This is a genomic window from Dactylosporangium sp. NPDC049140 (genome assembly GCF_040648435.1).
Window position 1 is genome coordinate 94,111 of the sequence record NZ_JBEZDS010000032.1, and the last position, 42,012, is coordinate 136,122.

A 42,012-nucleotide genomic window follows, 5' to 3' on the forward strand; every position below is an offset into this window, starting at 1 on the left:
GCAAACGTGGCACACACCTGACCGGCGGTGAGATTGAACCCGGAGAAGACGCTGAAGGCGGCCTGCCCGTTGCCGTCCGTCTGCTTGCTCGGCCCCGCCGCGGCCAGGAACGTGAGACCCGGCGCCACCGTGAACCCGGGCTGCTGCCCAGACCTGATGCTCGCCGCGGCACCCGATATCGGACCACCACCGGCATCCTTGACCGTCACCGTCAGCGTCACGAACGGCGGCAGCTGGAAGTCCTGCACGACATCGGCCGCCGTCAGATCAAACGTCCGCGGCTCGGAATACAACGCCCACGAATCGTCAGCCGCACGGATCTGCACGCCATACACCAACGGCGGCACACTCACCGAGAAACGCCCCGCCGCGTCCGTCCTCGCGGCACCACCCCGACCACTCTGATCCACCGCATGCACATCCACGGTCAGGCCCGCGACCGGAGCGCCGGCCGCATCGCGCACCACCCCGGACATCGCATGCGCGCTGGACTGCGTGAGCACGACGTTCAGGGTCGTGTTCGCGGTGACGGCCACGTTCGTGTACACGATCGGGTTGAGGCCGCCGGCCGGTGTGAAGTGGATGTCGTAGGCGCCGGTCACCACGCCGAGCTCGAAGGAGCCGTCCGCAGCGGTATCCACCGGACCGAACTGCACCGCCGTCTGCCCGGCCGCGGTCGCCGTGACCGCGACCCCGGAGACCCCGCCCCCGCCCTGCGCCGTCACGGTTCCCGTGATGGTGGCCGAGGTCGACGCGTGGGCCGGTGCCGCGCCGAGGAGGGAGAGCAGCACCGCGACCGCCGCCGCGCCTACACGCAAGGACATCCACGGAGCGTAACCGGGTTGCTGCGGCGGGTCCCTCCGTTGGCGGGACGGCCCGGGCTGGCCGTCCGGCGCCCGCGGACGCCGATCAAAGGACGTCGTTCCAGCATCAGCCGGTGTAGGCGGTGGCCTGGATGGCGTACAGCACCGCGTAGCGACCCCCAGCGGCGAGGAGTTCCTCGTGGGCGCCCTGCTCGACCAGCCGCCCCCGGTCCAGCACCAGGATCAGGTCGGCCCCGGCGACGGTGGAGAAGCGGTGCGACACGATCACCGTGACGGCGCCGGTGCGGGCGGCCAGTGCGCGGGCCCGGGCCATGTACCGCTCGAAGATGGCGTGCTCGCTCGGCACGTCCAGCGAGGCGGTCGGCTCGTCCAGGACGAACAGCAGCGGGTCGCGGCGCATCGAGGCGCGCGCCAGCGCGACCTTCTGCCACTGGCCCTCCGACTGCTCGACGCCGTCGAACCCGTGGCCCAGCCACAGCAGCGGCTCGGCGCCGAGGCGCCCGTCCATCGCCACGCGCACGCCGGCCAGCGTGTCCTGCAGCGCGTCGCGCAGCGTGATGGCCACGGTGACGGCGAGCACCAGATCGCCGAGGCGGCCGGGCGCGACCGGCGCACCCGCGAGATCGTGGCCCCGCCGTGGACGACGAGCCCCAGCCCGGCCACGCGGGCTTCGCATCACCGCGGCGTTCACCGAACTCGCCACCGCCATCTGAAACCGGAAACACCGGCTGAACCGCGTCCCCTGATCGCCAAATGCAACGGCGCCTCTCTCACCGCTGACCTGGCGCGAACGCTAGCAGCCGTGCGACCGGCCCCCGACCGGCGCGCCACTCGATCGTCCGGAAGGCCGCGACAGCAGGGTACCTGTTCGGTGCCGAGTAGCGGACGCCGCGGCAACGTCGCCGGGCCCAGGACCAGGCCTGGGTCGAGCAGCGGCGGTGGGCGTCGCCGAGGACGGCTGGTTCCTCGATGTGGATCTCGGCGTGTGATCGGCGACTGCCGATCTCGTAGCCCAGCTTTGTGGGCCAGAACCGTGTGACGTCTGCGGGCGACGTATCGCAATCGGGTGTGTTAATGCCGGATTGCCTCAATCTCGGCTGCGGCCGCCGCGAGGAGATCGTCCGCAGTGAGCCGAAGCAGCTCGCAGGTCTTTGCGGCTCGGAACGCGGCGCGGCGAGCGGCGACGCGGGTGACACGAGACAGCGCGGCCGCCGACGCGGCCTGCCGGAACTCCCCGCTTGCGTAGAGCCGTTCGACCGCGGCATCGACCGCGGCCCCGGCCTCGTCGAGGGACCAGGGTGCCTTCGCCAAACGGCGGTGGAGGATCTCGCGGGCGGCGACCGCATCCGGCCGGTCGACGAGCATGGTGATATCAACTCGGCTCGGCGATGTCAGCTCGGCCGGGACCAGGTCCAGCCGGTTGGTGGTAAAGACAACGAGCAGCGTGTTGCCCGCCGGCAGGTCATCGATCTCGGCGGCAAGCTGCTTCGCCAGCGGACTGCCCTTGCCGGTCGCGACCATGTCGACGTCCTCGATGATCAGGGCGTGCCGCCCGTGTCGGAGCGCTAATTCGCGCGCACGCTTGAAAATCAGCTGAAGGCCGCCTTCGGACTCGCCCACGTATTTTGAGAGCAGGGCGGTCATCCGCACCCGTACAGCGGTCGCCCCCGAGGCCCGCTCGACGAACGCGTTCACCGTCGCCTCGGCGAGTAAAGATTTGCCGCATCCGGACGGACCATGCAGCAGGATCGTTGCCATACGGCGTGCGAGGCCAACGCCGTCCGAGGCGAGGTGAGTGCCGACGTCCAATGCCGTCCGGATCCGGTTGATATGCGCGCTTAGGCCGGCAACGTCAGCGAAGGACCGGGCGCCCACAGGCGCTATGGAGTCGGTCAGTGTGCCGAAGTTGAGGCGTGCAAGCACCAGTCGTGCGTCTGGGCGAACCAGTAATCCGTCGCCGGGCAACAGCCCCGCCGCATCGACTGATCCGGCGATGGCCATGACTTCGTCTCGAAGACCCAATCGAACAACGGCGTACTCGTTATCGATCAGATGAGCGAATATTGCCACCTCCCCCACCTGTGGCCGGGATGCTCGCCCGACGACACGGAACTCATTGTCGATCAGCACCTCGTCGCCGACCTTGAAATCGACGTCCAGGGCCTGGCCGGACAGCTTTACCCGTTTGGGCTGCCCCCCGGCGAAGACATCGACCGTTCCGTCCGCGTGCACTGCGAGCAGTAGCGTGTACGTCGGGGGTTGCTCGTCGCGGCTTGCACGCAAGGTGTCCAATTCCGTGCGGAGCCGGGCAATCTCGGCGTATGCCTGAATAAGTTCAGCGGACGATGGAGCCTCGTTGCGCGGTGCCTGAGGAGGTACAGCGCCGCCCGGCAGCTGACCCGTGATGCGCCAGCGATCATTCGCTTCCACGAGTTCCCTTCCTCGGTCCGCGTACCGTCTCGCGGTAGGATTCGACTACTCGACGAAATTGAAGACGTACACGCCGCCCGTGCCTGTGGCGCAAAGCTTTGATCCGTCAGGCAGCCAGTCGACGGAGGTAACTGCCCCATCGACGCGCATTGCCGCGATCGGCTGGCCGTCTCGGCCGTCCCAGACCCGTACGCTGCCGTCCTGGCCCCCAGTGACAATTCGTGCACCGTCGAACGCCACCGCAACGGCGGTCACCCGGCCGGAGTGACCGACAAGGCTTCGAATGGACGCTCCTGTTGACGCGTCCCACAGTCTCACAACCCCATCACCGCCCGCGGTGGCCAACCATGCACTATTGGGGGCGATGGCGATGTCCCGGACCGCCAGTCCATGTCCGGTCAAGACATGTCGGACGGATCGAGTGGCGGCGTCCCACAGGGTAACGGTCCGCTGCTCGTAATCGGCGGTCGCGATCCACGTGCCGTCGGGCGACACGGTCACGTCCAACGCTCCTGCGTTGCTCAAGTGCTCAGCCGGAGCGCCGTCCAGTTTCCAGATACATGGCCGACCATAGACGCCCCCCGTCACCAACCACGTGCCATCGGGCGCCATCGCCGCCCGATTTGGGCTGATCGAGGAACCTACGGTCGTGACGGCGGCCGAGGTAGCGGACCCGATGCGCCAAAAGTACATTGCGGACCATGTGAAGAGCACGAGTGCACTGCCGTCGGGCATGACGGCCAGTGCTTGCACCGAACCCTCATTCGGTCGGTGAGTTGCGACGATCTCGGCGGAGCCGACGTCCCATACCTGGACGGCGCCGTCGGCGCGAAGCGCAGCGATCCACTTGCCGTCCGGCGCGACGCCCATGTCGGTAAACCGACCTCGGCGGGCCAACGTAGCTTCCGGACGGTCGGCGGTTCGCAGATCCCAGACACGTGTCCAACCGTCTGCGCTCGCCGTAACCAGGAGCCCGGTCCGGGACGCCGCCGCAACACCGGTCACCGAGTCGCGGTGGCTCCCTAAGACGCCAGTGCTGCTGAGCGTCGCCGGATCCCACAACCGAGCCGTGTCGTCCCAGCTGCCAGTCACTAGTCGGTGCCCATCGGGCAGCACCGCCAGCCGCGCGATCGCATTGGCGTGACCTCGCAACACGCCGCGAGTGGCGCCGGTGACGACGGTCCACAGCCGGACTGTGCCGTCCTCTCCGGCGGTAGCGAGCCAGCCGTCCGCTTCCGACCGTCTGTCGCCGACCCGCGCCGGATCTGCGACCGAAACCGCCAGATCCAGCACCGCACCGTAATGCCCCTTGAGCAGGAGCGGTTTCGTTGGCTCATCCGTGCGCCACACGCGTACCAGCCCATCGCGGCTCGCGGTCGCGAGCCTGTGCGCGTCAAGTACGGCCACGGCGGTGACAGGACCCTCGTGACCGGTCAGCACGGCGGACTGCTTGCCGTTCGTGGCGCTCCAGATCCGTACGGTTCGGTCTTCACCGGCGGTGACGATCCAGCGGTCGTCTGGTGCAACCGCCACGTCGTGCACCGGACCGGCGTGCCCTTCGCAGCTGACGAGCTGCCGTCCGGAGGCGACTTCCCAGATCCCCACGGCGCCGCTGTCCGAGCCGACTGCCAGCCAATCGCCCGTCGAACTTACCGCCAATGCAGAGACCGGACGGTCGCCGATGACCACCTGCAATCTAATCGCACCGGTAGCCATCTCCCAGATCCGCACCACGCCGTCCTCGCCGGCCGTCGCCAACCATTTCTCGTCAGGGGCAACGACTACGTCGGTAAGTCGCGTGCCCGATCCGGTGATGACCCGGATCAATGCGTCGTCCACGGGGGGCAATGGCCAATGGTTGGTCAGGCGGCAACGTTGCGGTAGGGACTTACCATATGCACGTACGTCATCCCTCAGTTCATCAACGGTCTCCAGCCGACTGAGCAGTATATCGGTGAGCGACTCGGGAGGTTCGATCGGAGTCAGAAGATGACTGTCGCGAACGAACGCTCGGAACAAGGCGAAGGCCGTGGCATTCTCCGGGATCTGCACATCCGCCTCCACGGCCGGAGCGCCGAGCACGTGCAGTTTGCGATCGATCCATCGAAGATCGGACACCAGCAGGCCGGCCTCATAACGTCGGTCGGCCTCGACTAGGTGGTACGGCACGAACCGCCACAGATAATGCTCTCCAGCCGGCAGCAACCACCATTGGGTGGGTCCGTCGGCCGTCGAGTCCGAGGCGGACGCGGGTCGTACGGCGTCGAGAAGCACGGCGTTCCATTCGGCGAGTCGTCCAGACTCTGCCTCAGCACGCAGAAACGACCGCAGTACGTCGTGTAGCCGAAGGGAGCCGATGTCCCGCCTGTAAGCCTGCACCAGAGACAATTCGGCGAGGTCGGCACAGAGGCGATCCGCCGCCGCGGGGCTGAGACCGCCCGTTGCCTGCCACAGCGCCCGGCGAGCGACGCGCGGTATGTCCACGTCCTCAGGGAAAATCCCCAGTTCGAAATAGCGCTGCTGGTCGCTGGCTCGCAACCGACCCAGGCTCGCCTCGATCGTGCGGCGTACCGCCCGATCGCGATCCTGCTCGCCGCTGAGATCGAGGGTGGTCGGTCCGCCCTCTGCAAGCTGCGCTGCCAGTTCCCTGGCGACGTCACCGAGTACCTCCCCGTCGCGGACGGCATGGCGCATGGCCCCGTTCAGCAGCGCCAGCAGCAGCGGCCATCTGCCCGTGAGCCGCAACAGCCCCTCCTTGACTTCGGCGGCGATGGGCGCCAGCCCTGCCTCCAGCAGCGCGCCCGCCTCCGGTGGGGCCATCTCGTCGACTCGTACCGACACGGCGTGCTCCGGTAGAACGCCTCGCTTACGCGTGGTTACCAACCGAGTGCACCGGCTACCGCCGGCGAGCAACGGACGCAAACTCGACGCCTCCCAGACGTCATCGATCACCAGCAAGATGGGATCGCGATCCTCTAGGAGTTGTCCCAGGTGGTAGCCAGCCTGCTCTGGATCGGATAGAGACGGCCGTTCGGCGCCCAGATGCATGCTCAGATCATTGATTTTCGAGGCGAGCTGCGGGGCCGAGATCGCCTCACCGAGTGTGACCCACAATAAGCCCCCCGGGAACGTAGCGGCGATTTCCGGCATGCCACACATTCGTACGGCCAACGTGGTCTTGCCGAAGCCACCGGCGCCGAACAGCGCCGTGGTAACGCCAACGGTGCGACCGGGGGCCGACGTCAGCTGCGATAGGAGCTCGCGACGCAGTTCCGGCCGGTCCACCCACCAGTCGTCAAGTTGGGGCAGCATCCACGGCCGTCTCGCACCTGACCGGGCGGCATCCCGGGACGCGGCGGTGCCCGAGTCGACGAGCTGTGGCGCGTCGGCCTGGGTGGATGCCGCGCCCGCCCGTGCTCGGCCCGCCCAGCGGATCTCCAGAAGAATCCACATCAAGTCCAGCAGAACCAAGGCCACGACGAACCACCAACGATAACGAGTCAGGTCGAACCCGCCGGTCGCGATGTTGGTGAGGGCGCCAACCAGCACGTTAATGGCGACACCCAGCCCAGCGCGACCGCGTGTTCCCACGTCCGACTCCTCCTCCAACCAGCATTATGGTGCGCACAGACCCATCGACTCTGACGGACGCGGCGAGACACCAGGAATGCGCCGTTCGGCTATGAGTACAGTCTGTTAGCCGAATCCACGTCCATATTGTGGCGTTTACGCGGAGGAGAGGCAGGCGTCGAAGCGTGGGCGCTGCTGCTGTGGCCCTTCGGGCTGGCCGCTCGCCTCGCCGACAGGCTCGCAGCGTTGACGAGGGCAAGAGAGGGCATGTAGCGCCGCCTGCTGGCCGTCCGAGGGCCGCACCAAGCTACCGGAGCCAATTCAGAGACCGGGCGGTAGCGTGCTGCACCCGCGTTGCTCGACCCAGCTCAGTCTGCAACACCGTCTGGCTCGGTGCCCACTGCTAGTACCAGTCGGATCTGACACGACGAGAGCATCGGGCTCGGCCCAGTTCGACGGTGGACGACGACGGCACGTCGATGACGTTGCAGTTGGTCTTGTTGTCATGCGCGGTGGAGTCCCGGCACAGGACGGCCGTCAGGGCGTTGGTCGAGCTCGGCAGCCCGGTGACCCGCACCGTGGTTCCGCCGCCGCACGACCAGTGCTCGGTTGTCGCTGCCCCGGGTTGAGCCGCGAGACCGCTAGGCCAGGTTCTCCCGCTGGCGCAACCCGAACTGAAGCGGTGCACCGCCACCGCACCGGCCGCGCAGGTACTGCATGCGACCGCTCACCGCGTCTGGGCGAGGAGATTGTCGAGGACCGTCGCCGTAAAGGTGGGAGACAGGGCCGGCACGTGTCCCCCGTTCACGACCGTCCACAGTGTCACCTGCCCGCCCGCCCGGCAGCCGGCCTGGTAGGCGGTCACCGTGGTTTCCGCGCCGGGTAGCGCGGCCTCGAGGTCCAGCGGTGGGCTCGCGGGCGTGACCTGGTCCGAGCAGCCGTTGAGCCGGCGCCACCGTTCGATCCCGACCGCGGCCGACGGGTACGGCCGATCCCCGTTCAGGCCGCCGTCGAAGCGGATGGTGTCGTCTGCGGTGCCGTGGATCTCCAGGATGCCGACCGGACGGACCGGTGCGCACCCGGCAGCGTCCTGCGCTACGGCACCAGCCAACGAGACGATCGCGGTGACGGTGTCCGCGTGCTCGCAGGCCATGCGGTACGCCATGAAGCCGCCATTGGAGTGACCGACGAGGTAGACACGGCTCGCGTCCACGGGATGCGCGGACTTCACCGCGTCGATCAGCCGTTGCAGGTACCCGGAGTCGTCGATACCGCTCCCTCCGAAGTCGCAGCACGCGTCGGTCGCGTTCCAGAACCGTTCGTTCCGGCCGTTCCTGGTCCCGTCGGGCATCGCGTAGAGGAACCCACGGCGATCGGCCTCGGCGGTGAATCTGAAGTAGCTCTCCGCCTCGGCCGCGTCGGAGCTGTAGCCGTGCAGCACCACCACGAGCGGCAGCTTCGTCCCGGCGGCGTACGAGGTGGGCAGGTGCAACTTGAACGGCCGGTCGCCGAGGGAAACGGTCGTCGTCGTCCCCGCGACGTTCGCCGGCGCCGCCTGCTCGGCCTTCGGCGCCGCGTCACAGGCCGACAGGCAGCCGGCCAGCACGACGGCGATCAGGCGGCTTCGTCTCGTCATGCCGCCAATCCTGCCCGCTCACCCACGATCGGCGGAACCCTGGGCCACGCAGCGGGAGCTGGACTTCTCCGGCTACGTGTTCGGCCTGGACCGCCTGGCCGACGGCGAAGCATCATGCCGGAGATCGCCGAACGGTGCGGTCGCGCCGTCGGTCGCCACCGCGACGACCGGCAGATCCAGCGCGGACGTCGGCGTGCGCACCGCGGCGGGGAGGGTCGCCGCGGTGCGCACCGGGAAAGGCCGGCTACTTTGGCGGCGAAGCAGATGACCTTGGAGCCGCTGGCGCACAGCAGCGACGTGTCAATGCCGAAGGCCCGCGCGCAGAACTTCTTGCCGCGCGTGCCGCGCGTGCCGCCCGTGCTGATGGACGCACTCACGTAATGGCAGCTGCCGCCGTTGCAGGTGCTGGTCTTGCGGGCGATCCAGTTGACCGAGTTGGACGCCCGGCTCGGCCTCTCCTCGGCCGCCTAGCAGCCGCCGGCGGTGAGCTGGGCATTACAGATCTTGAAAGGGCGGTCTCGCGCCGGAGTCCTTTCATTCGCCGCGTACGAGTTTCAGGTCCGGACGCCGGGTGACGAGTACCAGCGCGGTCACGGTCGTGGCGGCGGCGGCCAGGATGGCCGCCAGGAGACCGGCAAGGTAGGCCCAGGGCAACGCAAGCCGATCCGGTGGCGGGTCGAACACGCCGCTGAGAATGACGACCAGGATCTGGGCCAGGCCGATGCCGGAGGCCGCGCCGAGGACGAGGGCCGGTCCGGTGACGACACACGCCTCGGCCGCGACGAACCCGGCAAGGTGGCGGGGTCGCGCGCGCAGGATGCCGAGGATGGTGAAGGTGCGGCGGCGTTCGGTCAGATCGACGGCGAGGACGAGCCCGGCGGCGGCCGCAGCGAGGGCGAGGGCGAAGCCGAGTTCGATGCGGGTGAGTCCGGTGAGGTCCACGCCGGTGAGGCTGGACCCGACGACGGCGCGAGCGGTCGTGATGTCGGTGATGGCCGGCCCGGCGCCGAGGCGTCGGCGCAGCGCGGCGGCGACCGTGGCCGGGTCAGCGCCGCCGGTGTCGATGAGGTGGGTGGCCGGTGCGGGGCCGGCATGGGCGGTGACGTAGTCGGTGTTGGCGACGAGGAAGCTGTCGGTCGGGGCGGTCGGGAACTCGTTGACGACGCCGAGGAACCGGAAGTCGACCGGGGACGTGGTGCCGGTGCGGGTGTCGGTGATGCGTAGGGTGAGCCGGTCGCCGGGCTGAAGCTGGAAGTCGGTGACCGTCTCGGCGGAGACGAGGATGCCGTCGGGCCGGCCCTGCAGGCGGCCCATCAGTTCGGCGGCGGTACCGCCGCTGAACCAGGCGTCGGCGAGGTGCGCGCCGGCGGTGACGGTGCCGGGCTGCACCGCGTAGAGGTCCTGCAGGTCGGCGCCGACGTAGGCGAAGCGGTGCTGGATGGTTTCGACGTGCCGGACGCCCGCGGTTGCCCGGATGGGGTCGGTGAGGCTGGTGCCGGCGGCGCCGGGCGGTGCGGCGACGGTGACATCGCCGCCGTTGGTGAGCCGGGCGTCGACCTCGGCCTGCTGGCGGTAGGTCGCGGTGAATCCGGCGGTGGACACGGCGAACGCGACCGCGCACGCGATGAGGGTCGCGGCGGTGGCGATCGGCCGGCGGCGGCGCTGCAGGGTGGCGGCGACGGTGCCGGCGAGCGGCCCGGCCAGGGGCCGCAGCACGGCGGTGAGAAGGCTGCGGCCGTACCGCAGGGTGGTGGCGAGAATTCGCCAGACCAGCAGCGCGCCGCCGAGCCACAGCAGGGCCGGGGCGGCGAACGCCCAGTAGTCCACGGCGATGCGCGGTGCCCCTTCCGGTGCCACGACGAGCTGGTAGCCGTGGGCGGTCGTGACGCGCAGGAGTAGCAGGGCACCGGCGAGCGCGACGACGTCGAGGCCGAGCCGCAGCGCGAGCGGCTTCCGGGTGGCCGGCAGGTCGCCGGTCCGGGCGGCGGTGGCGACGCCGCCGGTGCGCAGTGATCGCCACGCCGGCAGCAGGACCGCGGTGGCCGCGACGGCCAGGCCGGCTGTTGCGGCGGCGGCGTACCAGGCCGGGTCGCCGGCGTTGCCGAACATGGCGATGCCGAGCAGTGCGGCCGCGCCGGCTCCGGCGACGGCGCCGGCGAGGCCGGTGACCGTGGCCTCCAGTGCCGCGATCGTCAGGACGTGGCGGGCGGTGGCGCCACGGGTACGCAGCAGCGCCTGTTCGCGGCGGCGGCGCGGGCCGGCGACCGACACGATGGTGGTGGTCAGCAGGCCGGCAAGGACAGCGCCGGGCGTGGCCAGGAAGAGGAACAGGGCGGTGGCGTAGGCGGCGTCGGAGCGGGCGGCGTCCAGGGCGGCGCCGAGGTTGTCGGTGGTCCGGCCGGCCCCGGCGAGGGCGGCGTCGAGGTGGTGGGCGGCGCCCGTGCTGGCGGTGTACGCCGCGTCGGGTGCCATGGGCAGCAGCCGGCTGGTCCGGACGTGCAGCTGAGTGGTGAGCAGGTCGGGCCGGGTGGCCTGCAGCGGGTCGAGGAGGTCGGTGAAGACGGAGTCGGGCAGCAGCAGGACGTTGTCGGGCGGTGCAGTGGTGCCGGTCCGGCCGGTGGCGAACATCGTGTCGGCGTGTGGCAGGTCGACGATGCCGGCCACGGTCACCTGTGCGGCGGGCAGTCCCGGGCGTTGGATGGACAGCACGGTGCCCGGGACGGCGCGCAGGTTGGCGGCGGTCTGCTGAGCCAGCAGGACGCCCTCGGCGGCGCCCCCGAGGGTGCGGACTCGGCCCGGCGACCGGCCAGGAGCAGGGGCAGGGCCACGTTCTCGCCGACGTCGAGGGTGGGCAGCAGCGCCGGCCGTTGCAGCACGATCCCGACCCGGCCCGGATGGTGCCGGGGGTGGCCGCTGAGGCGGGGCCAGCCGACAGTACCGCTGCTCGGTTCGTCGATGCCGGCGATGAGATGCAACAGGGTCGATTTGCCGGAGCCCGACGGCCCGGTCACCGCGATCCGCGCGTTCGAGGGAACCGTGCACGTCACGTCCCGCACCGCGCTGGTGCGACCGAACGTGCGGGTCAGGTGCTCGCCGACGAAGTGGGCCGTCATGCGGCGAAGTGCCCGTCGTGCAGGCGCAGCACCCGGTGCGCGACGCGGGCGACGGCCCGGCTGTGGCTGGCCACGATGACCGCGGTACCGGTCTCGGCGTGGGCGGCGAGCAGGCTGAGGATGGCCCGCTCGGTGAGCTCGTCCAGTTCGCCGGTCGGCTCGTCGGCGATGAGTACCGGCGGGTCGTTGGCGAGGGCGACGGCGAGCGCGGCCCGGGCGGCCTGCCCGCCGGACAGTTCACCGGGCACGGCGTCGGCGTGTCCGTCGACGCCGACGGCGGCGAGGCGGTCGATCACGTCATCGCCGGAGCGGGGCCGGCGGGCCAGGCGGCGGGCGAAGCGGATGTTCTGCGCAACCGTGAGGTGCTCCAACAGGTTCCCGGACTGGTACAGCACGCCGATGTGGCGGGCCCGCAGCAGGGCCCGGGCGGCCTCCGGGCGGCGGGTGATCCGCCGGCCGGCGATCCAGACGTTGCCGCCGTCGGGCTCGTCGAGGCCCGCGAGGCAGGCCAGCAGCGTCGACTTGCCGGACCCGGACGGGCCGGTCAGGGCCAGCCACTCGCCGGCGGCCACCTCGAGTGACACCCCGCGGAGGGCGAGGACCTCCTCGTCGCCGCTGTGGAAGAACCGGAACAGCCGTTCGGCCCGGATCGGCGGGGCGGTCACGGCAGCCACCGCACCGAGTCGGTCACGGTCCGCCACGGGTCGACGTTGTCGGCGCCATGCGGGCCCGCGAGCGTCACCGTGAGCAGCCCGGACGGGGCGTGCCAGTACTCGTAGCGTTCGACGTCGTCGTTGACAACCTTGCCGGTGACGGGGTCCGGTGGCGCGTCGGCGCGATACGTGACGAGCAGCACCGGCCCCGCCGGACGCTCGACCATCGCGGCGGTACCAGCCGTGAACCCGCTGGTCGTGCCAGCCAGCGCCGTCAGTTCCGCCTGCCCGGTGGGCACGTCGGGGGCGGCGGCGGCAGCGCCGAGGGTGACGGTGATGGTGTTGAGCTTGTCGGTGAAGGTGACGGTGCCGCCGGACTCGGCGCGGGCCCAGCCCTCCGGCACCTTCAGCGCGTACTGGTTGCCGGCCGGGCGGTACTCGACGAACGCCTGGTTGTCCGGGATGTCGCCGGCGCCGCCGGCGTCCGGTGCACCGGTGCCGCCGCACCCGGCCAGCACCAGCACGGCGGCCGCGGTGAGGGCCGCGAGCACGCTGATGGTTCGCATGGCCCGGACCGTAGGCCCGTTCGGCTGAAATCCCGCTGAATGACGGCGGTTTCAGCGTCCCTTCAGGTCACCGCGCTCAACATCGCTGCATCCTGGTAACCGCAGGCGCCCACCGGGAGGTCCGCATGCAGCGACGAACGCCGGTGAACGCTGTCTCCGGCAGTTTCGGCGCCGGCCACGACGACGCGGCCGCGGAGCTGACCCGGCGGCCACGGTCCCAGGACCACATGGTCCGGCGGCACGACTTCGTCGACCTGCTCCCCCGCCTGTCCACCGGCGACCCGGCCCCGTCTCGCCCCGAAGGTGCCGCTCGTCATCGGGGACGCCGCCGACACCGCACTCGTCCGCCACACTCTGCTCGACCATCACGTCACCGGCGTCATGCACCCGGCCGGCAGCAAGTCGGCGCCGGCGGGAACAGCCCGAACCGGTCCGGCCGCCCACCGATCGCGTTAGGTTCAGCATATGGGCAGCTCACGCCGGCGATTCGCCGCCCGGCTGCGGGAGCGGCTCGGGGTACGGATGCGCTCCGCGCTCGCCGCCGCGGCCATCGTCGCAATCGCCGCTGTGCTCAGCGGCGTCGCGCTCGTCATCGCCGCCCGCATCATCCTCACCCAGAACATCGACCAGTCCGCCACCCAGCGCGCCACGCAAGTCACCGCCGCCGTCACCGACGGAGGAGCCGGACTCACCGCCGCGCTGCGCCCATCGCCGCGCGACCGGACCATCGTCCAGGTCCTCGACGCCGACGGCCGCATCGTCGCAGCGTCGGCCTCCGTCGGCGGCGCCGGGCCGATCTCACCGCTGCGCCCCACAGCCGGCCAGACCGAGCGGGAACAGCGGCGGCTGGCCGTCGACCATGACGAGATGTTCCAGATCGTCGCCACCGGCGCCGACACCACCGACGGGCGACGTACCGTCCTCGTCGCCCAGTCCCTCGACGAGGTCAACGACGGCACCGAGGCCACCATCGGCGCCCTCGCCGTCGGCCTGCCCCTGCTCACGACCGTGGTCGGCATCGCCACGTTCCTGTTCGTCGGGCGCAGCCTGCGCCCGGTGGAGGCGATGCGCCGCCAGGCTGACACCATCACCGCCCAGAACCTGCACACCCGCCTGCCCGTGCCCGCCGTCATCGACGAGGTCGCCGCCCTGGCCACCACCATGAACACCATGCTCGACCGGATCGAGGACGCCACCTCCGCCCAGCGCCGCTTCGTCGCCGACGCCAGCCACGAACTGCGCAGCCCCCTCGCCACCATCCACGCCGGCCTGGACATCCTCGAACGCATCGACCTGCCCCCGCACGCCGCCACCCACGTCCAGCGCATGCACCGCGAGAGCACCCGCATGGCCACCCTCATCGCCGACCTGCTGCTGCTGGCCCGCGCCGACGAGTCCGGGCTGCGGCTCCGCCGCAACGATGTCGACCTCGACGACCTCGTCTACACCGAACGCGACCGCATCGCCGCCCAGCACCCGCACGTGCGCGTCGAACTGCACGTCGCACCGACCCGGGTGCAAGGCGACCCGCAGCAGCTGCAACGCGTCCTGCGCAACCTGCTCGACAACGCCGCCCGTCACGCCAGCACCCAGGTCCGCATCGACCTGTCCGACGGCGACGGCCATGCCGACGTCACCATCACCGACGACGGCCCGGGTATCCCGCACGCCGACCGCGAACGCGTCTTCGACCGCTTCGTCCGCCTCGACGACGCCCGCTCCCGCAGCGGCGGCGGCACCGGCCTCGGCCTGGCCATCGCCCGCGAGATCGTCGCTACGCACGGTGGGACGCTCACCATCGACGACGCGCCATCCGGCGGCGCGGCACTGCATGTCCGCCTCCCGCGCTGACGGGGCCCCGCCGAACGCGGGTGGCCTACGGCGGCCGGACGCTGACCTGCTTCGCGCAACGCGACCTGCACGTAAGCCACCTATCAGCCGGCCGGCCGGTTCTGGCCGTTCCAGCTCATCGAGTCGGCCTTGTACCTGGCGCGGGCCGCACTGCTGACGGTCGCGTCCTTCCGGCGGATGCTGCGTTCGGCCGGGTAAGGGACCACGGCGGTCGGGGCGCGCCGAGCAGGATGGTGCTGGCGGCGACGAACAGGGTGACGAGCAGCCAGCCGTGCACAGCGTCCGGCATCGGGATCCAGCGGGCGGTGAACAGGCTCAGGCACGCCGCGAAGGTCCACCAGGGCATGGCGTGGCGGGAGCCGGCGAAGTCCCAGACAACGGTGCCGACGACGACGCCGGCGATGTAGTACTTGTTGCCGCCCGGCTCCAGCACCAGCCGCGACGCCACGGCCAGCAGCGGGATCGCCGCCCAGCGGCCGCGCCACACGGCCATGGCGCCCAGGGTCAGGGCGAGCGCCAGCTGCGCGGGGCGGTCCCACGACGGGGTCCGCGGGTCGTGGATGCCGAGGGCGTGCAGGGCGGACACGGGATTGTTCTGGATGGTGTACTGCAACGCGTTGCTGGTGCCCGGGTCCGCGACGAAGAACGGCAGCCACGCCACGGCCAGGGCGGCGGCCAGCGCCACCGCAGCGGCCGTCCGGCGCCGCCATCCGGGCAGCAGGAGCAGCAGGGCCGCGAACCCGACGGCCCACGGCTTGGCGTCGGAGGCCAGCCCGAGCAGCAGCCCGGTGAGCCCGGACCGGCCGGCCCGGGCGGCGCGCAGCGCGGCGACCGACAGCAACAGCGCGAGGACGTCGTCGAGATGTGCGACGCCGACGGCGAGGAACATCCACACCGGCAGGAAGTACGCCGCGCCGAGGGCGAGCCAGCCGGCGTCACGCTGCCATCGCGGCACCAGGCCGCGCACCAGCCACAGCAGCAGCAGCCCGGCGGCGGCGCCGAGCACCTGCCAGCCGATCAGCGCCACCAGCGGGCCGGCGGGCAGCAGGAGCAGGACGGCCAAGAACGTGAGGGGGCCGATCTGCAGCACCGGCGCGGCGGCGTACACGTGCAGCCCGCCCGCCGCCGCGTCATCGGCATCGGCGAGCGCGGCCGCGCCCTGCGCGAAAAAGTGCCACGACGAGCCGCCGCCCAGGGTCATCAGTACGAACCAGGCGATCGCCCACCCGAGCACGAGTCCGGCGAGGATGCGCGGCGGCGGAGCCGCCAGTACCGGTGGGCGAAGCCCACGCAGCCGATCCAGCATCGGCCGACTGTAGGCGGGCGGCGCTGAAGTGCTGCTGAAATGATCGACGTTGCCACCGGCCCGAAATGCGTCAAGAGATGTCGCGGCGGCGCAGGAGTGATGCGCCGGTCAGCCGCCGGTGCTCGGCCGGGTCAGGCGCCGGTCGTAGGCGAAGATGACGGCCTGTACCCGGTCCCGGGCGCCGATCTTGGCCAGGACCTTGCCGACATGGGTCTTCACGGTGGACTCGGACAGCACCAGCCGCTCCGCGATCTCGCGGTTCGTCCAACCGGTGCCGATCGCCACCAGGATCTCGCGCTCGCGCTCGGTGAGGCTGGCCAATCGCGGGTCATCGCCGCCCGGCTCGGCGGCGGGCCCCAGCTGTCCCGCAAACTGATCCAGCAGGCGCCGGGTCAGGGCCGGGGCGATCACCGCGTCCCCGTCGGCGACGGCGCGGATGCCGGCCAGCAGCTCCTCGGGGCGGGCGTCCTTGAGCAGGAAGCCGCTGGCCCCGGCGCGCAGCGCCGCGTGGGCGTATTCGTCCAGATCGAACGTGGTCAGCACCAGTACCCGGGACCGGTCGCCGGCGGCGACGATGCGCCGGGTGGCCTCGATCCCGTCCAGGCCCGGCATGCGCACATCCATCAGGATCACGTCGGGATGCAGCTGCGCCGCCCGGCGCACGGCCTCGGCACCGTTGGCGGCCTCGCCGAGCACGTCGGTGTCCTCGTTGCTCTCCAGGAGCATGCGGAAGCCGAGCCGCTGCAGGGGCTGGTCGTCGACGATGAGCACAGTGATCATGGCATGCCTTCGGTGGTCGGGAAGACGCTCGGGAACAAGGCGGCCCGTACGGTCCATCCTCCGCCGGGGCGGGGGCCGGCCTCGACGGTTCCGCCATAAAGGGCCGCGCGTTCGCGCATGCCCGCGATACCGTGCCCGTCTGTGCCCGTCGGCGACGCCGGCGTCGCGGGCGGCCGCGGGCCTGTGTCGTGGACGGTGATGTCCAGCCGCGGGCCGTCCCGGGCGACGGCGACGTCGAGGCGCGTGCCCACTCCGGCGTAGCGCAGGGCGTTGGTCAGCGCCTCCTGCACGATGCGGTACGCCGCGAGCTGCACCCCACGGTCCAGGGCGTCCACGTCGCCGGCGGTGCGGTAGACGACGTGCGGCCCGGCGGCCCGGACGCGGTCGCACAGCGCACCGATCTCGGCGACGCCGGGCTGCGGGTGCAGCTCGGCCGGGTCGCTCTCCTCGCGCAGCACGCCGAGGACCCGCCGGAGCTCGGCGAGAGCCAGCCGGCCGGTGTCGCCGATGCGCTCGAGGGCCTCGCGGCCGCGCGGCGGGTTGCCCTCGACGGCGTACGCGCCGCCGTCGGCCAGGGAAATGATCACCGACAGGCTGTGGCCGACGATGTCGTGCATCTCGCGGGCGACGCGGGTCCGCTCGGTGGCCACGGCCAGGCGGCCGCGCTGGTCGCGCTCGATCTCCAGGCGCAGCGCCCGGTCACGCAGCGCGGCGAGTTGGGCCCGCCGGATGCGGATGGCGACGCCCAGCGCCGCGGCGGCGGTTGCGGCGGCGTACAGGAAGAACATCGCATCCCACGGCGACACCACACCGGAGACGCGCCAGGCGACCAGGCCCAGCGCCGCGGCGACGGTCAGTCCGGCCCACGGCAGCCGGACCGGGTGGACGCGCAGCACGATGCTGTAAACGGCGATGAGCAGCGCGACGTCGGCGCGCAGCAGGACGCCGACGGACCACTGCACGACGAACACGGCGGCGACCGCGTAGAACGTGGCGGTCGGGGCGCGGCGCCGCCAGAACAGCGGCAGGACGAGGCCGAGCTGCAGGGCGATCGTGGCCGCCAGCGGCGGATGGGCCAGCAGCAGCTCGGCCCGCTCGGCGTCCCGGTCGTGGTGCGCGACGTCGGGGACACAGAAGATGAGCAGTACCGCCGCCACCACCGCCGCATCGAAACGCCACGGCCGGTGGGCGTCCAGCCGCCGCATCCGCTGGCCGAGACCGGCGAGCCGGTCGACCAGCGGATGGGCGGCGAGATGATCGGTGCTGTCGGTGCCCATGCAGCGCCAACCCCCAGTCTGGATCGACAAGGCGGCGCGCCGGTCGAGCCGGACCGGGCGCCGCTGCGCACCGTATCGCTCACGCGTCCTTGCGCAGCAGCCGGTAGGCGGCGCCGGCCAGCGCGAGGACCGTCCATCCGATCAGGACGAGCGCACCGGCGCCCGCTGACAGCATGCCGGTCGCCGGGTGCAGCGAGTACAGCGACTCGCCGGCGTTGCTCGGCAGGTACTGCGCCACGTCGGCCCGCCACGAGCTCGGCAGCAGTGACACCAGGCCGGGTACGAGCAGCAGCGTGGCAACGAGGACGGAGATGCCACCGGCCACCGACCGCAGCAGCACGCCGAGCGCAACCCCGATCACGCCGACCAGGGCGAGGTAGAGGCCGGCGCCGAACAGGGACCGCAGGACCTCGCCGCCGGACAGGCCCAGGTGGGCCGGGGTCCCGGACACGACCGCGTCGGCGATCAGAAACCCGCCGAATGCGCCGGCGAGGCCGACGACGACCGCGACCAGGCCGTACACGGCAGCCTTCGACCACAGCACCGGCAGCCGCCGCGGCACCGCGGCGAGGGTCGAGCGGATCATGCCGGTGGAGTACTCCCCGGCCGCGAACAGCACGCCGAGCACCCCGAGCGCCAGCTGCCCGAACCGGACCCCGAACAGCGTCAGGCTCACCGAGGTCGCGTCGGCGAAGTCCGGGTCCATCCGCCCGCCCGCACTCGTCAGCGACTTGTAGCGCAGCGCCGCGATGGTGCCGAACGCCAGCAGCGCGAGCAGCCCGAGGCCCAGCGTTATCCACGACGAGCGCAGTGTCCACAGCTTCGACCACTCCGAGCGCAGCACCCGCCGCCCGGTGACCCGGTACTGCGGCCGCGGCGCCGATCCCGCCGCGATGCCCGGGCTCCGCTCCTGCGTGACGGTGCTCATGCGGCCACCCCGCTCGTGACGCCGCCGTGGTACTCCACGGCATCCTTGGTCAGGTCCATGAACGCCTCCTCCAGCGAAACCTGCTTCGGGGTCAGCTCGAACAGGGCGATGCCGTGTTCGGCGGCCGTCAGCCCGATCTGGCGCGCGGTCAGGCCGGTGACCTGCAGCTCCTCCGTGCCGGGGCGCCCGGTGATCCCGACGCCCGGCCCCGCCAGCACGCTGCGCAGGCGTGCCGGGTCGGCGGTGGCCACCTCGACCGCGTCGCCGCCGGCCTGGCGGACCAGCTCCTGCACGGTGGTGTCGGCGAGCAGCCGGCCCCGGCCGACCACGATGAGATGGTCGGCGACGAGCGCGACCTCGCTCATCAGGTGCGACGACACGAACACCGTCCGGCCCTCCGCCGCCAGACCCGACAGCAGATTGCGGATCCACAGCACGCCCTCGGGATCGAGGCCGTTGACCGGCTCGTCGAGCATGATGGTGGCGGGGTCGCCGAGCAGCGCCGCGGCGATGCCGAGCCGCTGCCCCATGCCCAGCGAGAACGACCCGGCGCGCTTGCGGGCCACCGACGTCAGCCCGGTCAGCTCGATGAGCTCGTCGACCCGCCGCCGCGGAATCCCGTGCGTGTACGCGAGGGCCATCAGGTGGTCCGACGCGGTCCGCCCGGGATGGATCGACCGCGCCTCCAGCAACGCCCCGACCTCCTGCAGCGGCGCCGCATGCCGCGCGTACCGCTTGCCGTTGACGCTCACGTCCCCGCTCGTCGGCGCGTCGAGCCCGATGATCAGCCGCATCGTGGTCGACTTGCCCGCCCCGTTCGGCCCCAGGAATCCCGTCACCGCCCCGGGTTTGACGAGAAAATCGAGGCGGTCGACCGCGGTCTTCTCCCCGTAGCGCTTCGTCAGCTGCCGTGCCTCGATCATCGAGCACTCCTCGCGTCCGTCGCCGCGTCCCGGCGCCCTGACAGCAACGCTAAAGAGCGACGAAGCCCCGGCAGCGGTACCGCAGGACGATCCGACGACCGGCGTGTAGTACCGCGGTACCACCCCGTCAACCGGACGTCCTGGCCGACGTGACCGGCGCCGGGCACACCGGCACGTCATCCGATGGGCGACGCCGGCGGCGCGGCACGCATCGGCGAGCCCCTCGCGAGTTCAGCGATCTCTCAGCGTTGTGTCGCCAGTCTGGCGCGCATGACTTTCGCGCGGCAGCCAGGCGCCGTCCTCACCGATGCATCCGCCGCCCCCGCCGCCCGGCTGGCCAAGGTACCGCAGGTCACCGCCCTCTTCTGGATCATCAAGGTGCTGACCACCGGCATGGGCGAGACCGCCTCGGACTTCCTCGCGCACACGCTCGCGCCGCCGGTCGCCGTCGGCCTCGGCGCCCTGGGCCTCGCCGCGGCGCTGACCCTGCAGTTCCGTGTACGCCGCTATCTGGCCGGCGTCTACTGGTTCGCCGTGATCATGGTGAGCGTCTTCGGCACCATGGCGGCCGACGTCCTGCACGTCGGCCTGGGCGTGCCGTACGTGGTCTCCACCATCGGTTTCGCGCTCGCGCTCGCCGCGATCCTCGGCGTCTGGTACGCCACCGAGCGCACCCTGTCGATCCACAGCATCACCACGCCGCGCCGGGAGCTGTTCTACTGGGCCACCGTCCTGGCCACGTTCGCGCTCGGCACGGCGGCCGGCGATCTGACCGCCATGACGTTCGGCTGGGGCTACCTGCTGTCCGGCGTCATCTTCGCCGCCGCGATCGCGATCCCGGCGCTCGCCTTCCGCGCCGGCCTGCTGGGCGCCGTGGCCGCGTTCTGGGCCGCGTACGTGATCACCCGGCCGCTCGGCGCCTCCTTCGCGGACTGGATGGGCGTCTCACACGAACGCGGCGGCCTCGGACTCGGCACCGGCCCGGTGACCGCCGCCTGGACGGTGCTCATCGTCGTTCTCGTCGGCTACCTGGCCATCACGCGCGCCGACAGTGAGCCCGCCGGCCGCTGAACCACGGATCCACCGAGGGCGCCGGCGCGGCCAGCGTGGCGACGCACCGTCACCTACATCTTGTAGGTGACAGCAGCTTAGGTTAGCCTCGCTTTCCTGATCCTCGATCTCTTGCGCCGGGAGCACCCATGTCCGCCACCAACATCGCCCTGCTCGGCGCCATTGCCGGGTTCACTATTTTCCTCGGCCTACCCGTTGGGCGGCTGCGAAATCCGGCACCCCGGCTGCGGGCGCTGCTCAACGCCGGGGCGGTCGGGATTCTGCTGTTCCTGCTCTGGGACGTCCTCGCCCACGCCTGGGAGCCGGTCGACGCCGCGCTGAGCCAACAGGACTACGCACCCGCGGCCGGCAATGGGCTCGTCCTGGCGACCGGGATCGGATTCGGGCTGCTCGGTCTGGTCTATTTCGACCGATGGGTGGCCCGGCGAGGTGCTGGGCGCCAGGCGCCGCCGACCGCGACACCGGGCAGCGACACCGCCGATGTCGGCGTCCCGGCGGGCGAGGTCGCCGACGTGACCGGGTTGCGCAGCTCGGCCGGTCAGCTGGCGCTGCTCATTGCGGTCGGCATCGGTCTGCACAACTTCGCCGAGGGTCTGGCCATCGGCAACTCCGCCGCGTCGGGTGAGATCGCCCTGGCCGTCCTGCTCATCATCGGGTTCGGGCTGCACAACGCCACCGAGGGCTTCGGGATCGTCGCCCCGCTGGCGGCGGCCGGCGCCCGCCCTTCCTGGGGCCGCCTTGCGGTACTGGGGCTCATCGGCGGCGGCCCGACGTTGCTGGGAACCCTCGTCGGGCAACGCTTCACCAACGACACGGTCTCGATCGCCTTCCTCGCGCTGGCCGCCGGTTCGATCCTGTACGTGGTGATCGAACTCCTTGCCGTCGGCCGGCGCATGGCCGCCAAAGACATCACCACCTGGGGTCTGCTCATCGGCCTGCTCGCCGGCTTTCTCACCGACGCATTCGTCACCGCCGCCGGGGCGTGAGCCGGCGCAGCGGATGTCTCCGATCGGCCGCGCGAACGCAACAGCGCCGTGGGTGAGGCGCGCGACGCGCATTGCGTGGTCCAGTTCTTCAGCGAACTTTCAGGACAGTTGGCGTACGTTTCCGCCGAATTATGGGGATTCTCAATCTGTAGCGCTGTCGTGAGGGAGAGCTGTGTCCGTTACCGCCGACAGGCCGGTGAGCACGCACAGGTGGCAGACCAAGGTGCCCGCGATCACCGCTACGTTCTGGGTCATCAAGGTGCTGTCCACGACGATCGGGGAGACGTTCGCGGACTACCTGGCCGTGAACGCCGGCCTCGGCCCCGCGCTGACCGACGCGATCATGCTGGTCCTGCTCGTGACCGCGCTCGTCGTACAGTTCCGCACCCGGGCCTACACGCCGTGGATCTATTGGCTGTGCGTGGTGCTGGTGAGCATCTTCGGCACCCAGCTCACCGACTTCTTCACCGACACCCTCGGCGTACCGCTCGCCGCCAGCACCGCCGTGTTCTCCGTCCTCCTCGCGGTCGTGTTCGCGATCTGGTACCGCCAGGAGGGCACCCTTGCCATCGCGTCCATCAACACGCCCCGCCGCGAGGGCTTCTACTGGGCGGCGATCCTGACCACGTTCGCGCTCGGCACCGCCGCCGGCGACTTCGCCACCGAGGCGCTCAACCTCGGCTTCCGCAACGGCGCGCTCATCTTCGGCGGCCTGATCCTGGCGACCTGGATCGCGTTGCGCCTCGGCGCCGGCCAGGTCCTCACGTTCTGGATCGCCTACGTGCTCACCCGGCCGCTCGGCGCCTCGCTCGGCGACCTGCTCACCCAGGACAAGGACCTCGGCGGCCTGGCCCTCGGCGCCAGCGTCACCAGCCTGTTGTTCCTGGCGGCCATCGTCGCGCTCGTCGTCCGCGAACAACTGCTGGTCAACCGCCACGGCGTCGCCGGCAAGGGGACCGGCCCGCTCGGTGGCCACCGCCAGGATTTCGCGTGGGCCGGCACTGCCGCCATGGTCGTCGCCGTCATCGGCTTCGGGCTCAGCATGGCCCAGGGATCGCAACCGGCCACCGACCCGCAGGCCGACGTCGCGCAGGACACCGTCACGACGGGCAGGTCCGGCGCCTCCACCGCGGCCGGGCAGGCGCACCCGACGACCAAGCTGGGCAATCTCACCAAGTTCGCGGTGATCGTCACCGACGTCCAGACCAAGGTCACCGGGAACGACCTCGCGGGCGCGAAAACCCGCGTCAAGGACCTCGAGGTCGCCTGGGACGACGCCGAAGCCGGCCTCAAACCGCGCGACGGCGCCAAATGGCACAAACTCGACGACCAGATCGACGCCGTACTCACCGCGCTCCGCGCGTCGAACCCCACCCAGGCGGACTGCGCATCCGCCGTTACCAGCCTGATGAGCACGCTGAATACATTCGACGGCGTCTGACGCAGGAACAGGCCAGGCGTGGCTGAGGGACCGGATGCCCGTCCGACGTGATGGTCATTCGTGTATGGCGGTGAGCGGCACCGCGAGTTCGACGAGCGTGCCGCGGCCAGGCCCGCTGTCCAGGCGGACTCCGCCACCGGCGTCGTGGATGGGCCGCTCGATCGACTCCGCGAGCCCCGACGCCGCGTGGGCTGCCGCGCGGCGTCGAAGCCACGGCCACCGTCCATGATAGACAGACACAGCTCGGCATCGGAGCTGGTCGCCCGCACCGTGGCCCGGTCGACGTCGGCGTGCTTGAGCACGTTGTTCAACGCGTCGTAGGCGGCGTCCAGCAGCGCGCGGGTCGCCTCACGGCGGCAGTCGTCGCGCCAGCCACCGTGGCTCAGCGCCTCCAGCGCCCGGTCGTGCAGCGTCCGCACGTCGCGCAGCCGCTCCCGCTCCCGTGCCAGGTCCTCCGCACGGGTGAGCGCTTCCGCACGGCTCGCGTCGCGCTGCCGGGCCAGCCGGCGCAGCGTGCGGGCGCACAGGTACGCGATGGCGGTGTTGCTGAAGTAGGCGAGGGTGTTGGGAAAGAAGGCAATCGCGGGCTCGGGGTGCTTCGTGACGACGGATGTGATCGAGCAGTCCACCGCGTAGTTCGACCATGGCGCCGATGGGAGGCGCCATGGCATGTGGTTGACGCGCAGGAACCCCGGGTCGCCCGGCTACTGCCTCAACAGAGTCTGCCCCCACTCCAAACGGGCCGGCCGCGCTTGAATCCGCCGGCGCGCACGGACCGGATCGGTGGGGCGGTCGGGCCGAAGCAGCGCTCGGCGATCAGCCGCAGCAGTCCGCATCGGGTGGGGTCGAGCGGTCGTGTGGATGGGAAGCCGTCAGGAAACGCCTTCGTGCGCAGCCTTGCGCCCCAGTCGCCGGCGTAGGTGCCGTCCGGCGCGTCGGCCAGCAGCGTCGTTAGCGCCGCGACGAGGTCGTCGAGCGACGCACGGTCGATGGCGGCAGGCAACCGCCGGAACGGGAAGAGCCGCCCGAAGTGCGGAAACACCTGCTGGCACCAGGCGGCGTCGCTCGGGTTCGACAGTACCTGGAGGATCGCCTCGGTGCCGGTCGGCGTCTGGGCGTGTGCGGGAGACAGCGCGGCGGTTGCCCGCACCACCGGGTCCGGATCCCGCTGCAGGCGTTCGCGTTGCCCACCACGCTGCGGGTGTTCCTGGCCCCCGACAGCAACCTGCTGGTGCTCGGCGTCCCGATGCCGAACGGTGAGCCGAACGCGTTCCTCAATCTGCTCATCGTGGTCTGTCTGCTGTGGGGCATTGTGAAAATCCCCGGGCTGATGCGGCGCTACGTGACGCAGAGCCGCCCGAACCCGGTGGGGACGGTGCTGCGGGTCGTGCTCGTGCAGCAGCTGACCCGCGGCATCTCCCGGGTGTTGCGCCGCGCCCGCCGCCCGCTGCGGCCAGCCGGACGGGCCGCGGGAGGCGAGGCGGGTACGGGTGGCGCCAACCGCCCGTGGCCGGTCCGTCCCGGCAGCGGGAGCGGAAGCCGGGGTCGCGCCGGCAGGCAGACACGAACCGCACGGTCCGGTAGCGGCACCGCCCGGCTGTCCGGCCCGGCCCCGTCGGCCGGTGGCACCGGCGGCGGAGCGGCCGGGCTCCGTCGGCCGGTCCGCCCCCTACACCCGGGACGATCTCGCTGCCGGTCTGCGTTTGTTGTTGGGGTTTGTTGGAGTTCGATGCTCTGCTGCGCGGCGCAGGCGTGGGCTCGTGTTGCTCGTGTCGTTCAGCTGCTGTGTGTGCCGTTTTCGGCCCAGTCGACGAAGTCTGGATTGGCCAGCGACCGGAGCAAGCTGTCGTAGGCGGCGAGGTCGGCGTCATTGAGGACTTCGCTCCACTGGCCGGGCTTGCCGGAGCGGAAGAAGGCATTGTTGCTGATGAACAGTCCGAGCCGCTCGTCAGGGGCCAGATGGTGGGCCTTGGCGCGCATGGACGTGAAGGTGGCCGCCTCGACCAGGGCTGGCCATCGGTTCCGCGGCACCCGAATGCCCAGCCGGTCGGCGAGTCGCCGCATCTGCCCCGCGAGGTCTCGACAGAGATCGGCATGGTGCAGCAGGATCACCGCCGGTTCGTTGCGGCGTTCCCACGCCTGGCCGAGATGGTGGACCACGGTGCGCAGCGAGTCCAGGTTCTCCGTCGCCGGCCGCGGGTCATCGATCCACCGCAGCACGCGTTCACGCGTGCTTGCCGGACGCACCGGTGTGGTTGGCGGGCCGGTGGGTGCCTGATCGCCGGAGGCCAGGAGGCGGTGGATGACCTTGTCGTCGAGGTTGGTCCGGTGGTAAGCCATCGACACGGCGACGTCACGGGGATCTCGTCCGACAACGACATACGCGACGCCGGGCAGCTGGGGCAGACCGTCGAGCGGGGTGTGGGTCTTGATGAACCGGCGGTGTTGCTGGGCGTCCAAGGTCCGGGTGACGTCCGCGATTGGTCGCAGGAACATGTCGAGCCAGGGCGAGACGGTGGTCAGCGCGGCGGGCAGGTCGGGGGTCTGGAAGATCAGCAGAGCACAGATCATCTGCATCCAGGTCGTACCGCATTTCGACGGCACGCTGATCACGATGTCGTCCGGCCGCAGCTGGAACTCCCGCCAGCGGCTGCTGTCGGTCAGTCCGCAGCGGTAGACGGCGGGCGCCGCGTTCACCATGTCATCACCCTATCGGCCGTAATTGTCACGGTGAGTCGCGTCCGATCCGGGGTCCCCGTTGGCAGCGAGGTTGGTCGGCTTGAGCCGGAAAGACTTGGCGACTTTGTCCCGGTAGATCTCCTGCGTTGCGGGGTCCCAGGGGATGCACCACCGTCCGCCCGGGGCGCGGCGGGCCGGAACCTGTCCTTTGACGAGCCAGTTGTAGACGGCGCTGGCGGGAATACCGAGCTGTACGGCGGCGTGTTTGACGCTGACCTCGCCGTCTTGGATGGCCACGATGCGCGGCGCCCAGATCTTGTAGGCGTCTCGGACGCGGGCTACCGGGCCAGCGGTGAAGGGTTTGCCTTTGCCGGTGAGCAAGCCGGACGCCCGCGGAACCGCGATCCGTGCCGCAAGCGCCGGCGTCGTCACCGTTGTCCGTTGTCCGTTGTCCGTTGTCCGTTGTCCGTTGCAACATCACACCCGCCAGCCACGGCTGCGACCGCGACGGATCCCCGGCCACGCCCGGCTGCGGCTGGTACGTCCAAATCCGACACGACCACGACATCCTCACCCGCTACTGCCACATGCTCCGCCGACCCGACGTCGTCATCGGCCAGCACGTCCTCGCCGGGCAAATCCTCGGCTACGTCGGCTCCTCCGGCCACAGCTCCGGCCCCCACCTGCACTTCGAAGTCCACATCAACAACGACACCACGCACAACGGAGCCATCGACCCCATCTCGTTCATGGCCACCCGCGCAACGTGCGCCCGGACGCTGACGCCATCGCAGCCGTGCGTACGGGTTCGGATGCGAGGCCGGCCCGCGGCTGGGCTCCCCAGCTGTTCACGGCTGCGTCTGGCCTGGGCGGTCGGCGCGGCGCAGCAGTGCGACGTAGTCCAAGCCGGTCGCGGCGTCGTGCCACTCCAGACCCGGATCCCGCACGATCACCCATGACCGCGCAGGATCGTCTGGTAGGTGGCGATGACGTAGTACGACGTCCACAGCTGCTGCCGCCGCTTCGGGCCCAACGCCTGCAAGATGGCTCGTTGCGCCTGTTCGCGGTCCCCCGGCGGTCTGGCCCACGGCGTCGACAGACTAGGCCGCAGCCGCACGCACAGTCCCGATCCGCGCTGTCGCGGCCAACGTCGATATGCCTGTTCGCCGCCATGCGCACCTGGCCGCCGGCGGCCCCACACAGGCAAACGGCGACGGCCTCCGGCGGCCGTGCACGGCCGCGGCTCGTCCGCCGCGAGAGCCTACCCCGACAACATCGTCACCCGCATCGCCACGGCCGCACCAACCGGCGTCGCCGTGGCTCGCCGGTCATCGACCGCCAGCCACTCGCCGCCAGTTGGCAACCTATGGCCACTCCGCGGACGGACCTGCACCTCGATCTCATACCGGCCGACCGGCTCGGCGACGCGGTCGACCCCAGCGCGCCGGACGTCGTGAGCAGCGTCTACCGCGCTCCCGAGTCCAGCGCATAGTCCGCACCCAACAACGAAGGAAAGCCTGTTCTTGGCAACTAGGCCGCCGGGAACTGCAAGGCGATCCGGACGTCGGTCGAACCCGGAATGACGGAGGTGCTGGCCTTGGTGGCGCCGTGCGCCCGCAGGATGTCGGCGACCGCGTGCGGCACCGGTTCGTCCGATGTACCCGTGCCGCACAGGTCGGCCCACCACTTCGGCGGGCCCGACCCGGCGGCCTGGCGGATCTCGATCGTCGGCGACGGTGAGGCCGCCACACGCACCGCGACGCGCCCGCCCGCCGGGGTGGCCTTGAGTGCGGTGAAGCTGACGTAGTCGACCGCCTGGTCCAGCCGGACCGGATCGGCGCGGACCCAGGCCGGATCGGTAGGAGCCAGGGTGATCGCGGTCCTGCGGTCATCGCCGATCGCGCGCAGGTGGTGGATGCGGTCCCCGGTGATGTACGCGAGGTCGAGGGTGCGCAGCTCCGGCGGGGGATCGAGCGTCCCGGTGAGAGCCTGCTTGCGCAGCTCCAGCAGCTCGGTCACCTCCCCGGCCAGGATTCGAAGGGCTCGCATCTGCTCGATGTCGAGCCGATGCGGTTTGTAGTCGAGCACGCATAACGTGCCGAGGGCGGCGCCTTCGCTGGTCAGTATTGGAGCGCCGGCGTAGAAGCGAAAGCGGGGGTCCCCTCGCACGATCGGGTTGTCGGCGAACCGGCCGTCGGCAGTGGTGTCGGGTATGACCATCAGGTCCCGGCCCATGATCGCGTACGAGCAGAACGCTATCTCACGCGGCGCCTCGCTCACCCCGATGGGGCCGCGTTGCGCCTTGAACCACCACCGATCGGTGTCGACCATGGTGACCAGCGAGATCGGGGCGGCGCAGATTTCCGAGGCGATCTGGACGATATCGTCGAAGTCGCTCTCCGGCGGCGTGTCGAGCACCGCCATCGCGTGCAGCGCGGACACCCGATCCGCTTCGTTCTCGGGAATCGGTACCGGCATCGCCATCTCCGACACGTGCGCTTCCGACGTCAACCCAACACTAGCTCCGCGTCTCGCCTCTGCCGACCGGTGAGGGCTCCAGACCGCACGCGCCTCTCCTGACCGGGTCGTTCTGGACGGGCCGGCGCACCGGCCCGTCCACCGCCGGAGATCATGGAGCGCCGGGCTGCGCGTAGATGACCCTCGACGGAAGGCCGGGGAGCGTGACCGGCAGCAGGTTGCCGAAGCAGTCGACGAGCGGGACCGGGGTGGCCGAGGCCACCGGCGCGGCCGGGGCCGGACCGGCGACGGCGAGCGGCAGCACGACGCTGAACACGATCGCGGCGTAACGCAGGGTCGATGAGGTGTGAGTGCGCATCTCGGGTCTCCTTCGAAGTGGGATGCCGCATTCCAACTGGGATGCTGCATTCGACCCCCGCGGCGGGACCCACCGTCTGCGCCCTTGGATGCGCACACAGTGACAGCTGTGCGACCCGCCCTCCGCGGGCGGGTTTGCGCACCCGCGGAGGGGGAAGCCGATTGGGTACGGCGAGAGGACGGGAGAGCGTCATGGCAGCACGGACGCAGGAGCAGACCCAGCCGGTGGCCGTCCCCGAGAGCTGGCCCACCAAGGTGGACTGGCAGCGGGCGGCGGATCGCAACCCGGACGACTTCGACCCGGACGAAGAGGGCCCACCGATGATCAATCCGGCGACCGGCCTGGAGTACGGGGAGGTCGACAACTCACCGCGGGTCCGCCGCGACTGAACAGGCATGCCATCGCCGCGCTGACAGGCGGTGTCGTCAGTGCCGCGGCGGCAGCAGTTCGAGTAGCAGCGACGTGAGCTCGTCGGCGTCGAGGTCCGGCATGCGGTCGAACGCGCCGGAGGCCCGGGCCGTGAGCACGCCGACGAACGCGGCGGTGAGGATTTCCGCCTTCTCCTGCGGCCGGTCCACCCCGTCGGCGGTCAGCCGGGCGACCAGCGGGCCGACGATCCGGCGGTGCAACTGCTCCCGCGACGCGGCCTGCGCCTGCGGATCGTCGTGCGGCCGGAGTGCGACCTGGAAGATCGGGCTGGGTCCCCGGCGGACGGCGCGGTCGACGAGGTGCCGCATCCGGAGCGGGTCGAGCATGTCCTGGGGGATGTCGTCGCTCATCTCCTCGTGCAGCACGGCGATGTACAGCTGCGCCTTGCCGCCGAAGTAGCGCGCGATCATGGCGGCGTCCACGCCGGCCCGCTCCCCGATGTCCCTGATGGTGGCGTGGTCGTAGCCCCGCTCGGCGAACAGTTCGTCGGCGGCCTTCAGCAGGGCGGCCCGGGTGCTGTCGGCGTCCCGGCGGCGCCGCGGGGAGCGCGCTGCGGCGCGCGGGTCACTCATGCCGGCTCCTCGCCGCGCGATCGCACATGGGGTCATCTTGGCATTGCGGCAATACGGTCGAGCTTCCCGTCGTCGGGGAGCCCGCCGGCGATGCTCTCGTCCGCCAGGAGCTGCGCGTCCGCGCCCGGACCCGCCGGGCCGCGGCGCCGGGGCGGGAGCAGTGCGCCGGCGGCCAGCACCAGCAGCCATACGACCACCCCGAGGAACGCGGCGAAGGTGTACCCGGACGCGGACGGGTACCGGTGCCCGTCCGCGGTGTGCGCGGCCAGCATCGCGGCGCTCAGCGCGCTGCCGGTGGAGTATCCGACGTAGCGCAGCACCTGGTTGAAGCTCATCGCGCTGCCGGTCTCCCGCGCCGGTACGTCCCGGGTGATCATGCCGGGCATGACCGCGAAGACCGTTCCCGCCGCCAGCCCGACCGCGGCCATCACGACCGAGAGCTCCCAGATGTTGTGCCGCAGGAGCCCGAACAGCACCATGCCCGCGAGCGCGAGCACGGACGCGGCCGGGATCAGCAACCGCCCGCCACCGCGGGACACCACTGCCGGCGTGATCCGGCTCGCCGCGAAGCTGCCGGCCGAGAAAGGCAGCAGCACGAGACCGGCGACGGCGATCGAGGCGCCGAGCCCGCCGTCGGTACCGGCGGGGGTCTGCACGAGCCGCACCACGAGGGAGATCAGCAGGTAGGTGGCGAGCCCGGCGAGTACAGCGGTGACATCCGCCGCCAATACCCCGCGATGGCGTAGCAGCCGCAGGTCCACCAGCGGCCGCTTGCGGACCATCTCGCACCCGGCCCAGGCCGCCGTCGCCGCGACCGCGACGGCGATCGCCGCCACCGCGGGCGGCGTGAACCAGCCCCAGGCCTCGCCCTGGCTGATCCACAGGATCAGCCCCGCCAGAGCGGCCCCGAGGAGCAGCGCACCGGGTACGTCGAGCGTGACCCGGGGCAGGTGACGCGAGGACGGCACGATCCACCTCGCGGTGCACAGCGCCACCAGGCTGACCGCCGCCCCGAACCAGTACGCCAGGTGCAGACCCCCGTATTCGGCGATGAGTCCGGTGATCGGGTACCCGAGGCCGACGCCGGCCACGGTGGTGATGGAGAGCATGGCCATGGCGGGGCGGGCCCGGTGCGGCGGCAGCGAGTCCCGGGCCGTTGCGATCGTCAGCGGGGTGAGGCCCAGTCCGGCACCCTGCAACCCCCGGCCGATGAGCAGGGCGGCGAACCCGGTCGGCAGCGCGGCCAACGCGCTACCCGCCGCAACCAGGAGCAACCCCGCGAGCATCACCGGGCGCCGGGCCGGGCCGTCGCCGAGCCGGCCCATGATCGGCGTCGCGACGGCGCCGACCAGCAGCGTGATCGTCAGCGACCACTGGGCGTCGGCCAGCGAGACGCCGTCCGCGGCGGCGATCGCCGGGATCAGCGGCGCGCCGAGGCTGCTCACCACCGCGACGACCATGCCCATGAAGATCAGCGTGGGTACCAGCCCGCGCGTCGATCGCCCCCCGGACGTGGACAGCCCGTCCCGTACCACCGTCATGCCCGCCCTGCTTCCCGCCGCCCGCGTCCGACGCACAAGTCATCCGCCGATGTCATCACCCGATGACTAGCGTAGTCCCAGGTTGGACGCTTGGCGGCGGTCGGTGGTCAACGCCACTGTGGGCGCTGCCGCGGGTGTGCCCGCGCCGCTGCGGCCACACCTCGGGGGATCTCGGTGAGCAGGAGGTCGGCAGCCTCGGCCGGGTCCGGGCCGAGGGGCGCCCCGGCGTAGAACTCGGTGTACCCGTGCGCCGCGGCCAGGTCGCGCAGCTCCGGCGTGCCGGAGATGATCAGCGCGTCGGCGAGCGACTCGGAGCAGCGTTGCGCCAACAACGCGGCCCGCGACTGCGAGGGCATGCTGCCCGGTGAGATCAGGCCGTCCGCATGGGTTGCCGCGACGGCGAGGATCTTCGGACCGACGCCGGCGAGGACGATGTCCGGGCGCCGTCGCGCCGGATAGGTCAGCTGCGCGGTGGCCTGAGGGCGGTAGCCGAGCGCCGCCCCGAGGACCGGGAAGGCGTCCAGTGCGACCGGCTCACCGGTCCAGAGGGCGCGCATCAGCGTGATCGCCTCCCGGACCGCGCTCACCGGCCGGTCCCGGCGGAACAGGCTGTTGACCAGGGCGCCGCCGGTGCCCATCCCGACCACGATCTCGCGGTCGTCGGGGACGAGCTCACCGATCGTGGCGACCGCGGACGCCATCTCGACCGGAGGCGGCGGAACCAGTGCCGGAGCGCGACCGTCTGCTCGACCACCCAGCGGTGAACGCCCAGCCCGGAGCCGTGCTCGACGCCGCGGCGGGCGAAGTAGGGGGTGATGCCCTGATCGCGGACCCGGTCGCGGTGGATGTCGAAGTCGTAGGCCCGGTCGGCGTACAGGCTGTCCGGGCGTCGGCGGGGCCGGCCGCGTTTGCCACGTACCGGCGGGATGGCGTCGATCAACAGCAGGAGCTGGGTGACGTCGTGGCGGTTGCCGCCGGTCAGGCTGACGGCGAGTGGGATGCCAGCGCCGTCGGTGATGACGTGGTGTTTCGAGCCGGTCGTGGCGCGGTCGACCGGGCTCGGTCCAGTTTTGGGCCGCCCTTCAGGGCCCGCACATGCGAGCCGTCGATCACCGCCTTGGACCAGTCGAGCTTGTCCGCAGCGCGTAACTCGGCCAGCACCAGCACCTGCCGGTCCGGCACCCGTTTCCGCCCAGGGTTGCGCAACCGACGCGGGTGCCGGGGTAGCAGCGGTTCGATCCGCTCCCACAACCCGTCCGGCACCATCCATGGTGGCTGCTCGCCCTTCCGCACGGTCGACACTATAGATAGCCGTCCACAAAGGACGGAAGTCCCTAGATCATTCTGTTAGGACTTGTTAGCGTCTCCGAACACCGAGTGGCAGCATGGTCGAAGGCCAACATCACGATTTCTGCGCCAGAATCCAGAACCCATGTCAGACCGTCAGGATCAGCGCGCGTACAAATCAAAATCTTCGACGGGACGTGTCGCCGTCGCTGTTCGTAGGAATGAGCGGGAGTTCCACGCGCAGACTGGTGCCCGCGCTGTGCGGGCTGTGAAGAACCATTCGGCCGCCGAGCGCCTCCACGCGGTCCTTGAGCCCGAGCAGGCCGGTGCCGCGGGTGAAGTCGGCGCCGCCGTCGCCGTCGTCGCAGACCGCGACGCGTAGGACGGCGTCGGCGGGGTCGGCTTCGACGGTGATGGTGGCCGTGGAGGCGTGTGCGTGTTTGGCGACGTTGGTGAGTGCTTCGGCGATGATGTAGTACGCGCTGACCTCGACCGGTTCGGGCAGTCGCCGTACGGCGTGGATGTCGAGGTCGACGGGGATCGGCGCGCGGCGGGCGAGGGCGCGTAGTGCCGGGCCGAGGCCGCCGTCGGTCAGGATCGCCGGGTGGATGCCGCGGGAGATTTCGCGGAGTTCGTCGACGGCGCCGGTCGCTCCGGCGACGGCGCGGTCGAGGTGTGCACGGAGTGTGTCGAGTTCGGGTGGCAGTTCGGCCTGTGCCACGCGCAGTTGCATTGCGAGGGCGACCAGTCGTTGTTGGGCGCCGTCGTGCAGGTCGCGTTCGATGCGTCGGCGGGTCTGGTCGGCGGCGGCGACGATCCGTGCCCGTGAGCTGGTGAGCTCGGCCCGGCTCTCAGCATTCGCGACGGCGGTCGCGACAAGTTCGGTGAAGTCGGCCAGCCGCTGTTCGGTGTCCTCGGGCAGCCGTCCGCGCCGCGACCCGACGCCCAAGGAGCCCCAGACCCGGCCCTCAACCTTGATCGGGCTGACGACCGCGGAGCGGAGTCCGAGGTAGACGGCCTCAGGGCGGCTCGCTGCTGTCGGGTCGTCCACGTCGAGGCGTGCCGCCCGGCCGGTGGCCTGCACCGTGGCCATGGCCCGGTCGGTTGGGGGCTTGCCGCGCCAGCCGGATCTCGGGTATTCGAGCCCGTAGCTTCCCATCACGGTCGCGTCGCCGTCCGGCTCGAACCGTGCGATCAGTGTGCCGTCGGCGCCGAAGAGGGTATTGGCCTCGTCGGCTACTGCGGCGAACACGAGTTCGGGGCTGGCGCCGCGGGCGACCAGTGTTGCCACCCGTCGGAGTGCGGCTTGTTCGTCGGCGATGCGGCGGTATTCGGTGTACAGCTGGGCGTTGTCGAGGGAGACGGCGAGTTGGCCGGCGATGAGTTTGACGCTGTCGAGGCGTTCGGTGGTGAACGCGCCGCGGATGAGGCGGTTCTCCAGCAGGAGCACGGCCTGGAGTGTGCCGCGGCTGAGGATGGGCACGGCCAGGAGTGAGCAGCAGGTGAGGTCGGTGAGGTAAGGGTCGCGGGTGAAGCGGTCGTCGTGGGTGGCGTCGGCCACGACGAGGGGTTCCCGCATCCGTTGGGTGTATCGCAGTACGGACAGTGGCACTGCGCGTTCGTGGCCGGTGCCGCCGGCTGGGATGACGTCGCCGCCGGGTGTGGGCAGGAGCCAGTCGTGTTCGTCGTCGCTCCACAGCAGCAGGTGGACGCCGGTGGCACCGGTCATCGCGGAGAGGACGTCGACCAGGCGGGTGTGCAAGCCTGCGACGTTGGTTTCGGAGCTCAGTGCCTGTGAGGCGGACAGGATGCCGAGCAGGTCGATCGTGCCGGTGGTGACGGTGGCGCGCTGGTCGCCGCCGGGTCCGGTGGTCGTATCGGCTGGCAGCCGCAGGGTCGGGTAGGCCCAGTCGAGCTGGTTGACTTTGGCTGTGGCGCCCCAGGTGAGGTATTCGTGGCGGGCTTCGGCGAGGAGGGTGTAGCCGGTGTGTTCGACGCCGTAGGCGAGGTGGAAGCGGGCGGCGTGTTCGGTGATCAGGGCCCGGTGCCACGGCCGTTGCACCTGGGCGGCGTCGCGGCGGGCGGCGTCGAAGGCGAGGACGGCGGCGCGGAAGTCGCCGACCGCCCAGGCCCGTTCCGCCTCCAGCAACCGCAGCAGATGCCGGAAATTCGCCGGCGCGTCCACCGCCCGAGCGGCCAGCCACCGCATCACATCATCCAGCTCGGACAGCAGGCCCACACGCTCACCACCACGGTCGGCCTGGACCTGCCCAGCAAGGGCCAACCCACGCAACACCCGCGCCACGGCGGCCGGGTAGACGCCCTGGCCAGCCGGTAGCAGCGGCATCGCCGCCGCGGTGTGCCGCGTCAGACCGGACAGGTCACCGAGGATGGCCGCGGTGATCCCGCGAGCGACATGCGTGTGGAGCAGCGATACCGGGCTGTCGGGGTACCTGTCGGCGTGCTCCACCGCACCTGTGGCGGAGCTTTCGCCGCGCAGCACAGCAGCCAGCCGCCGGTAGCCGTCGAGCAATTCGCCGGTCTGCTTGGCGCCGGTCCGCCGCATGAAGGCCAGCCCGGCCTCGACCTCGGCGACGTAGACGTCCAGCGATGCCGCGCAGCCCAGCAGGCCAGGCACGGTGGTGTAGTAGGTGTGTCCGGCGTTGGCCAGGTCACCCCCCGCGAGCAACCCCTCCCGGGCCCGCCGACCTGCCTGGACGACATCTTCGAGCGGTTCGAACCAGCAGTTCAGGAGCGCTGACAGAAAGCGCGCCTGTGAGGTGTCAGGCTCGTAGCCGCGGGCCTCGCCCAGCGCCACGATCCGCCGCAGTGCCCGGTACCCGGAGGCGTAGTCGCCGTGCATCTCCACAACGGCGAAGGCGATGTGGCTTGCCGGGCCGAGCAGGGCGCCGGCGGGGCCGTGCTCCATCCAGATCCGCAGCGCCTCCGAGCTCAGCCAGGCGACCAAGGCCAGGTTGTTGGCGAAGAAGGCCGCCGGCAGGACGGCGTTGATCAGACGGTTCGCGGCCAGCAGCCTCGGCTCGGCGATCTCGGGTCGAGCCAGGTCGTCGGCGTCGTCGGTGTGGTCCAGCCACTGGTACAGGTAGTCGAATCGGTGGTTGGTCTCCATCGGGAGTTGGTCGGCGGCCGGCACGGCGATGCCCAGTTCACGCAGCGACTCCACGCCAAGCCCGATCGCCTCCGTCAAGCGGTTCCGGTGGGTCAAACTGCGCGCCTGCACCACCGTCGCGTCCGCACGGTCCAAGGCGTTGGCGCACAGCCCCTCGATCGTGCGGTACTCGTCGTCCGCGTCCTCCAGCCGCCCCACGCTGTACAGGGCGGCGTGGCGGCCGTTGTGCACCTCGATCAGCGTGGCGATGTCGCCTGCGTCGACGAGTTGCAACGCGGCAGTCAGCAACCCGTTCACCAGCGCATAGTCCCCGATCAACGTCGCCTGACCGGCGGCGCGCCGCAACAGCCCCACCACACGACGTCGCTCCGCTGTGTCGTCGAGTTCGTCGACCACCGGCAGGTACTGCTCCGCCGCGGCCGCGAACAACTCCGGCACCCGAGCCAGCCGCCGCGCGATCGCCAACTGCAGGACACGCTGCCGCCGCGGACCCAGCGCACGCAGGGCCATCTCACGGATCCGGTCGTGACGGAACCGGACCGCGTCCCGTACCCCCGGCTCCATCACCACCAAACCCTCATCCAGGGCGGGCGCCAACAGCTGCTCCACCACACCCGCGGGTTCGGCGGTGGCCGCCTGCAGCAGACTCAGCTCGGCGCGCCCACCAAGGCACGCCATCGCCTCGACCATCCGCCGCGACTGCCCCGACAGGGCATCAACACCGGCTGCCAGCAGCCCGGCCACGTCGGACCGGCCCACATACGCACGCACGGACGCCTTGTCCCACCGCCAGCCAGCAGCCGTGGCGGTCAGCACACCGTCACGCCGCAGCGTGTTGAGCAACTCCACGGTCTCGTACGGGTTGCCCGACAGGTACGGGCCGATCAGCTCGACCAGGTCCGCCGCCGAAACCCGATCCGCGTGGAGCATCTCCGCAACCATGGCGACAGAGTCCGACACCGGCAGGTTGACCAACCGCAGGTGCCGCACCTCCGCATGCTCACGCCACCGCGACAACAGTGGCGCCAACGGATGCGCGGCATCCACCTCACCCTCGCGATACGCACCCACCAGCAACAACCCGTCGACCCGCTCCTCACTCAACACCAGATCGACAAGACCCAACGGCGTCCGCCCCGCCCACTGCAAATCATCGACAAACACCACCAACGGCCGCTTCCGCGAAGCAACCGCACGCAACACCCCCGCAGTCACCCGCTGCGAGCGGACCTGCGTGGTCAACGGATCCCCCGGATCGGGCGGCACCCCCAGCAACGCCGCGAACTCCTGGTTCACCGCGGTCAGCAGCCCCGCGTTCGACCCGACCGCCTCCAGGATCCGCTCACGGACCTCGGCCAGCTCATCCTCCGGCTCCGCCGCCAACAACCGGCCCAACCCACGAAACACCTGATACACCGCGTCGAACGCCAGATCCCGCCGATACTGGTCGAACTTCCCCGCCACGAACCAGCCGTCACCACCCGTCACCACCGGCCGCAACTCATCCACCAACGCCGTCTTGCCCACCCCCGCCACCCCACCGACCAGCACCCCACGACACCCACCCGACAACGCCTCCGCAACGGCCGCCCCCAACGCCGCCACCTCCGCATCACGACCCACCAACCGCGACGGCGGCAACAACCGCAACGGAACATCCCGCGCACCAACCCGCAGCGCGGCCGCCGGCCCCGGGCCGGTGTCCCGCAACCGCTCCAGGTCGTGGGCCACGCCCTCCGCCGTCTGATACCGGTTGTCCGGCTCCTTCTCCAACAGATGCATGACAATCTCGGACAACGGTCCTGGCACCGCCGGGTTCACCTCCGCCGGGGGCACCGGCACCCGAGCCAAATGATCATGCGTGAGCTGTAGTGGGTCACCGAAACCGAATGGCGGCGCACCCGTCGCCAACTCATACAACGTCGCACCCAACGCATACAGATCAGCACGCTGATCCACCGATCTGGCCGTGCGCCCCGTCTGCTCCGGCGCCATATACGCCAACGTCCCCACAATCTCCGTGTAATGCGTGAACTCCGGACGAATCTCAGCAAACGACGACGCCAACCCGAAATCCACCAGACACGGCGCACCATCACGAGAGACCACGACATTCGTCGGCGTGATATCCCGATGCATCACACCCCGCCCGTGCATCCCCGCCACCGCCCGCGCCAACCCCACCGCAAACCCAACCAGATCATCAACCGCCAGCGGCTTCGCCAACCCAGCCAGGCACACACCACCGACGTCCTGCACCACGACCGACTCCGGGAAACTCGGCGCCTCCACCAACTGCTCGACGCCCACGAGACCGCGCAGCCGTTCCAGGATCCCCGACTCATGCCGCACCCGCCGCTGCGCATCCGGCCCCAGCGGCTCCTTACAGACGACCGTGCGCCCGGCAAGGAACAGCCGAGTGACCCGCGTCTGCTCACTCTCGTGCAGTATCTCGGCCCGAGCAGGTGGATCCTTGCCCGGCAGCACTCCGCCTGCCCCCATCCGACACCTCCACACATGGTCGAAACCACTTCAAAGCGTACTTACCACCTGTTCGGCCTCCACGGCGCCCGGTCCAACGACACCCGGTCCTGGGCGGATTGATCAACGAATACACGCAGGCCGCGTAGCCAAACTTGATTTACGAGCCCACAGGTTCGGGGTGGGAGCGGGCGCCGCCCAGCAGCACGGACAGCCACACCTCCTCCGCGCGGCCAGCGCCAATACGGCACGAACAGCACCGGCCAAGTCAGTCGGCAGGTTTGCGTCATCCAGGCGGCACCGGCAGCGTCGGGCGGACGTGCCGGCGGCCACAGTGAGAGCACGCGCGGTCCACGTCACCGCCTCGGCGGGGAGGTCGGAGCATTGAACCGGCGACGGTGCGCAGCTGTGCCGCTCCGAGCAGGAACCGAGCGCGGACGGTTCCTCATTCTCGAGGTTCCAGCTTGGCTGGTCGTCACGCAAGGTCGTTGCCGAGGCGCGGCAGGGGCCAGGTGAGGTCGGGACGGAAGCTGGTGTGAGTGCCGTCGAACGGGAAGGAGGGCGGTCTCGATCAGATCGATTATCCGTTCGGCCGCGGTGAGGATCGCCTCGGCCGCTGTCCGGTCGAGGTAGAGCGGGTGGCCGATGTGACGATCGAACTCGTCGGCGTCCTTCCACTCCCACCGGCGCTCGGGCGTGACGCATCCCCGAACGCGTCGTGCAGATAGCCGGACATCAACAGTCGCAACTCGAACAAATTCCCGCTGTACTCATCCAGCAACTGCTCCCGACGCACCCGGCACGGCCACAACGCACCGCACGAACACCGCCACGACGGACGCTGCAACACGTGTGTCACCGCCCACCACCGCCCGCCCACCACCGCCCGCCCGCCACCATCCGCCCGCCACGCCTGACCGTCCGTCGGCCGCCTGGTTGAGATCCTGGGTCCAGCTGGTAGTGATCGCGACTGCGTTGTCGCCGTCGCCGACAGTCAGCTCCAGCTCGGAACCGTCGGCGTCGCAGTCCTGGTCCGCGACCCGGGGCACGGCGGCCAGGCCGCAGTGGTCGTGCCCAGGCGTACGGGCGCGGGCTGCTGCGGGACCCGCGGAATATGGTGAGAGCTGGATTGCCCGAACCCCGATCTCCAGTCGATGCAAGCCGCCATTCACCGGAAAGACGCCTGAACCGGTGCCGTGCCCTGCGTCGGCGTCGCGGATTCGCCGACGCAACCTCCGGGTGCGGGCGATGCCCGGTGAGGGCATTCAAGGAGATGAGTGGGTTACCTACGTTCCGCTCGATACGTACAACAGGGACGAACGCGGGATCGCCTACGGGACGCGAGTCCTATGGCGACGGAGGCCTGGCAGTAGTCGCAGGAGTCACGACCTGCCAGGGAGTCCGGGAGAGCCGGACGCAGGGCGAAGGGGGCCAGGTGAGCGGACACCACGGCGACCGGAAGGTACGCGTAATGCGGAACGCCGAAACGGTCGTTGGTGTCTGTCGTGAGTGCCACGGCGCTCACGAGACGGTCGCTGGAGAGCCCGTTGCCCGGAAAGCGGGCACGGCGGGTTCGGGCCGGGGGCCGTTGGTAAAGGGCCGGATCACCGGCACCTCGCCAGCGGCCTACCGGTGCTGCACCTGGCCCTTGGCCGGGCTGGATCGATGACGGAGACGGAAGGCACTGGCCGGGTTCGCCCTGCGGCATGTGAGAGGGGAAGGAGGGCGGCAGGAAGCGATAGCAGATCCGTCGGCGGTGCTGCTGGCGCGTGCCGTGACCCAGGTCACCATCGCGGCGCCAACCTTTAGTGGCGTCGTGCGTCTACCGCTACGAAAGCCGTGCCTCATCCACTGGAGTGCTGTGATGCGCCTTAAGGTTCGCTCCGTCGCTTATCTCGTGTTCGCGGCTACCGTCGCCGCGATCGGCGCCCTGTCCGCCGTTGCGTTCGCCGACGATGCTCCGCTGCCCAGCGCGGTGCCGTCTCCGTCGGCTTCTCGCTCACGAGGGCCCTCGCCGGTGCCGTCGCCTGGATCGTCCTCGGTCGTGCCGTCGCCCGGATCGCCCTCGCCGGTGCCGTTGCCCGGATCGTCCTCGCCGGTGCCGTCGCCCGGATCGTCCTCGGTCGTGCCGTCGCCGTCACCGAGGCGGTGATCCCGGTTCGGAGCTGCGGTATCGTCGCCCGTTTGTTTCCCTGACCTGCGAGGACCATGACGCTCACGTTCCGCCTGTCCTGGCCGCTGCTGCGCGTGCTGCGCTCGGTGATGTCCGGCATGTCCGCTTCTCGAGGCACCCCGCAGCGAGAGAGTCCGCCGCCGATCAACGAGCTGTACCACGCGCGGCGGCTCAGCCTGGTACGGCTGGCCGTCCTCATGGTTGACGACCTGCCCACCGCCGAGGATGTCGTGCAGGATGTGTTCGCCGGGCTGTACCAGCGGCACGGGGCGGACCTGCGCACAGTCGCCGATCCGCAGGCGTACCTCACGGCGGGGGTGATGAACGCGGCGCGATCGGTGCTGCGCCGACGCCGCAGTGCCCGCGCCTACGTGCCGCCGCCACCGCCACTTGTGCCGGCTGCGGAGGAAGAGGCCCTGCTGTCGGAGGGAGACCACGAGGTAGTCGCGGCGCTGGCGCGGCTGACCGTCCGGCAACGCCAGGTGGTGGTGCTGCGGTATTGGTCGGAACTGTCCGAGCAGGAGATCGCCGAGGTGCTGCACGTGTCGCGCGGCACCGTGAAGTCGACGGCCAACCGGGCCCTGACAATCCTGCGTGACGCGCTGTCGGAGGTGCGACGATGAATGTCGACATCGAGGAGCGCCTGCGGGGGGCCCTCGCCGCACAGGCGGCCCGGGTCACCCCGGAGCAACTGCGGCCGGCGGTCCCCCCGACCGCGCTGCTGGCGCGCCACCCAGCGTCCATGTTCGTGCGACGTGCCGGCTGGGTCGCCGCGATGCTCCTGTTCGTGGCCGTCGCGACCGTCGCGACCGTCGCGCTGCGTCCCACCGGCTCGGAACCGCAGCGGCGGCCGACCATGGTGACGCCATCGCCGTCAGGCTTGTACGGCCCGTCGTCGTCGCCTTCACCGAGTCCCGCTGCGCCGTCACCGGAAAGCGTCATACCGTCCCCGAGCCACGCGGTCACGTCACCGAACATCGGCTCGTCAGTGCCGTCGCACCCCTGACCTCCTCCGGGCCCGCTGTCATAGCTCATTGCCAGGCAGCCGCTCGTTGGCCCGCATGGAAATCGGCCAGTTTGGCCAGGCCGACGCCGGTCGCGGTTCGACGGCCGCCGGTGCGGTGAGAACCGGTACTGTGCCGGCCCTGCCGACGGCACAGTACCGGTTCTCGAAGGCGTTTCCGATTCGCGCCGTCCCGGGACGAGACCAGCGATCGCGGTGAGCGCGAGCTCGGTGGCGATTGCCGAAAGCGCTGGCTCCCCCGGATATGACCACCGGTCTCCCAGCCCTCGCACAGACGGGACCGGGCGCCGAGCCGGGTGGCGGCCGCGGTGAGCGCCAACGCGGCCCGCTCGGACAGTCCCGTACCGCGCGCTCGCGGAATCCGGGCCGCGACCAATACCAACTTCACACCAAGATCAGACGCGCGCTCATCGGCTACTTATCTAATTTGATCTACGACCTGTGCCCGGCCAGGCTGGGTCGAGGTGATCGGCGGGTGGCTCTCACAAGCGGCTGTCCACTGCAC

At 70.7% G+C, this 42,012-nt stretch carries 33 protein-coding genes and 1 pseudogene; 10 read left to right on the forward strand and 24 right to left on the reverse strand.

The genetic code is table 11. From position 1 onward, the window contains the following. The 5 genes from AB0B76_RS38060 to AB0B76_RS38080 all read right to left on the reverse strand — a co-directional run. Window positions 1-791: carboxypeptidase regulatory-like domain-containing protein (locus AB0B76_RS38060; protein ID WP_360384784.1), on the reverse strand; the 791-nt coding region annotated here is incomplete at its 3' end. Between the two features lie 139 nt (window positions 792-930). Then, on the reverse strand, window positions 931-1,500 hold the full coding sequence (locus AB0B76_RS38065) for a hypothetical protein (protein ID WP_360384786.1): 570 nt from the start codon (window positions 1,498-1,500) through the stop codon (window positions 931-933). Window positions 1,501-1,895: 395 nt separating this feature from the next. Continuing rightward, a complete protein-coding gene (locus tag AB0B76_RS38070; protein WP_360384788.1) occupies window positions 1,896-3,254 on the reverse strand; it encodes an AAA family ATPase in 1,359 nt (452 codons plus the stop codon). 45 nt (window positions 3,255-3,299) lie between these two features. Then, window positions 3,300-6,863, reverse strand: a complete 3,564-nt coding sequence (locus AB0B76_RS38075) for an NB-ARC domain-containing protein (RefSeq protein ID WP_360384790.1) — start codon at window positions 6,861-6,863, stop codon at window positions 3,300-3,302. A 688-nt stretch (window positions 6,864-7,551) separates the two neighbouring features. After that, a complete protein-coding gene (locus AB0B76_RS38080) occupies window positions 7,552-8,460 on the reverse strand; it encodes an alpha/beta fold hydrolase (protein WP_360384792.1) in 909 nt (302 codons plus the stop codon). Between the two features lie 114 nt (window positions 8,461-8,574). On the opposite strand from AB0B76_RS38080, the gene AB0B76_RS38085 reads away from it, so the two are divergent. Further along, window positions 8,575-8,841 (forward strand): hypothetical protein, encoded by a 267-nt coding sequence (locus AB0B76_RS38085; RefSeq protein WP_360384794.1) that lies wholly within the window; start codon window positions 8,575-8,577, stop codon window positions 8,839-8,841. Between the two features lie 153 nt (window positions 8,842-8,994). Here AB0B76_RS38085 and AB0B76_RS38090 read toward each other — a convergent pair whose 3' ends face one another. The 4 genes from AB0B76_RS38090 to AB0B76_RS38105 are packed head-to-tail and all read right to left on the reverse strand — an operon-like array spanning window position 8,995 to window position 12,792. Beyond that, window positions 8,995-11,169 (reverse strand): FtsX-like permease family protein, encoded by a 2,175-nt coding sequence (locus AB0B76_RS38090; protein ID WP_360384796.1) that lies wholly within the window; start codon window positions 11,167-11,169, stop codon window positions 8,995-8,997. Beyond that, entirely contained in the window at window positions 11,127-11,573 is a 447-nt protein-coding gene (locus tag AB0B76_RS38095; protein WP_360384798.1) for an ATP-binding cassette domain-containing protein, read from the reverse strand. The genes AB0B76_RS38090 and AB0B76_RS38095 overlap by 43 nt, the downstream gene beginning before the upstream one ends. After that, entirely contained in the window at window positions 11,570-12,238 is a 669-nt protein-coding gene (locus AB0B76_RS38100; RefSeq protein WP_360384800.1) for an ATP-binding cassette domain-containing protein, read from the reverse strand. Before AB0B76_RS38100 ends, AB0B76_RS38095 begins: the two co-directional genes overlap by 4 nt. Then, a complete protein-coding gene (locus AB0B76_RS38105; protein ID WP_360384802.1) occupies window positions 12,235-12,792 on the reverse strand; it encodes a hypothetical protein in 558 nt (185 codons plus the stop codon). The genes AB0B76_RS38100 and AB0B76_RS38105 overlap by 4 nt, the downstream gene beginning before the upstream one ends. A gap of 465 nt (window positions 12,793-13,257) precedes the next feature. Here AB0B76_RS38105 and AB0B76_RS38110 point away from each other — a divergent pair, with 465 nt between their 5' ends. Further along, window positions 13,258-14,643 carry a HAMP domain-containing sensor histidine kinase gene (locus AB0B76_RS38110; protein WP_360384804.1) on the forward strand — a complete coding sequence of 462 codons (1,386 nt, stop codon included), beginning with the start codon at window positions 13,258-13,260 and terminating at the stop codon, window positions 14,641-14,643. Window positions 14,644-14,758: 115 nt separating this feature from the next. Here the strand turns inward: AB0B76_RS38110 and AB0B76_RS38115 are convergent, their stop codons facing one another. The 5 genes from AB0B76_RS38115 to AB0B76_RS38135 form a co-directional block, all read right to left on the reverse strand. Continuing rightward, window positions 14,759-15,949: a hypothetical protein gene (locus AB0B76_RS38115; RefSeq protein WP_360384806.1), complete on the reverse strand. Its 1,191-nt coding sequence runs from the start codon at window positions 15,947-15,949 to the stop codon at window positions 14,759-14,761. Window positions 15,950-16,057: 108 nt separating this feature from the next. Beyond that, window positions 16,058-16,729 (reverse strand): response regulator transcription factor, encoded by a 672-nt coding sequence (locus tag AB0B76_RS38120; protein ID WP_360384808.1) that lies wholly within the window; start codon window positions 16,727-16,729, stop codon window positions 16,058-16,060. Beyond that, window positions 16,726-18,006, reverse strand: coding sequence for a histidine kinase (locus AB0B76_RS38125; RefSeq protein WP_360384810.1), 1,281 nt, complete (start codon window positions 18,004-18,006; stop codon window positions 16,726-16,728). Before AB0B76_RS38125 ends, AB0B76_RS38120 begins: the two co-directional genes overlap by 4 nt. A 79-nt stretch (window positions 18,007-18,085) precedes the next feature. Next, window positions 18,086-18,934, reverse strand: a complete 849-nt coding sequence (locus tag AB0B76_RS38130; protein WP_360384812.1) for an ABC transporter permease subunit — start codon at window positions 18,932-18,934, stop codon at window positions 18,086-18,088. Then, entirely contained in the window at window positions 18,931-19,857 is a 927-nt protein-coding gene (locus AB0B76_RS38135) for an ATP-binding cassette domain-containing protein (RefSeq protein ID WP_360384814.1), read from the reverse strand. The genes AB0B76_RS38130 and AB0B76_RS38135 overlap by 4 nt, the downstream gene beginning before the upstream one ends. A gap of 270 nt (window positions 19,858-20,127) precedes the next feature. Between AB0B76_RS38135 and AB0B76_RS38140 the strand changes: the two genes are divergently transcribed. The 3 genes from AB0B76_RS38140 (at window position 20,128) to AB0B76_RS38150 (ending at window position 23,355) form a co-directional block, all read left to right on the forward strand. After that, window positions 20,128-20,928: a hypothetical protein gene (locus tag AB0B76_RS38140; RefSeq protein ID WP_360384816.1), complete on the forward strand. Its 801-nt coding sequence runs from the start codon at window positions 20,128-20,130 to the stop codon at window positions 20,926-20,928. Between the two features lie 128 nt (window positions 20,929-21,056). Next, on the forward strand, window positions 21,057-21,914 hold the full coding sequence (locus tag AB0B76_RS38145) for a ZIP family metal transporter (RefSeq protein WP_360384818.1): 858 nt from the start codon (window positions 21,057-21,059) through the stop codon (window positions 21,912-21,914). Between the two features lie 196 nt (window positions 21,915-22,110). Further along, complete coding sequence (locus AB0B76_RS38150) at window positions 22,111-23,355, forward strand: hypothetical protein (RefSeq protein WP_360384820.1); 1,245 nt, start codon at window positions 22,111-22,113, stop codon at window positions 23,353-23,355. A gap of 712 nt (window positions 23,356-24,067) precedes the next feature. Here the strand turns inward: AB0B76_RS38150 and AB0B76_RS38155 are convergent. From AB0B76_RS38155 to AB0B76_RS38165, 3 genes are all read right to left on the reverse strand, one after another. Further along, window positions 24,068-24,508 carry a hypothetical protein gene (locus AB0B76_RS38155; protein WP_360384822.1) on the reverse strand — a complete coding sequence of 147 codons (441 nt, stop codon included), beginning with the start codon at window positions 24,506-24,508 and terminating at the stop codon, window positions 24,068-24,070. A 623-nt stretch (window positions 24,509-25,131) separates the two neighbouring features. Further along, entirely contained in the window at window positions 25,132-26,055 is a 924-nt protein-coding gene (locus AB0B76_RS38160) for a sulfotransferase domain-containing protein (protein WP_360384824.1), read from the reverse strand. 9 nt (window positions 26,056-26,064) lie between these two features. Next, on the reverse strand, window positions 26,065-26,466 hold the full coding sequence (locus AB0B76_RS38165) for a hypothetical protein (protein WP_360384826.1): 402 nt from the start codon (window positions 26,464-26,466) through the stop codon (window positions 26,065-26,067). Between AB0B76_RS38165 and AB0B76_RS38170 the strand changes: the two genes are divergently transcribed. Together AB0B76_RS38170 and AB0B76_RS38175 are read left to right on the forward strand one after the other, a co-directional pair. Beyond that, a complete protein-coding gene (locus tag AB0B76_RS38170) occupies window positions 26,442-26,993 on the forward strand; it encodes a M23 family metallopeptidase (RefSeq protein ID WP_360384828.1) in 552 nt (183 codons plus the stop codon). The genes AB0B76_RS38165 and AB0B76_RS38170 overlap by 25 nt on opposite strands. A 407-nt stretch (window positions 26,994-27,400) precedes the next feature. Next, window positions 27,401-27,526, forward strand: coding sequence for a hypothetical protein (locus AB0B76_RS38175; RefSeq protein ID WP_360384830.1), 126 nt, complete (start codon window positions 27,401-27,403; stop codon window positions 27,524-27,526). A 38-nt stretch (window positions 27,527-27,564) separates the two neighbouring features. Here AB0B76_RS38175 and AB0B76_RS38180 read toward each other — a convergent pair whose 3' ends face one another. Continuing rightward, window positions 27,565-28,512 (reverse strand): GAF domain-containing protein, encoded by a 948-nt coding sequence (locus AB0B76_RS38180; RefSeq protein ID WP_360384832.1) that lies wholly within the window; start codon window positions 28,510-28,512, stop codon window positions 27,565-27,567. A gap of 151 nt (window positions 28,513-28,663) precedes the next feature. Then, on the reverse strand, window positions 28,664-28,870 hold the full coding sequence (locus AB0B76_RS38185; RefSeq protein WP_360384834.1) for a hypothetical protein: 207 nt from the start codon (window positions 28,868-28,870) through the stop codon (window positions 28,664-28,666). A gap of 191 nt (window positions 28,871-29,061) precedes the next feature. Between AB0B76_RS38185 and AB0B76_RS38190 the strand changes: the two genes are divergently transcribed. Then, on the forward strand, window positions 29,062-29,259 hold the full coding sequence (locus AB0B76_RS38190; protein WP_360384836.1) for a hypothetical protein: 198 nt from the start codon (window positions 29,062-29,064) through the stop codon (window positions 29,257-29,259). Between the two features lie 36 nt (window positions 29,260-29,295). Here AB0B76_RS38190 and AB0B76_RS38195 read toward each other — a convergent pair whose 3' ends face one another. The 5 genes and pseudogenes from AB0B76_RS38195 to AB0B76_RS38215 form a co-directional block, all read right to left on the reverse strand. Further along, complete coding sequence (locus AB0B76_RS38195; protein WP_360384838.1) at window positions 29,296-29,871, reverse strand: TetR family transcriptional regulator; 576 nt, start codon at window positions 29,869-29,871, stop codon at window positions 29,296-29,298. A 32-nt stretch (window positions 29,872-29,903) separates the two neighbouring features. After that, window positions 29,904-31,412, reverse strand: a complete 1,509-nt coding sequence (locus AB0B76_RS38200; RefSeq protein WP_360384840.1) for an MFS transporter — start codon at window positions 31,410-31,412, stop codon at window positions 29,904-29,906. Between the two features lie 107 nt (window positions 31,413-31,519). Then, window positions 31,520-32,113, reverse strand: a complete 594-nt coding sequence (locus AB0B76_RS38205; RefSeq protein ID WP_360384842.1) for an LLM class flavin-dependent oxidoreductase — start codon at window positions 32,111-32,113, stop codon at window positions 31,520-31,522. Next, a pseudogene (locus AB0B76_RS38210) lies at window positions 31,996-32,678 on the reverse strand (transposase). Before AB0B76_RS38210 ends, AB0B76_RS38205 begins: the two are co-directional and overlap by 118 nt. 199 nt (window positions 32,679-32,877) lie before the next feature. Further along, window positions 32,878-38,316, reverse strand: coding sequence for an AAA family ATPase (locus AB0B76_RS38215; protein ID WP_360384844.1), 5,439 nt, complete (start codon window positions 38,314-38,316; stop codon window positions 32,878-32,880). 2,202 nt (window positions 38,317-40,518) lie between these two features. Between AB0B76_RS38215 and AB0B76_RS38220 the strand changes: the two genes are divergently transcribed. Then, on the forward strand, window positions 40,519-41,106 hold the full coding sequence (locus AB0B76_RS38220) for a sigma-70 family RNA polymerase sigma factor (RefSeq protein WP_360384846.1): 588 nt from the start codon (window positions 40,519-40,521) through the stop codon (window positions 41,104-41,106). Beyond that, a complete protein-coding gene (locus AB0B76_RS38225) occupies window positions 41,103-41,489 on the forward strand; it encodes a hypothetical protein (protein ID WP_360384848.1) in 387 nt (128 codons plus the stop codon). Before AB0B76_RS38220 ends, AB0B76_RS38225 begins: the two co-directional genes overlap by 4 nt. Window positions 41,490-42,012: the final 523 nt, after the last annotated feature.

Excerpts from the sequence above, each read along its gene's own strand:
- AB0B76_RS38065 (WP_360384786.1), bottom strand. The coding sequence starts at position 1,500 with ATGCGAAGCCCGCGTGGCCGGGCTGGGGCTCGTCGTCCACGGCGGGGC.
- AB0B76_RS38080 (WP_360384792.1), bottom strand. The coding sequence starts at position 8,460 with ATGACGAGACGAAGCCGCCTGATCGCCGTCGTGCTGGCCGGCTGCCTG.
- AB0B76_RS38085 (WP_360384794.1), top strand. The coding sequence starts at position 8,575 with ATGCCGGAGATCGCCGAACGGTGCGGTCGCGCCGTCGGTCGCCACCGC.
- AB0B76_RS38095 (WP_360384798.1), bottom strand. The coding sequence starts at position 11,573 with ATGACGGCCCACTTCGTCGGCGAGCACCTGACCCGCACGTTCGGTCGC.
- AB0B76_RS38105 (WP_360384802.1), bottom strand. The coding sequence starts at position 12,792 with ATGCGAACCATCAGCGTGCTCGCGGCCCTCACCGCGGCCGCCGTGCTG.
- AB0B76_RS38110 (WP_360384804.1), top strand. The coding sequence starts at position 13,258 with ATGGGCAGCTCACGCCGGCGATTCGCCGCCCGGCTGCGGGAGCGGCTC.
- AB0B76_RS38115 (WP_360384806.1), bottom strand. The coding sequence starts at position 15,949 with ATGCTGGATCGGCTGCGTGGGCTTCGCCCACCGGTACTGGCGGCTCCG.
- AB0B76_RS38120 (WP_360384808.1), bottom strand. The coding sequence starts at position 16,729 with ATGATCACTGTGCTCATCGTCGACGACCAGCCCCTGCAGCGGCTCGGC.
- AB0B76_RS38125 (WP_360384810.1), bottom strand. The coding sequence starts at position 18,006 with ATGGGCACCGACAGCACCGATCATCTCGCCGCCCATCCGCTGGTCGAC.
- AB0B76_RS38130 (WP_360384812.1), bottom strand. The coding sequence starts at position 18,934 with ATGAGCACCGTCACGCAGGAGCGGAGCCCGGGCATCGCGGCGGGATCG.
- AB0B76_RS38135 (WP_360384814.1), bottom strand. The coding sequence starts at position 19,857 with ATGATCGAGGCACGGCAGCTGACGAAGCGCTACGGGGAGAAGACCGCG.
- AB0B76_RS38140 (WP_360384816.1), top strand. The coding sequence starts at position 20,128 with ATGACTTTCGCGCGGCAGCCAGGCGCCGTCCTCACCGATGCATCCGCC.
- AB0B76_RS38145 (WP_360384818.1), top strand. The coding sequence starts at position 21,057 with ATGTCCGCCACCAACATCGCCCTGCTCGGCGCCATTGCCGGGTTCACT.
- AB0B76_RS38160 (WP_360384824.1), bottom strand. The coding sequence starts at position 26,055 with ATGGTGAACGCGGCGCCCGCCGTCTACCGCTGCGGACTGACCGACAGC.
- AB0B76_RS38175 (WP_360384830.1), top strand. The coding sequence starts at position 27,401 with ATGGCCACTCCGCGGACGGACCTGCACCTCGATCTCATACCGGCCGAC.
- AB0B76_RS38180 (WP_360384832.1), bottom strand. The coding sequence starts at position 28,512 with ATGCCGGTACCGATTCCCGAGAACGAAGCGGATCGGGTGTCCGCGCTG.
- AB0B76_RS38185 (WP_360384834.1), bottom strand. The coding sequence starts at position 28,870 with ATGCGCACTCACACCTCATCGACCCTGCGTTACGCCGCGATCGTGTTC.
- AB0B76_RS38190 (WP_360384836.1), top strand. The coding sequence starts at position 29,062 with ATGGCAGCACGGACGCAGGAGCAGACCCAGCCGGTGGCCGTCCCCGAG.
- AB0B76_RS38195 (WP_360384838.1), bottom strand. The coding sequence starts at position 29,871 with ATGAGTGACCCGCGCGCCGCAGCGCGCTCCCCGCGGCGCCGCCGGGAC.
- AB0B76_RS38200 (WP_360384840.1), bottom strand. The coding sequence starts at position 31,412 with ATGACGGTGGTACGGGACGGGCTGTCCACGTCCGGGGGGCGATCGACG.
- AB0B76_RS38205 (WP_360384842.1), bottom strand. The coding sequence starts at position 32,113 with ATGGCGTCCGCGGTCGCCACGATCGGTGAGCTCGTCCCCGACGACCGC.
- AB0B76_RS38220 (WP_360384846.1), top strand. The coding sequence starts at position 40,519 with ATGACGCTCACGTTCCGCCTGTCCTGGCCGCTGCTGCGCGTGCTGCGC.
- AB0B76_RS38225 (WP_360384848.1), top strand. The coding sequence starts at position 41,103 with ATGAATGTCGACATCGAGGAGCGCCTGCGGGGGGCCCTCGCCGCACAG.